Raw genomic sequence first — 56,710 nt, 5'->3', positions numbered from 1 at the left:
AAGCTACGACTTTGACATTACCTTTGTCGATACCGCTACGGCTGGCTTTCGCGCCATGACTGCTCACCACTTTCAGTTTGTCTGTGTCGCCATGTACCTGGCAGATCTAACCGGCATCGAGTTTTGCCAACAAGCTCGCACCGATGAGCAGGCCAAGCACCTGCCGATTTTTATCGTCACGTCCGAGTCAAATCCCGAGCTGTTGTCTTCGGCCCTGGCCGCCGGTGCTACAGATATCATCCGAAAAGACGACTTGCCACGACTGGAAGAGGCGTTGCATAGCCTGATCCCGCTTGGCCCATTTCGTTACAACATCAGTGGCAAAGCCCTGTATCTGGAAGACAGCCTGACCGTTGCCAAAGCCACCGATGCCAAGTTAAAGCGGCTGGGTCTGTCGATGGATCATGCCTTTTCGATTGCCCAGGCGCTGGAGCTGCTGCAGCACAACAAGTACGAGCTGATCATGACCGATATCGTGCTGCAAGATAATGAAACCGGCATCGACTTTATTCGGCAACTGCGCTCAGAAAGTCGCTTTCAACAAACTCCGATTCTGGCGGTAACCAGTCTGGAAAGCGTCAACCGCCGCATTCTGGCACTGCAATCCGGGGCCAATGACTACATTTCCAAACCGGTATTGGATGAAGAACTCTTTGCCCGCATCAACAACCTGGTGTCAGCCAACCGGTTGGTGGATCAATTGACCCGGGAGCGACAGCGGCTGCTCGAGCTTGCCACCAAAGATCACCTCACCGGCCTGTACAACCGCCACTTTATGGGCGAAGTGGCTAAGCGCCGCTTTGCCGAAGCCCGCAAACATCAGCTGCCGCTGTCCTTGCTGGTGATTGATATCGATCATTTTAAACAAGTGAACGATCAACACGGCCACCATATTGGCGACAAGGTGTTAAAGCGAATTGCCGAAGCATTGCGCCAACAGTTTGCCGAACACGACTGCATTGCCCGCTTTGGTGGCGAGGAGTTTGTGGTACTGCTGCATCAACAGGATCTCACCATGGCCACTGACAAAGCGCACCAGCTCTGCCAGCTGTTGGAGCAGTTGCAACCGGAAGGCATTGCGACCAGCGTCAGCATCGGTGTCACCAGCCTGAGCTCAGCCCGTGAAGAGTTTTTTGATGAAGTCTTTGCCAGAGCCGACAAAGCCTTGTACCAGGCCAAGCAAAGTGGTCGTAATCAGGTGGTCACCGCCAGCTGATTTCAGTCCCTGCTCGGTGCTGGTTGCGCTGGCCATAGCTGGTGTTGCTGCAAAAACCGTTTAGTGATGCTTAATCGCGCCTGGTTACCGATGGAGTTCGCAGCAAGCTGATTGTAGACATGGCTGGCAAAAGGAATTCGCACCAACTCCAATTCAACACCCGCAAGACGGGCATAATCCGCATACCGGTACACCGACCAGGGGGGAACCAGCGCATCTTTCTCTGGTGCCAGAATCAAGGTGGGTGCTGCCCTGGCTGTTAGAAAGCTGTATGAATTGATGGCTGCCACCCGCTCCGGGTAGTGATAAGGATTGCCCCCAAGATAACCACGAAGCAGCATTTTAGGCTCAAAACCTGGCACCGGATACCCATGCTCGTAAATGGCCAAAGGATCGACCGCCGGGTATTGCACTACGACAGCGGCAGCTTGAGGTGGCGTTCCTTCACATGCCGCCAGTTGCATGCCTTCAGCCCACTGATTCGTCAGGTTCAGTGCCAGATTGCCGCCAGCAGAATCCCCCATCACTACCAGTCTTGAGCTATCGCCACCAAAATCAGCCGCATGCTGCTGCAACCAGACCGCAGCACAGTGCACATCGATGGATGCCAGCTGCCAACTGGCTTGCTGTTCAGTCCAGAGCCGGTAATCCGGACTGATCACCAACCAGCCCTGATCAGCAAACCAACGCAAATCCCGGTCAGTTTCCGTACTGGTGCCGGTTTTGAAGCCGCCACCATGAATGTACAGCAATACCGGTGCATCCTTGTTGTCTTCTGGACGATAGATGGCCATGGCTGTTCGCTCGCCGTCGAAAGTGATGCGCTCAACCCAGTCATCCGGACCATCCCCCTGCATGGAGCGCAATGCAAGCCCAGTCCAGAAACTCACCTGACCGCCAGCCTGGTGCGCCGCCGATAGGATGCTGGTCGTAATGTAACCCGAGCCAGCAAGCGCCAATAAGGCCAGTGCCGAAACCAGTCGAGGCAACCAGCCAGTCAGCCGCCAGATGCCAAACACACCCAGTAGTAGACCCACTGTGGCCATTAGCACAAAATGCGGTCCAAACGTCGTCCAGATGGCAGAACTTACCATCGCATGAGCACTTTGAGCGGGATCGCGCATGGCACCGACTACCAGCAGGCTGATAGCGCACATCAGCAGCAAAACACCCCACTGCACTAAGCGCGATAACAGCAATTTAGTATGTTTCACAGCCATTGATGACTCTCCAAGGTTAGCAAGCCTCACCAAACGAGTATAGCAAGCCTACCCACCAGTTGGTAACTGAATGATTTTATTGATCTTCATCAAGAGTTTCATCAACAGCTTACCTAAGATAACAGCAATCACATCAGGAGATTGCCATGAAATCACCACTGTTCGCCCTACCTTGCCTCGCCCTGGTTCCCAGCCTGGCACTGGCCGCTGCTAATAGCAGCGCCAATACCCTGAGCGCTGCGCTGAATGAAAGCCAGCTCAAAGCCAACTTTCGTTACCGCATCGAGCATGTGGATCAGGACAATCCGTTAAAGGACGCCCTGGCATCGACCTTGCGCAGCCGTTTAACCCTGACCACCGGCAAGGCATATGGTTTTTCTGGTTTACTGGAAGTCGATAATGTCAGCGTACTGGGTGGACAAACCTACAACAGCACCGTCAATGGCAATGGCCACTACAGCGTGGTGGCCGATCCGAAAGGCACCGACATCAACCAGGCTGCCCTTAAGTACCAACTGAGTGAAGACACCAGTTTTACGATGGGACGCCAGCGTGTTAACCATCTGAATCAGCGATTTTTAGGCGGTGTCGGCTGGCGGCAGAACGAACAAACCTTTGATGGTTACCGGCTGCAGCATAGTTTTACCCCGGCCATCACACTGGACCTGGCGCTTTTGCACAACGTCAACCGGGTGTTTGGCCCCAAAGGCCCGGCCGCCAATCAGCGTGGTGAATTTTATACTGGTCTTTTAAGCTGGCAGCTCAACCCTAATCAGCAACTGGCAGCCTATGGCTATGATCTGGACTTTAACGACTGGGCCGTGCGCAGTAGCCTGACCTACGGTCTGGATTATCAGGGCAAGTGGGCCTTGGGCGAGCAACAAAGCCTAAGTCTGCAGCTGGCAGCAGCCAGACAGCAAGACCGCCATGATGCGCCGCTCAGTTACCAACACCATTACCACCGGGTACAACTGAGCTGGCAACAGCAAAAACTGCAATTGATAGCTGGCACCGAGCGGCTGGCCGGTGATGGCAGCAGTGCCTTTCAAACGCCGCTAGCAACTCTGCATGCCTTTCAGGGCTTTGCCGATTTATTCTTGGTGACACCGAATGACGGCTTAAGGGATTACTGGCTGGGGGTGCGTCATCCTGCCGGCCCGGTGCAGCTGGCACTGAACTACCACCGCTACCACAGCGACACCGATGGCCGGCGCTATGGCAGCGAGTGGAACCTGACGGCCAGTTACCGTTTCAGCAATCAGCTGCAGGGCATGCTAAAGCTGGCCGATTATCAGGCCAGCAGCTTTGCCGTCGATAGCCGGAAACTCTGGCTGATGCTGAGTTATTCGATTTAACACAAACAGGGATCTGTGCAAGGCTGCATCGACCGGGTAGCGCACTCAGACACGCCGTAAACCCATCCCTGGGGGCTCTGTTTTGCCATCCATGGCAAAAAAGGTCTGCTTAGCGTACCCGATCGCTACAGCCTCGAGTGTAGTTGTAAAGCAACACAAAGCATTTCTTACCAACTCCACAGCCAGTTTTCCTGGCTCCTCTGCACCGCCCCTGGTTTTCAGTGGGCGGTTTTTTTAACTTACCGCAGCACTATCCATGAAGGGGTAAAGGATCCAGCAAGCATGAGGCTCTGAGGGATTGCCAACCCTGGACAGCTGCGAAACCTTGATCCAGATCAAGCTTTGCATCCACAGATGCCCTACCCTAAAACACAAGATATAGACACAAAAACAATCATCAACACTATATATAGGTTTTTATGCTGCGTTTTAGTATCGAACAGGTAGTTTGGCAGGAGGTTCCAGGGGAGGTCTCGCTGGCCTACACCATCACCGGCTGCACACTTGGCTGCAAAGGCTGCCACAGCAGCGAGACCTGGGATGCCAACCGGGGCACCCTGCTGACCGATGAGTACTTTGAGCAACGTCTGAACCAGTACCGGGGCCTGATCAGCTGTCTGCTGTTTTTGGGCGGTGAATGGCAGAGCACGGAACTACAACGCAAGCTGAAGCTGGCGCGCCGGCAAGGCCTTCGCACCTGCCTCTACACCGGGCTGGATGATATCGAGCCAAAGCTAAAAGCTGAACTGACCTATTTAAAAACCGGCCGCTGGCTGCCTGAGCGCGGCGGCCTGGACAGCCCTACTACCAACCAACGACTGGTGGATTTACGCACAGGCCAGAGCCTGAACCACCGTTTTATCCGCTAAGCAAGGAGCTTGACTATGTTACGTTTACAACCAGACCAACTGCAGCAAAAACTGGATTTTATCGACCATTACTTAAGCGCCCAAAACGCCGCCGATGGCTCGAAAATGGATGCCAACGCCAATGTCACCCAAAAAAACATCGCCACCTTAGAAGCCGAAATGATGAAAGACATCTTTATTCAGGTCAATCGTGGCAAAGTCAGCCAGAAAATTGCTGAACTGTTTGGCCCTGAGCTGGCACAAGAGTACGGCCGCCAAATCGAGCAGCACGAGATCTATGTGCACGATGAAACCAGCTTAAAGCCTTATTGCGTCTCGGTCACCCTCTACCCCTTCCTGCGCGATGGCCTGACCAAGCTCGGCGGTGAGTCGAAAGCGCCCCAGCATCTGGAGTCGTTCTGCGGCTGCTTCGTCAATTTTGTCTTTGCCATCAGCAGCCAGTTTGCCGGCGCTGTGGCCACCGTCGAGTTCCTCACCTACTTCGACTACTTTGCCCGCAAAGACTACGGCGACAACTACCTGCAAACCCATCCGAAGCTGATTGCCAACCACCTTCAGCATGTGGTCTATGCGCTGAACCAGCCTGCCGCCGCCCGCGGTTATCAAAGCGTGTTCTGGAACATTTCGGTGTACGATCAGCACTACTTCGACAGCATGTTCGGCAACTTTGTCTTTCCGGATGACGACTTGACCAAACCCAACTGGTCCTCGGTGAATGCCCTGCAACACTTCTTTCTCGATTGGTTTAATGAAGAGCGAAAAAAAACCATCCTGACCTTCCCGGTGGTTACCGTTGCCATGCTGACCGAACAAGGTCAGTGCAAAGATCAGCACTTTGCTCAAAGCATGGCCAAACAGCTGGCCAACGACAGCTCCTTTTTTGTTTATCTGTCGGACAATGCCGATTCGCTGGCCTCGTGCTGCCGACTGCGCAGCGAAATCAGCGACAACACCTTTTCTTACTCACTGGGCGCAGGCGGCGTCGCCACCGGCTCCATCAATGTGATTACCATCAATATGAACCGGCTGGTGCAGGATGGCCGCGATCTGGCCACCGAAGTCGATAAGATCCACAAGTACCAGGTGGCCTACCGCAAGCTGATGGAAGAGTATCTGGCCGCAGGCCTGCTCACCGTGTACGACGCTGGCTTTATCACGCTGGATAAACAGTTTCTCACCATCGGCATCAATGGCATGGTCGAAGCAGCCGAATCGCAAGGCCTGGTGGCCAGCAACAACCCGGCGTACATCGCCTTTGTCCGTGAGCAGCTAAAAACCATTTATGATGCCAACAAAGCCGCCAAAGCCGAGTACGGTTATCTGTTTAACACCGAGTTTGTGCCGGCGGAAAACCTGGGGATTAAAAATGCCAAATGGGACAAAGAAGACGGCTACAAGGTACCGCGCGATTGCTACAACTCCTACTTCTATGTGGTGGAAGACGAGCAGACCAATGCGCTGGATAAGTTTCAGCTGCATGGCAAAGAGCTGTTGGATTACCTGGACGGTGGCTCGGCGCTGCACCTGAACCTGGATGAAAAACTGGATGAAGACGGCTACCTGGCGATGCTGAACATAGCCGCCCATACCGGCTGCAATTACTTCTGCGTCAATGTCAAAATCACCATCTGCAATCAGTGCGAAGCCATCGACAAGCGCACCCTGCACCACTGCAGCCATTGCGGCAGCCTGGATGTCGATCACGGCACCCGGGTGATTGGCTACTTAAAGCGGGTCTCGGCCTTTAGCAGCGGCCGGCGCAAAGAGCATGGGCTGCGGCACTACCACAGAACACCTCAGCCGCTGCCAGCTAAGACCACAAAACCTCAGACCGTTGCCGCAGAGGCTTAACCACCAAACGGCTACCCCATTCGAGGTAGCCACTGCCTCTTTTGCCTGATCGGCCAGCCGCGCTTTGGCTGCTACACTGCTCGACAGTAAGTTAACCGATATCAGGTGCCCTATGTTTTCAACCTATTGTCAATTTATCGAGATGGCCTGCCATCAGGCCGAGCCTCAGCGATTGTTGTTTGTGCTGGCAAAAGTCCAGTTGCCCAAAGACGCAACCCCGGAGCAAAAAGCACGCTTTGAACAAGGTGAAGGCGGTTACCTGGAGTCGGTACTTTGTGTCGATAAACTGCCGGAAGAGGTACGGGATTTTGCGGCTTTTGTTGAGGAGTCGAAAAAAACCGAGCTCGACTGGGATCTGGCCTTTATTTCCAGCATGGAAGGCCGCGCTGGCTTTGCGCCGAACTCCGACGAAGCGGTACAGCCTTTAAAGTTGATGGTGCAGCGGATTGAAGCCGGCCAGGTGGCGAACTTTCTGGCGGTAAATAGACAGGGCGAGCTGTTACAGTTTCAGTAAGCTTCAACCTTAGCTAAGAGCAGCCGTGCAGATACAATCATGAGCAAAAAACCGGATTTGGCAACCGCCATGCTGCAGCTGATCGATGAGGTCAAAAACCGCTTTCCGCTGTACGAGCCTGACACTTATGTCTGCAGTATTCGCAACACCGACTGTCAGGGGTGCCCGAAAAAGCTGCTGGAAATGGTGGATTCGGAGTTGTGTTTTTGGGAAAGCGCCATCCGGCAGGGCCGTACGCCAAAGTTTGATGAGTTACGACGCTTTGGCAAACTCTGCCAAAGCGTCGAGCGCAACTTAATTCGCAATCAGTTGATAGCGGATACCCGAAGCAACTAGTTTCCATCCTGAAACGGCATCCATGCCGTTTCGCAGAGTCGCCAGGAAAAAACGCGGTTTTTCCTGGCTCGCAAAATCAATGCCTTACGCCAATGATTTTGGCAGCACATCCCTGCGCTGCATTAGTGCCCGCCTTTCAGGACGCGCATTAACTAACCAAACAGCATCGGTTTGGCCTTGGCCAGGTGGAAAATCGCCGCCAGCAAGCCAAGCGCCAGTGCAGCAAAGGCAATACGCAGACCTCTGGGCTTGCTGGGTTTCAGCGCCACCAGGCCTGCACCAATGTAGCCGAAAAGCAGCACAATTTTCAGTCCCAGCCAACCGTGCGTCATCAACTGCCAGGGGCCGAGCAGCCAAAGCGCCACTGCAAATGTCAGCAACAAAGTATCGTTGATGTGTGGAATAAAGCGCAGCGGTGTCTGACGCCAGCCCGGCTTGCCCATCGCATCAAGCAGCAAGCGTAGGGTAAACAGCAGCGCTGTTAAATAGGCAAACAGCATATGCAAATGCTTTATCGGAACATAGTACTCCATGGGGATCCTTATGGATTTCAGCTAAGTATGGCTATGGTATACCAGAAAGAGTGCGACTAAAACCCGGCTTCGTTCAATAAAGCCGCCATCCGCTGCAATGCCTCAAGCCCCTGAATATCGGTGGCTTGCAACGGCAGTTGGTAACGCGGCAGCATGGCAAATTCGGTGTTGATCTGCGCCAGATGCTGTTGCTCGATTTGACGCCGCTGCGCCAGAAAATGGCCATCGGCGTCTTCAGGCAATACTCGGTTCACCACCAGGCCAGCCAGTGGCAGCTGTTCTTGCTGCAAGCTTGTCACCGCCCGCATGGTTTCTAAGATGGGCAGTTTTTCTGGTGTCAGCACAAACAACAGCGCCGTTTGCTGATGATTCAATAGGATCTCGCGGGTTCGCTGCAGCAAGCGCTGACGGGCCAGCAAAGTCTCGGCAATGGCTTTGTTGCGTTCATCCATCCCGGACGTGGCGTGCTGGTTGGGATCGCTTATGGGGTTATCCAGATCGCGGCCAGCTTTCGGGGTTAGGTGATCCAGCACATCGCTCAGCTTTTTTGAGTGTTGATTGGCCTGAAGCAAGCCCTGCGTCCAGGCGGCCATGGCTTCCGGTAGGCTGAGCAGTCGCAGCGTATGACCTGTGGGTGCAGTATCAAAAATCAGCAAGTCGTAGTCGCTCAATCCTAGCTCGATGGTGTTAGCAATCCGCTCCAGCATGGCCGCTTCCTGAGCCCCTGGCGATTGGCGGGTTAGGCGCATTTGCCGTTCAACTTCAGCGAACATCTCAGGGCGGGTAAAGCGCTTTAGCTGGGCGCTGACTTTGGCCAGATGCTGCTCGACTTCGCGATCCGGATCCAGCTCCAACCCATCCAGGTTGGGCGCCAGCCGGGTAATACTATCGCCTATCGGCGCCCGGCCAAAGGCATCGGCCAGGCTGTGCGCCGGATCGGTTGAAACCAGCAACACTTTCTGGCCACGTTGACTGGCCAGCACAGCCAGGGCCGAGGAGACGGTGGTTTTGCCCACTCCGCCTTTACCGCCAATCAGCAAAACGCGCTGGCCTGTTAACAGCATCGGAATTGATCCAGAGGCGAATGCTCCATGCCCATGCGCTGATGCCAGTCATGAAAGCGCTCCAGCAACAAGGGTTGCAGCTCAAGGGTGTAGTAACTGGCCGGATTCGGCACCCCCATCATCTCCGAGAACACCAGCAGCATAAAGAGATCGTCTTGCTCGCGCTTCGCCCGGGCAATGGCCGAGCGGTAGGGCGCGTTGTAGGCTTCTTCGGCGTAAAAGCTGGCCTGGCGAAACCAGGCTTTGATGGCATCCAGTTTCATGATTTGCTGACCACCGCTTTGTTGGCTTTGATTTGCCGAGTTAAGGTAGAACTGGCCTCCAAAATCACCAGAATAGCCGCCGCCAGGATGATGATATCCAGCGTAAACAGGAACCAGTCGCCTTGGTCGTAAAAGGCTTTCAGCTGGATCAACAGTCCCAGCGTGGTCATGCAGAGCAAAAACAACAGCGGCGCCAGCGTATACCACATAGGCCGCCCCAGTTTGACCAGCATCACGGTGATCACCAGCAAGGTTAAGCCTGCCAGCAATTGATTGGTGGTGCCGAATAACGGCCAAATCAGCATGCCACCGGCGCCATCGCCGCCGGCACCAAAGGCCAGCAACAGGCAACAACCGACCGCCAGCAAGGTCGCCGGCAGCGTTTTTTGCATCCATCCCAGTTGGTAAATACTGCCCCACTCCTGGAAAATGTAACGCTGCAAGCGCAGGCCGGTATCCATAGTGGTACCGGCAAACAGCACCACCATCACCGTCAGAAGCGTCTGTGCCATCACCGCATTCAGCCCTATGCCCTGCTCTAAAATGTTGGCACCGCCCTGAATAAAGGCGGTCACGCCCCCCTGACCAAAGCTGTGGTAGACCGCCTGCCAGTCGGCCAGGGTGGCAAAGCCGGCACTGACCGCAATGATGGCGGCAAGCGCCAGCGAGCCCTCGCCGATAGCACCGAAGTAACCAACAAAACGCACATCCGGCTCCTTGTCCAGTTGCTTCGAGGTGGTACCACTGGCGACCAGACCATGAAAGCCCGAAATCGCGCCGCAGGCGATGGTGACAAACAGCAGCGGGATCAGCGATGGCGTGCCTGCCGGCACTTCGGTATTAAAGGCCGGTGCCACCACCTCCGGGCTGGCCAGCAACACGGCGCCGTACAACAAGCCCAGGCCAATAAAAAGCTGTATGCCATTGATGTAATCCCGCGGCTGCAGCAGCATCCAAACTGGCAATAGCGAGGCAATGCCAGCGTAGACAAAAAGCAGCACAATCCAGCTTTGCCGATCGGACAAGCCAAACAGGGTTGCTTCAGGCAAGGAAAATGGCAGCATAGGCCCGACATAAATCATGCCGTACAGCGCCACGACCCCAATCACAGTGACCAGCAACAAGCCAATCACCCGGCGGTAAATCAGCTGGCCAATAATCAGCGCCACCACTATGGCGCCCCACACCGGCAAGGAGGCACTGGGGAAGTTGATCAACTGATTGGCAATGACCACCGCAAAAACGGCATTGACCATCAGCAGCACCAGGAAAATCACCACCATAAAAATGCTGCGGGCACGGTTGCCAACAATGTCGCCGGTTAAAGCACCAATGGAGCGGGCTTTGTTGCGGCTGCTGGCCCAGATGGCGCCGGCATCGTGCACGCCGGCAAAGAAAATGGTGCCGAACACCACCCAAAGAAAAGCCGGCACCCAGCCCCAGATCACCGCTATGGCCGGGCCCAGGATCGGCGCAGCGCCAGCCACCGAGGTAAAGTGATGGCCCCATAAAATGTATTTGTTGGTGGGCACATAATCGACCCCATCCTGCAGCTCGTGCGCCGGAGTGCGAAAGTTTGGGTCGACCTGAAAGATCTTTTCGCAGATAAACTTCGAGTAAATGAAATAGCCCAGCGCCATAGCGCCAAGCCCCATCAGCATTAAATAGACGGCATTCATGCCAGCACCTCTTCTATCGGGGCCTTAGATTCAAGCTAGCATGATACAGCAGCCAGCAGATGGCAAGTATTCGACCAAGAGCGAATTGTTCAGCTATTGCTGATGCAACTGCTCTGCCGAAATGCTTGAGCAGCACAGCTGATTTACCTACAATAACGCACTTTCAATTTGCAGCAGAGCCAAACCATGTCCGATACCCCAGCACGCCCGGAATTACCCGATTGCCTTTCCGTTAACCCACGCAGCCCGCATTATGTGAAAGCAATATTCGAGCACGACATTGGCATCCGCGTAAACGGCAAAGAGCGTTTTGATGTGGAAGAGTACTGCATCAGCGAAGGTTGGGTGAAAGTCGCTGCCGGCAAAGCCGTCGACCGCCGCGGTCAGCCGTTGCTGATGAAAATCAAAGGTACGGTGGAAGCGTTTTACCGGGATTGAGTTCATGTCCATGTCATCGAGCTAAACTCGGGTTCACCTGTAACAAAAACTGAACAACGCCAAGTGCCGATAATTCGGTCATCGCAGTGCTTGACAAAAGTAAACTTAGCAGACAAAGAACGGATACAAACTTGGCTGAGATCAAAGTATAGCCGGAGGAATGCTTTAAAGTGAATTAAACGTCCTTCACAGGCAAAATGATATGGCCCTATTATCAAGACCTGAGTTAAATGGCAGCCACGACTCATTATCGTCCCATCGAAAACAGCCACAGATTATTTGGCTGAAATTGGTCATGGCTCTTGGCCTCGCTTTAATTATCCTAGGACATTATTTATGGGTGGTGGTTAAGTTACCTCAAACCATGGGGGTGTCAGGCATAATCCTGGTGGCGGCCCTATCTGCGGTTGGCTTGATCATGTCTTTACCAACAAAAATCTACCTGACCTTGCTGCTGATGGAGCATGAGCGCAAGCTCAAAGAAATGCAGAAAGCGGCCTCCAGCACCCCGGATGAAAATTAGCCTGTTTTCTCTGCTAGCTGCCCCTCATCCATTAACGGCACCGCTTCAGCCAATTGCGTCAGTAAGCTAACCAGTGATTTGGGCAATCGCTCATTGAGCTCAATGGTATCAAGCAGGTTTTTCACCGCCAGGGCCAGCTCGGTATCGCCAAGCAAGGCCAGCTTACGGCGAAAAAACAGCGTATCTGGGTCAGCTTGCTGGGTGATCAACTGCAATAAATCCTGACTGTTGGCCCGAAACAGCACATCCTCAGCACCATCGGCCAGCACTGTTAGCCGGCCTTGTTGCAGCTGCAGGTAAAACCGATAATTTAAATCAGCCACGTCCACCTTCACGGTTTTGCCAGCAAGAAAATCCAGCTCACCGGCCGTTAGCTCCCGGCGAAAAAACCAATTCAGATGTTGGCTAAGCCCAAAGCTGCTGACCGGCTTTGGCAGCAACTGAAGCGCCCGCCCTACCCACAAAGGCCCACGCGCTACCACTTGTTGGATAACCCATTTTCTATTTAACATTCAATCACTTCCACGCAGTTATTCCGGTACACTGATGATACTAAAATCAAGCAGGCTTTGTTTAATCTGCATCAAAGTTTTGCGCCTTGCTTGCTGCCACACTGGGTTAGTTCCGGCAGCAAAACCGCAGGAGTTGTTATGGAGTTACTCTGCCCGGCTGGCAGCGTGCCAGCCTTAAAAGCCGCCATCGAGCATGGTGCCGATGCGGTTTATGTGGGTTTAAAAGACGAAACCAATGCCCGGCACTTTGCCGGCTTAAACCTCGATCAGCTGAAACTAAAAGAAGCTGCCGACTATGTGCACCGCCATGGCCGCAAATTGCATGTCGCTATTAATACCTTCGCCCACCCCAACAGCTGGCAGCGCTGGCAAGAAGCGGTAGACAGTGCGGTCAAAGCCGGTGCCGATGCGTTAATTCTGGCCGATATGGCGGTGCTGGGCTATGCCGCCGAGCGCTACCCCAAAGTTGAGCGCCATTTGTCGGTGCAGGCTTCGGCCACCAATGCCGCCGCCATTGAGTTTTACCGCCAGTACGGCGTATCGCGGGTGGTGCTGCCTCGGGTGCTGTCGCTGCAGCAGGTGCGGGCGCTGGCGCGCAGCTGCAGCATCGATCTGGAGGTCTTTGCCTTTGGTAGCCTGTGCATTATGGCGGAAGGCCGCTGCTATCTGAGCTCTTATTTCACCGGCGAGTCGCCCAATACCGCCGGTGCCTGCTCACCAGCCGCATTTGTGCGCTGGGATGAACACGACGGCCAGCTGGAATCACGTTTAAACGGCGTGCTGATTGATCGTTTTGCACCGGATGAAACCGCCGGCTACCCGACGCTGTGCAAAGGCCGCTTCGATGTGGCCGGCGAGCGTTACCATGTGCTGGAAGAGCCAACCAGCTTAAATACCCTGAGCCTGCTGCCCGAGCTGTACAAAGAGGGCATTGTCTCGCTGAAGATTGAAGGCCGTCAGCGCAGCCCGGCCTATGTTGCCCAGCTGACCAAAGTCTGGCGCCAGGCCATTGATAGCCTGCTGCAAGACCCGGCGCATTTTGAGGTCGCGGCCAACTGGCAACAGGTGCTGGCCGGTTTATCCGAAGGCAGTCAGACCACGCTTGGTGCTTATCACCGGGCCTGGAAATAAAAGCTTAGGAAATAAAAGCATTGGCAGTAATGACTCAGGAAATAAGGAGTCCTTTGATGAAGTTTTCCCTTGGCCCTATTCAGTATTTCTGGCCCAAAGCCCAGGTGCAGCAGTTTTACCGCCAGGCGGCGGATTCGGCTATCGATATTGTCTATCTGGGTGAAACCGTCTGCAGCAAACGCCGTGAGCTGAAACTGGATGATTACCTGCAACTGGCCCATATGCTGCGTGAAGCCGGCAAGCAGGTTTGTCTGTCGACCATGACGCTGCTGGAGGCCCCGTCGGAGCTGCGCGAACTTCGCCGTTACTGTGAAAACGGTGATTTTCTGGTGGAGGCCAACGATGTCGGCGCCATTCAGATGCTGCAGGAGCAAGGCATTACCTTTGTCTGTGGCCCGGCTATTTCCTGCTACAACCAGCACGCACTCCGCCGTTTGGTTGGCATGGGGTTGCAACGCTGGGTGCTGCCGGTGGAGTTATCCGGGCAATGGCTGCGCGATTTGCTCAGCCAAAGCTGCATTCAGGATATCCGTGATTGTTTTCAGACCGAGCTGCTGGCTTTTGGTCATTTGCCACTGGCCTGGTCGGGCCGCTGTTTTACCGCCCGCTCGGAAAATCGTAGCAAGGATCAGTGCGAGCTCTGCTGCATCAAGTACCCCGAGGGACGTACCGTCACCAGCCAGGATGGCAAGCAGGTGTTTGTCCTCAATGGCATTCAAACCCAGTCTGGTGAGCGTTACAACCTGATCAACCAGTTACCACAGATGCAGGGTCTGGTTGACATTGTGCGGTTAAGCCCACAGCATGAAGGCACTTTTGACTGGCTGGCTAAATTTAAAGCCAATTTGCATGGTGAGGCGCCGCAGCCGTTGCCTGGTGGTGATTGCAATGGTTATTGGTTGCAGCTGGCTGGGATGGCGGTGGGGTGAGTGTTGAGTGTTGAGTGTTGAGTGTTGAGTGTTGAATGTTGAATGTTGAATGTTGAATGATTAGCTCGGAGATTTGATGGGACAGCAAGCAAAGATTGGCATAGTTACTGTGAGCGACCGAGCCAGTGCCGGGGTTTATGAAGATATGTCCGGCCAGGCCATTCGTGCCACCTTAAGCGATTATCTGGTCAGCGACTGGCAGGCTGAATACCGGCTGATCCCAGATGAACAGCCGCAGATTGAACAAACTTTGAAAGATCTGGCGAGCGAAGGCTGCTGTTTGATTGTCACCACCGGCGGCACCGGCCCGGCCAAACGGGATGTGACGCCAGAGGCCACCGAAGCGGTGTGCGATCGGATGATGCCCGGTTTTGGCGAACTGATGCGCCAGGAATCGTTAAAGTACGTACCCACCGCCATTTTATCGCGCCAGACCGCCGGCCTGCGCGGCAGTTGCCTCATTATCAACCTGCCCGGCAAACCCAAAGCCATTCGTCAGTGCCTGGATGCGGTCTTTCCGGCCGTGCCCTACTGCATTGATTTGATGGAAGGGCCCTATTTGGAGTGCAACGAAGATGTGATCAAGCCGTTTCGGCCAAAAAGCTAGCGGTGCAACTCCAGCACCCGGCGTTGCTCCAGCGCCAGAGCCTTTAGCCTATCGCCATAAAATTGCTCAAACAGTTGCTGAAAACGGCCGCTTTGCTGCAAGTGGCGCAAGCCGGTTTCCAGCTGTTTGGCCAGCTCGGTATCGGCTTTGTGGGTGTAAAAATAAAACTCATTCGGATAGCGCAGCACCAGGCTTTGCTCAATCACCACATGCTCTGCCGCATGCCGGCGGTGCTCTGCCACTATGGTCATCGCAGAGCGTGGAAAATAATCGGCCAGCCCCTCGTCCAAGGCCTTGTACATGGCCGGGTAACTAAGCTCTCCTTCCACCGTTAAACCATTGTTGACCATCATTTCATAATCGGACCAGCTGTGGTGTTGCAAGCCAACAAAGTTGGCCAGCTGCTCCAAAGAGGTGATCTGGCTAAATTCGTCTTGGCGCTGCTGCTGGATCAGCAAAATACGATGGCCATGCACATTGTTGTACAAGGCGATGGGAATGGCGATAAGGTTCGGATCCTGCTGATGGCGTGCGCCCAGCCAGGCCAGGTTGATGTGCTGGCCGCTTTGCAACGACTGGCGAATCCGCGCGCTGTTCATTTCCTGCTGGCTGTAACCAATCTCTACTGTCAGCCCCTGGCTGGCAAAGGACTCACGCAGCAGACTTTCAATGTACTGATTTTGCACCGAACCCGCATGACTGGAAGACGGCAAGGTCAACTGCACCGACTGCGTGGCAGCGGCGCTGCCAGCGATTAGAAAACACCAGAGAGTAAAATAAAAACGCAGCATAGAGAAAGCCGGCCGGCTAAAAACCTAAGTATAACAAGTGCCCGGGGAAAATTCTGTTAATGGGTAGATTTAGCGCTGCAATAAAAACAACCAAATCACCAGCAGCAAGGTAATAAACCAAAAACCCGACAGCAGCTGCCAGAACAGCAGGCTGCTGGTGCGGGTGTTGCGTTTGACTTCCTCGCGCAGAAAGTCCGGGTTGGGCTGTTTTAAATCACGCAGCAGGCTTTGCAAGGTGGTGTAACGCTGCTGCAGGTCAAAGGCCACGCCTTTTTCCAGCGCTCGGTCGAACCACAGCGGAATGCGCGGGTTGTGCTCGCGGGCCGGGATGTAGCGCAGGCGATCAAAATCGCTGGCGGTGCGGCAATCTTCGATTTTACTGCCATAAGGCAACTGGCCGGTAAACAGCTCGTAGCAGATGGTGGCCAGCGAATAGACATCGCCCTGAATGCCGGAGTTGTGGCCTTGCAGGTACAAGGGATCGGAATAACTGGCGGTGCCAAGCGCCGCTTCGTGCTCCAGCGGCACAAAAATTTCGGCCACCCCGGCAACAAAGACCGAGCCAAAATCAACGATTTTGACCTGATCATCGGCGGTGACCAGGATATTGCCCGGTTTCAGATCCTGATGAATGGCCTCACAGTCGTGGAAAGCCTGCAAGCCCTTGGCGATTTGCTCCACCAGCTTGATGGCCCGGCCGGGTTTAACCGACTGCTGCTGCGCCATCCACTGCTCCAGGCTCTGGCCTTGCACGTATTCCATCAGATAATACAAAAAACTGCGCGGCCGGCTTTGCCGGATCACTTTGACCACATAAGGGCTTTGAATACGGCTGCCAATCCACTCCTCGCGGATAAAGCGGTCGATGTAATTGGGATCGTCGCTGTAATTGACCGACGGGCATTTTAAAATCAGGCTCTTTTCCGTGTCGGTATCGGTCACCAGATACAAATGGCTGCGCTCACTGGCATAGAGCTCGCGCTCGATGCGGTAGCCATCCACTTTCATCCCTGGCGCCAGCACCGGCGGAAACGGCAGCCGGGTTAATCGCTCGTTGTAATCGTCGATGCTCTCGTCGGGCAGTGCGTCCACCCGGGCCAGCACAATGGAAATATTGTCATCCGAGCCCTGGCGAAGCGCCAGCTCAGTCAGGGCCTGCACTTTTTGTTCGGCGCTGCTGTCGCTAAGCAGTTGCTCCAGCAATTGCTGCTCAGTCACAAAGTCGTGCAGGCCATCGCTGCTCAGCACAAACCAATCCCCTGGCTGCAGCTGCTGGCGGCCAGCATCCAGTTGCAACTGGTTGCTCATGCCAAGCGCCCGCGCCAGAAACTGGCGTTTGTCCTGCAATACCGTGCTGTGATCGGTGCTAAGCTGGCTGAGCTGGCTGCCACGGCAATGCCAGATACGGCTATCGCCAATATGGAAAAAATAAGCGGTCTGCGATTTAAGCACCAAAGCGCTGAAAGTACACAAATGGCCTTTCAGCTCATTGGCAAAAGCATGGCTACGGCGGTACAGCCGCAAGTTGATGGTGGATAGCACCTGCTCGGCGCTTTGGCGCACCGACCAGGTATCGGGGGTATTGAGGTAATCCTGCACAAAAGACGTGACCGCCGCCTGGCTGGCCTCGCGGCCGGCTTCGGCACTGCTGACCCCATCGGCCAGTGCCAGCACCGCCCCTTTGTAGGTACGCAGGTAAGGATCGTCCGGCAGCTGCCAGCACACAGCATCCTCGTTGCCGGTTTTGCCGCCAGCCTCACAGCTGGCGGCGATGGTCAGTTGCAGCAGCGGTGCGCTCAATGCAATCCCCGTTATTTATGGCCAACGTCGATGGTGTGAACGGTACCATCCGGCAGCACTTCGGTGATATGGCCTTTCGGATTGTCCAGGAACAGAATCGCCACCAGCCCTACCAGCGCTGAAGCCGCAATCACAAAGAAGAAGGTACTGTAGCTAACAAAGCTGAGCACGGTCAAATAGACCACAGCCCCAACATTGCCGTAAGCGCCGGCCATACCGGCGATCTGGCCAGTCATGCTGCGTTTGATCAGCGGGATCATCGAGAACACAGCGCCCTCACCAGCCTGCACAAAGAACGAACAGGCCATGGTCACCAGCACCGCCAGCGGGATCCACCAGTAGCTGTCGATCAGCCCCATCAGGAAATACCCCACCGCCAGACCGGCAATCAACACCAGCATGCTGCGACGACGGCCGAATTTATCCGAGAACCAACCGCCCATCGGCCGCGATACCAGATTCATAAAGGCAAAGCCAGATGCCAATAAGCCCGCTGTGACCGGTGTTAAACCCTCAAAGGTTTGCAAGAAGAACAGCGGCAGCATCGACACCACCGCCAGTTCCGAGCCAAAGGTAGCAAAATAAGCCACATTCAAAATACCCACTTGCTTAAAGGAGTACTTCTGCATTTCCGGCACCCCCTCGCGCAAATGATCGGCATTGATGCGCCAGGTTTGCTGTGTCTGGAAGATAAAGAGCAGCACCAGAATGCCGAGGAAAATGTACATCCAGCTCTCATCAAACAGATTCACACCAGCCGGCGACAAGCGCCAAGCCAGGATCCCAAGTGCCAGGTACATCGGAATGTTCATCGCAATCAACAACCAGAGATCGCCCCAGCTGGTGACTTCCATCGCCCCGGTTTTCTTTGGCTTGAAGTAAATCGAGCCCTTGGGGGTATTGCGGGCGTACTTGTAAAACACCAGGCCGTACAGGCCACACACCACACCGACACTGGCAATGGCGTAGCGCCAGCCATCATCGCCACCATACATCAGCGCAATAGTGGGCAGCAGCATGGCCGCAGCGGCCGAGCCAAAGTTGCCCCAGCCTCCGTAAATGCCTTCTGCCGTGCCCACCTGATGGGCCGGAAACCATTCACTGACCAGGCGAATACCAATGACAAAACCAGCACCGACAAACCCCAGCAAGAAGCGGAAAATCGCCAGACTGGTGTAGCTGTTGGCAAAGGCAAAGCCAATACACAAAAAGGCCGAGATAATCAGCAAGCCGGAATAGATAATACGCGGGCCATATTTATCAACCAGCATCCCCACAACAATTCGCGCCGGTATGGTGATGGCCACGTTTAAAATCAACAGAGCGCGAATTTGCGCATCGGTCAGGCTTAAACTGGCCTGGATCGACGACAGCAAAGGCGCATGGGCAAACCAGACCGCAAAGGTTAAAAAGAACGCAAACCAGGTCAGGTGCAAAGTTTTAATTTTCGGGTCGCTGAATCGCAGCAGATTCAGACTGCCAGTGTCAGACATAACTCACCTCAGGTGTGAAAGGACAATTCCTGGCGCCAGTGTCTGCGCCTTTGCCAGAGCATAACTTGATCTGCATCAACAGGAAAAACCATTGAAATTACAAGGAAAAGCCGGATTACCCCCTTGGTGATAACGGCACGCAAGCGCCAGCACCACTCACCACTGAACCCCCTACCCCCAACGGAGTAGTCGCAGGAAGCAGCGCATCGATAAAAGCTTCTTCGGGGTATTCCCTGGGAGCCGGGCAAGCCGGATAAAAGCTGGGTATCATGACAAGGATCACCCAACGCGGGAACCACAGCCGGATGAGCCTTATGCTATGAATGCGACCTTGCCCCATGCCTGGCGCGCCCTGACCATGGCGACCCTGGCCTTTGCTGCCAATTTCTCGGTCTGGACCCTGTATGCGGTACTGGCCATCGATTTTCAGGACAAGCTGGACTTAACCGGGACCGAGCTGGGTATTTTGCTGTCGGCTCCCATCTTGTCCGGCGCTTTGTTGCGTTTTCCGCTGGGTATTCTGTCGGAGTACCAAAGCGCCCGCAGCCTGTGGCTGTGGCAAATGGCGCTGACGATACCGGCGCTGTTGCTGCTGCCGTTGATTGGCAGTTTTCAGGGCTTTTTCTGGCTTGGGCTCTGGATTGGCGTCAGTGGCGTGTCTTTTACCTTTGGCATTCGCTATGTCACCGACTGGTTTAGCCGCGAGCAGCAGGGCCTGGCGCTGGGCATTTTTGGTGCTGGCAATGCCGGTGCTGCTATTTCGCTGATTTTGCTGCCCTTGTTGGTGCAATGGCAGGGCTGGAGTTGGACCGGGCCGGCCTATGCCGCTGGCTTGCTGTTTATGCTATTGCTGTTTGCTGGCCTGGCGCCAAAACTGCCAGCTTATGTGCAAAGCTATCAGCCCCCCTGGCGTGAACAGCTCAAGCCGCTGCGTCACTCCCAGGTCTGGCGGTTTGGCCTCTATTATTATTTTGTGTTTGGCAGTTTTTTGGCGCTGATCCTCTGGCTACCGCAGTACTACATGCAGGCCTACCAGCTCGATCTGCAGCAGGCGATGGCTTTTACGCTGTTTTTTGTCACCACCTCCAGCATGGCCCGGGCACTGGGCGGCTGGTTTGCCGATCGCTACGGTGGCCGCGCCGTCAACTGGAGCGTGTTCTGGGTCTGCTTGGTCTGTCTGTTCTTCTTGAGCTACCCGCCCACCACCATGACCATTCATGGGCTGGAACGTGATGTCGAGCTGACCATTGAAATCAATCTCTGGCTTTTTACCGCGCTGATTTTTGTCATCGGCGTGGCCCAGGGCTTTGGCCGCGCCAGTGTGCTGAAAATTACCCACGACCATTACCCGCAGCAGATGGGCTCAGTTGGTGGCATCATCGCCACCATTGGCGCTTTGGGTGGCTGCACCCTGCCGATTGCCTTTGGTGCCGCTCAGGATGCGCTTGGCATTGCCAGTGCCAGCTTTATGGTGCTGTACGCCGTATTGGCACTGTGCATGACCATGATGTTTTTTGCCATTCGCAGCGAGCAAGTGCAAAAGCAACTGCAGGCGGCCCTGGCCAGTAACTTTTTTGAGGACAACGACGATGCAAATCACTGATGTACAACAGGAAGAAGCGTTAAAGCCCCTGCTGCGCCAGGCCTTTCGGCCACTGTTTTTATTCGGTGCCCTGTTCAGCTTGCTGGCCATGCTGCTGTGGGGGCTGGCGCTCAGCGGCCTGATTGCCCTGCAGCCTTATGGCGACTTGCTGTTCTGGCACCAGCACGAAATGCTGTTTGGTTTTGTCGCCGCTATTATTGTCGGCTTTTTGCTGACCGCGGTACAAAACTGGACCGGCCTGCGTGCTACCCATGGCGGTCCCCTGCTCTGGCTTACCCTGGTATGGCTGGCCGCCAGGGCCCTGATGCTGTTGGGTGGTTCACTGCCCGGCGTTGTGGTGGCGGCGGTTGATCTGGCTTTTTTACCTCTGGCGGCGCTGCTGTTTGGCCGCATCCTGCTGAAAGCCGGCCAAAGCCGTAATCTGTTTTTTGTGCCGGTACTGCTGCTACTGACCGCCTGCAATGCGCTGATGCACGCAGGGGTCATTTTGGAGCAGCCGCTGTACAGCCAACACGGCATGCTCAATACCATCTGGTTGATTACCCTGGTGATGGCCATCGTCTCTGGCCGGGTGCTGCCGATGTTTACCGCCAATGGCACCCAAACACCGCGCATCGAAGCCAAACCCTGGCTGGATAACGCCGCCCTTGGCGCACTCTGGCTGATATTTGCGCTGCACTTTGTGCTGCTGGTCAGCTGGCTACCGGCCAACCTGATGGCGCTGCTGTATGCAACGGCCTCTTTGCTCTGCTTGTGGCGACTGCTGCGGGTCAAAATCTGGCTGACCTTTCGGGTGCCCTTGCTCTGGTCGCTGCATATCGCCTGTTACTTTATTCCTGTTGGGCTGGCGCTGTTCGCTGCCAAAGCCGCTGGTCTGGCAGTCAGCCAAAGCACCGCCATTCATGCGCTGACCGCGGGTGCCATGGGGGTGATGATCCTGGCGATGATGGCGCGGGTCTCGCTGGGCCATACCGGCCGTATGCTGCAACCCAAGCCGGTGATGGCGGCGGCTTTTGTGCTGCTGATTGCTGCCGTTATGCTGCGGGTACTGACCCAGTGGCTGCCGGGTTTTGCGCTGTATTGGTACCAACTGGCCATTGGCGGCTGGGTGCTGGCGTTTGGCTGTTACTGCCTGGTGTACTGGCCAGTACTCACTACGCCAAGAGCCGATGGCCGGCCGGGGTAAGTACACCACGGAGCCCTTACCTCTGATGGGGTAAGGGCTTCGCATCTTTGATGCACATCAAACTGTTGCTGCTGTGGCTGCCTACACTGAAGTTTCCGACTAAAAAAATGGGAACACCACGCATGGCAACAACAGAACTCGACTTAACACAACAACCCCTGGTCTATGCCTGTTCCGGCTGCTCCAATGTCGCCCAGTTGGCCAATGATCTGGCCGTAGTGCTGGATCGCCAGGGGCTGGCCCAGATGTCCTGCATTGCCGGGGTGGGCGGCCATGTCAAACAGCTGTTGAAAGTAGCCCAATCCGGCCGGCCAATCCTGGCCATTGATGGCTGCCCGCTCAATTGTGTGCGTCAAACCCTGGCGCAGCACGACATAGTACCGACCTACCATCTGGAGCTAACAAGTCTCGGCTACAAAAAACAGGATCACCAGGATTGCAGCATCAGCGACGCCTACCGCTTGCTGCATCAGGTGCAAACCGAAGTGCTGCCACAGCTGGCTGTTCATCCTAAAGCCTGATCCGGGCCAGCAGCTTAGCCCTAACCGGCACCAGCCCCCTGGCCACAGACCGCGCAATGGGGATCCGCCGGTAGCTGAAACGACTGCCACTGCCCTTGCAGCGCATCAAACAAGTGCAAGCGGCCATAGCCAGGTTCGCCCACGCCAGCCACAATTTTAATGGCTTCCAGCGCCTGCATGCTGCCAATCACGCCCACCAAAGGCGATAACACGCCCGACTCCATGCAGCTGAGTTGCTGCTCGCCAAACAACTGGCTTAAGCACTGATAGCAGGCGTGCTTGCCATCCATCGGGAAACTGATCACCTGACCTTCCAGCCGGATGGCCGCACCGGATACCAGCGGCGTGCCCGTAGCAAAGCAGGCTGCATTGATGGCATTGCGGGTGGCCAGGTTGTCGCTGCAATCAAGCACCAAATCGTAATCGGCCAGCATCGTCTGCAGCTCCTGTTGCTCGAATCGCCGGGTCAGAGCACTCAGCTGAGTATCCGGGTTCATACCGCTGAGATGACGCAGCGCCACCTCGGCTTTAGACTGGCCCAAATCACTTTCACGAAATAGGATCTGCCGCTGCAGATTGCTGCTGTCAATCGTATCATCATCCACCAGCGTTAAAGCGCCGATGCCGCTGGCAACCAGATAAGGTGCGGCGGCGCAGCCAAGACCACCGACACCAATTTGCAAGACCCGTGAGGCCAGTAAGGCCTCCTGCCCGGCAAAATCCATCGCCGGCAGCATCAGGTGGCGGCTGTAGCGCAGGCTTTGTGCGGTGGTCAGTTCTTTAAGCGCTTCTCTACGTGCTTTGGTCATGAGGGTTCTCCATCGGATTGACCGATACCGGCTCTGGCCGCAGCCATAACCAGGTGGCTACAGCGGCTAAAAAGGGTGGCAGAATAATTTTTAACAGCACAGGGGCCGCCGAAAACCACATCAGCAGCACCGAGCCAGTCATCATCAGACTGGCCAGCCATTTGGCACGACGTGATACAGCGCCGTGCTGACGCCAGGCTAAAATAGGCGGGCCATAACGCGGGTGCTGCAGCAGCCACAGCTCAAGCGCCGGCCAGCCCTTGCCCGCAGCCCAGGCCGACAGCAATAAAAAAGGCACAGTCGGCAAGCCCGGCAATGGGATCCCAAGCAGCCCCAGCAGCAAGGCTTTAATAGCCAGCAAGCGCCAAAGCAATACCTTTAGCCAATGCCAAACTTTTAAGCTGTTCATGCTTGCCCCCGGCTCGCTTTCAGGCCCAGCTTTTGCGCCAGTTTGTGCAGGTTGCTGGCATCCACCCCTAAGCTGCGGGCCGCATCGGCCCAGCACTGTTGATGTTGCTGTAAAGCTTCCTGGATCAGCTGGCGCTGGGTGCATTGTATTGCCTGTTTTAGTGTCAAACCGTTCAAGACTGTTTGTTTTAGCGTTAAACCGTTCAAGTCGGCTGTAGCTGCCGTTTCTGTTAGCGCGGTGGCAGTTTGCTGAGCATCAGCCAGCCCCAGCCAGTCGGCCTGCAGCGTCACAATGTCTTGTCGGCTGGCGCCCTGACTAAGCGCCTGAATGGCTGCCCGGCTCAGTACATGCTCCAGCTCGCGCACATTGCCCGGCCAGTGGTACTGCAGCAGTAATTGCTCCGCCTCGGGCGCAAAACGCAGACTGCGAAACCCCAGCCGCACCCGGTTTTGCTCCAGAAAATGACCGGCCAACAGCAAAATATCCAGTTCACGCTCGCGCAGCGGCGGAATAGGCAATGGATAAACCGACAGCCGGTGGTACAAGTCGGCCCGAAACTCGCCCTGCTGCACCCGCTCGGCCAGTTGACGGTTGGTGGCAGCGACGATGCGTACATTGACCTGACAAGGCTTGTCGGTGCCAAGGCGCTGTACCTCGCCGTTTTGCAGCACCCGCAGCAGTTTGGCCTGAATGGATAGTGGCAACTCCCCCACTTCATCCAAAAACAAGGTGCCACCATCGGCGGCTTCAAAACGGCCGGCCCTATCCTGCCCGGCACCGGAAAACGCCCCTTTGACATGACCAAACAGCTCACTCTCGGCCAGGGTTTCCGGCAAGGCCGCGCAGTTGATGTACACCAGCGGCTTTTTGCTGCGGGGAGATAACTGGTGCAAACGTCTGGCAAAGAGCTCTTTGCCGGTACCGGTTTCGCCGAGCAGCAGTACCGGCAGCTCGGAGTCGGCCACCACATCGAGCTGTCGCAACACCTGCTGCAGGGCTTTGCTCTGGCCAATAATGCCGCTATCCGCCTGGCTGGCGACAAGTCGGGGCTCGCTGTCGCTGCGACTTTGCCGCAGCACCCGGTTGTCCCGCTCCAGCCGACAGACCCGGATAATGGCCTCGATTAAAAAGCTGTAGTGCTGCAAGCGCGCTTCACTGGCCGCATCAAAAGTGCCGGCTTGTAGCGCATCCAGGGTAATGGCGCCCCAGCATTCTCCTTCGAGGTACAGGCTCATGCCCATGCAATCATGCACCGCCAGCGGCTGCTCTGGCTTCGCATCCAGCAAGCCATCGTAGGGATCGGCCAAGCTGGAGTCCGGTGCAAACCGAACCGGTTGCCGGCTGGCCATGATGGTCGCTAGCCTTGGATGATGCGCCACCGCAAAGTGCCGGCCCAGCGCTTCGCGTGCCAGCCCTTGCATCGCCACCGGCTTTAAATAGTCCTGCTGCTTTTGGAGCAACACCACAGCCCCGCAGCCAAACTCAGCCATCAGATTGCTGACCAGCCGCTGCAGCCGGACCGGTGCCGGTAACTCGGTCACCAGATCGGCCAGTAAGATGGTTGGTAATACCGTCATTTTCACCATCCAGGGTAAATAAAACCATTATGAATTGGGTGAAATATACCATGCAGTCCGAAAAAGCTATAGGAATCAGAGGTGGTAGTTGCTGGCATGGCGCTTGCTCTTAGCAAGTAGCAAATAGCAAGCTGACAACCCAATCGATAGCAGGAGTACCCATGCAATTACTAACCCAACCCCTTGGCAAACTGGCCACCCAAATCAGTGGTGCCACCCGGGTGTTTCATCAGTACAAACTGGATTTTTGCTGCGGCGGACAGCTAAGCCTGGCCGAAGCCCTGCAAAAGCGGGGGCTGGAAACAGGCCCGGTGCTGGCAGCTTTGGAGGCGCTGCAGCAAAAGCCACTGGCAAAAGACTGGCGACAGGCCCCGGCCCATGAGTTGATTGACTACATTTTGCAGCGCTACCACGACAAACACCGCCAGCAGCTACCGGAGTTGATCCGGCTGGCGCGCCGGGTTGAACACGTACATAGCGACAGCCCGGACTGCCCGACCGGCCTGGCCGATCAGCTGGATGCGATGCTGCAGGAGCTGGAAAGCCATATGCAAAAAGAAGAGCAAATCCTGTTTCCGATGCTGCGCCAGGGCATCTACCCGGCAGGCCCCATCCATGTGATGCAACAAGAGCATTTGCAGCACGGCGATGAGCTGGAAAAACTGGATAGCCTTACCGATGGCATTCGCCTGCCGCTGGGTGCCTGCAACACCTGGACCGCCCTATACCTGGGGCTGCGCGAATTAAAAGAGGATCTGATGGAGCACATTTTGCTGGAGAACGAGATCTTATTTGTTCAGCCAGCCCATGGCGATGGTATCTGCTGCGGCAGCTGCCAATAATCAGCACTCAGGGAGCCTTCGGCTCCCTGAGCTCAGCTTAAGCGGCAAATAAGCTCTGATGCAATTGTTTGACCACTGGACTGGCGTCGGCATCCTGCACCAAAAAGCACAGGTTGTGCTTGGAGGCACCGTGGCAAATCATCCGCATGTTCACCCCTTCCAGCGCCTGGAACAGCTCACCGGTAATACCGCGGCTGCTGTGCAAATGATTGCCAATTACGGCCACCAGGCTCAAACCATGCTCCACTTGAACATCCCCCAATTGACGCAGCTCTTCAATGGCGGTTTCCGTTAAGCTGTCAAAGGCACTGCCGGGCGCTTCATCCAATGTCAGGGCGACACTGATTTCAGAAGTAGTGACCAAATCGACCGAAATATGATGACGGCTCAGCACATCAAACACCCGGGTTAAAAAACCAGCCGCATGCAACATGGCCGGGCTTTTCACTGTGATCAGAGTCTGCGATTTGCGCAGCGCAATGGCGCGGTAAGCCGGACGCTCAGTAACCTCACGGGCAATCCAGGTACCACCGGCTTGCGGTTCACGGCTGGAGCCGACAAAGACCCGGATGTTCTGCCGCACAGCGGGCAATAAAGTAGCCGGATGCAGCACCTTGGCACCAAAGGTGGCCATTTCTGCAGCTTCATCGAAGCTGATTTCCCGAATGCAGCGTGCCTGCTCGGTTAACCGGGGATCGGTGGTAAAGATCCCAACCACATCGGTCCAGATTTGCACCACAGTCGCATCCAGGGCTTCGCCCAGCAAAGCCGCGCTGTAATCGGAGCCGCCCCGTCCCAGCGTTGTGGTTTGCCCCTGAGCGTCGGCACCAATAAAACCCTGCATCACCAATCGCTCACTGGCAAGCAGCGGTTGCAGCTGCTGCTGGCACAAAGCACGGATGGCGTCGACCTGAGGCTCCGCCTTACCAAAGTGACTGTCGGTCCGCATCACCAGCCGGCTGTCGAAACAAGCCACAGCCGCATCGCGCTCGGCCAGTACCTGAGTGAAAAGTACCGAGCTTAACCGCTCGCCAAAGGACAACAATTCGTCTTTTTGCTGCACACTAAAGACCGGGCCGGCTTGTTCAATCAGCTGACGCAGCTCGGACAACAGCAATTCAATCTGCGCTGCCACCGCTTCCGGGTGCTGCAGCGCCTGCAACACCGCCATGGTAATACGCTCGATATCGGTGTAGGCCGTAAAACGGGCATGCAATTGGGTTTGTTGGGCAATGGCGACGAGTTGGTTGGTAACACCGGCACTGGCACTGACCACCACCACCCGAATACGGGGATCGGCCAGCACAATATCGGCACAACGAGACATAGCAGGGAAGTCGGCGACACTGGTGCCACCAAATTTAGCAACGATGAGTTCAGACATGGATCTCTCCTTATGCAGCAACAATAAGCAGAGCACGGCATTTGATAAAACCGGAAACAGACAGGCAAGAATGCAGGCATGCTGTTCAAGTACACAAAGGCCAGAAGCTCTCCACCAGGGTTCAGGTGACAGTCCCAGGGATTCAGCCCTGGCAACCGAAGCCATACGTTCTGTACCGTACGCTCCTCGGCGATGTTCCCCTCCCCTGTGCTGCGATGAACAGACATCTGACACAGGCTACCTGAACAACGCGCCTCTTCTGGTCTATCGAATTCGATGGACGGCGCTACTCTACCCAGATCACCTCTAAAAATCAATAGCTATCTGGCCGTCTAATGCCATTTACCCGGCACTGAATACAAAAAACCTCGAGGTTTATCGCTAAACCTCAAGGTTTTTTATATACCGCTCAGATTAATTGCGGCGACGGCTAAAGCGGATACCAACCAAGCCCAAAGCTAACAAAGCCAGACTAGCAGGAGCTGGCACTGGATTTGATGGCGGGATATCTACATTATCAATGCTGTCTCCCATGACATAGGCATAATCAAAGCTAATGGATTGGCCCTGCGTCATATCGCCCAACAAGAAAGCCATACCAATGACAAAGTCACCAGTGCCATCATCGTTGCCATTTAAATAAAAGTCCGGGTTTGTGGTCCAACCGGCAGAAACACCCGTGTTGTGCGTTACAGAAGAGTTGCTGTAAATTCCAAGGGCGAAGCCGGTATTAGCGCCTAAAGAGTGCACCCAGTCTTCCGGTGCCAAAGCACCATAACCGCGACCGTTGATAGTATCGTAAGTACCATGGGTATTCACATCCGGATCGGGATCAATGGCTCTTAAAAATTTCACATCCGCCAGAATATCCAGTGCGGTAATGGTGGTGGTGATGTTGACCCGCTCGTCACCATCATTGAAGTAATATTGGTGCTCAATCGACAACAGGCCGCTTAAGGCACTAGACCAACTGACATGATGGTCGTAGCTTGAGGTGCCACTTACATCATTTAGAGTGCCAAAACCAAAACTGCCACCACTCCAGGTATTATTGTTGTTATTGCCATAGGTAGTTCCAGCGACAGTGACACCAAACCACTCCCATGGATCGCCGGGCGTCAGGTAGTCATTGACGCCAAAGTTCCGATTACCCGTCGGGTCATGCAATAACCCGGGTGCAATAGTACCACCATAGCCCAAGGTACCATTTTCACTGATCGCTGTTTTAACAAAGTCACCTTCCATAATGATAGGTGCGGCTACTGATTGACTGGCAAAGAAAAGAGCCAGTGCAGCTCCTGATGCCGTTAATCCTGTTTTAAGTGCAGTTGAGAGTTCCATTTTATTTTCCTTATGGATTTATATGTTACACCAAGGTAATGCATAACTCATGCCAACAGAATTAATCATTTAAAAACATAATCTTAACTATAAAAGGAACATGATACTTGTAAAATTAACTGACAGCAGATGAAGCATCTTCGGGACAATGGTAAGATATGTCAGAGCTTTACCAAACAATGACTAGTTCGCTGTTTCAGCCAACATTCACTCTGATAAGTCATAATACGTACAACTTTGCCCCGGATACTTTAAATTTCATGAACAGGAAAACCAGGTTGTGATGCATTGGGCACGACAGATTGGCTTTATGATGGTGCTTTGGCTTTTAGTGCCCTCGCCTGTGACAGCCGAACAAACTCGTTTGCAAATTCAAGGCGTCTCGGGTGCAGCCAGAGACAATGTCGAGCTGTATCTGGCCAATTTCGCCAATGGCCATGTGTCCACTTCGTTGCGTTTTCAAGCCAGAATTGAGCTTGAGGCCAGAACCGCACTTCGTGCCCTGGGCTATTACCACCCTGAATTTCATTTTCAAATTGAGCGCTCGGCCCGTGGCTCTGTGCTTATCATGCAGATTGAGCCTGGAGCACAAACCCACTACCAGCAGGTTGATGTCCAAATTACCGGCGATGCCGCCACCGATCTGGACTTTTTGCGGCTCAAAGCAAGGCTGGCACCACAGCCCGGTGATCCGGTGCATCATGGCCGTTACGAGCAGCTTAAAAGCAGTCTTGATAACCTGGCGCTTCGCAAAGGGTATTTTCAGGCCGACTTCACTCAAAATAGGCTGGCGGTATCTGAGGCCCTCAAAGAAGCGCGTCTTACCCTGCATTTTGACAGTGGGCCTCGTTACCACTTTGGCGATGTGCGCTTTAGCGGCTCACAAATTCAGGAGCAGCGCCTCTACTCGCTGATCCCCTTTCAATCCGGCGAACCCTACCTGGCAAGCCTGCTGGGCGAATTCAATCAAGCCCTGGCCAACACCAACTGGTTCGGTTCGATTCTGATTGAGCCCGACAACGAATCGCTGGAAGACCGCTCACAGATGGTACCATTGCACGTGCAGTTGGAACCCAGAGCCCGCAACAGTGTTGAGCTGGGCGTTGGCTATACCGAAGTGCAGGGAGGACGTTTAAAAGTCAATTGGAACCGTCCCTGGCTCAACGACCGGGGGCACAGCCTGAACAACCGCCTAGCGCTGTCCAGTATCGAGCAAAGCCTGGAGTCTTCCTATCGGCTGCCACTGCGCAATGTGGCGCAGGATTTTTACCAGTTCCAGACTGGGGTCAAAAACTTTGAAAACCGGGATGGCAAAGGCCAGGACTATACGCTGGCGGCAGAGCGCCACTGGTTGCTGACCAATCAATGGTACCGCACTGCGTCGGTGCGCTGGCTGTACTCCGAATTTATTCAGGCCGAGAAGGAAGATCGCAGCAATCTGTGGATGCCAGGGATCAGCTTTACCCGAAGCCGCAGCCAGGGCGGCATGATGCCAAGCCGTGGCGATCGTTTGCTGTTCTCGGCTGAAGTCTCGGACCGGGCCTGGGGCTCGGACAACCGTTTTATCCGCCTGAGAAGCCGTGCCAACTACATCACCAGTTTTGGCAGCGATCACCGGGTTGTGACCCGGCTTGATGCCGGCGCCATCTTGTTGGAAGAAGCCACTGAGCTGCCGCCCAGCCTGCGCTTTTTTGCCGGTGGCGACAACAGCATTCGAGGCTATGGTTATGAGCGGGTCGCGCCTCGTGATGACGCCGGCTTGCTGCTGGGAGGACGCTACATGGTCACAGGCAGCGCCGAATACCAGTATCGTCTGACCGGCAACTGGTGGCTGGCCAGCTTTGTCGATTACGGCAGCTCCTGGAGCCGAGACCCGGACTGGAAGCGCGGCGTGGGCCTTGGCGTCCGCTGGGCATCGCCGATAGGCCCGGTTCGACTGGACTTTGCCTGGGGGCTGGATCACGATGAAGGCAAGCCAAGGCAGTTCCAACTGCATTTTTCATTGGGGCCTGAACTATGAAGTGGCTAATGACCATCAATAAAGGCTTTTGGTACAGTCTGCTGCTTTTTGTGCTGCTGACCGTGGTGCTGGCCTTTAGCCAGCCGGGGCTGCGTTTCAACCTCTGGGTCCTGGAACGCCTGGTACCGGAGCTCCAGGTAGCAAAAGCCGAGGGCAATTTGCTCAATGGCTTTCAGCTGCAGCAACTGCGCTATCAGCAAGAAGGGCTGTTGCTAAGCGTGGAACAGCTAAGCGTGAACAATCATCTGCCTTGTCTGTTTAGCCTGAGCTTGTGTTTGCGTGAGTTAAGATTGCAGGGTGTTCAGGTGCAACTGGACTCCGAGCCATCCACAGACAGTGCAGCGCCGCAGGAGCTGGCACTGCCTCAAGTATGGATCCCTTTTCCAATCAGCATCCGCCAATTTGAGCTCAGCGACATGACGCTGCAACTAAACGAACAGCAGATCCAACTGAGTCAGTTAAACAGCAGCCTGGAGCTCTGGGGCAACCGACTGGTGCTGCAGCCAACAAAAGCCACCAGACTGGCATTGTCCTTCCCAACCGAGCCTGCGGAAGAATCTACTAGCGCAACGGAGCCAACGGCGCTGCTTGATGCGCTGGCATGGCCAGGCTTGCAACTGCCCGATCTGCTGCTGCCACTGCAAATTGATCTGGTTGAATTTGACTTGCAGCAATTGTATCTGAATGAGGCGCGGCTACTTGATGCGTTAAAATTTGGTTTGCTGGTCGACCGTCGCAGCATTCAGCTGATCGATCTGAGTCTGCGCCAGCACCAACTTGAACTCAATGCCAACCTGAAACTGCAACCGCAACAACAGTACCCACTGGATGCCAGCTTCCGCTTGTTTCATCCGGACCTGCTGTCCGGTCCTTTGCAAGTCACAGCCGCCATCACCGGCGATTTAGCCGCTTTGCAAGCAGAGCTTTCCATCGATGGGGCTCTGGATGCCACCGCCGCTGCAGCCTTTGATTTAATCAGTCCGCAGTTGCCTTTTTCTGCGCAGCTTCAAAGTGCGCATTTGCAATGGCCATTGGAAACAGAGGCCCAGTACCAGCTTCGGCAAAGTCAGTTGCAGTTAGCAGGGACTCTGGAGCAGTGGACCGCCCAGCTTCGAACGGAGCTGCAAGGCGATGGGCTGCCCGATAGCAGTATCCAGTTGGAAGCCAGCATGGATACCAAACAACTGGCGCTGCACCAACTGAGGCTGGCAACGCTCGGCGGTCAAATTCAGGCACAGGGCGTTTTGCAGCTGCAGGATAGGCTCCAATGGCGCAGTCAATGGCAATTTGAACAACTGGACCCAGGTTTGCAATGGCCCGAGTATCCGGGCCTGGTATTTGGCAGCAGCCAGCTCGATGGTGAGCTGACCGCTGAAGGTGGCTGGGCGTTGGAGCTAGCCGGGCTACAACTCTCGGGCTGGCTGAGAGACATTCCACTTCGATTGGATGGCCAGGTGCGCCTTGAAGACCCAACAGGCTCCGGCGCCCTTGAGTTGACGGCAAAGCCAGTACGCCTGCATCACGGACAAAACCAGCTGGAGCTTGCCGGTACCCTGACCGATGCCTGGCAGATGTTGGCCAGGGTTCAAATTGCCGATTTGGCAGACTCCGTCCCCGATAGCCGCGGCCAATTGGAAGGCAGTATCGCACTCAGTGGTGCCAGAGAGACGCCCGAATTGCAGCTTGATATCGCCGCGCTTGAGCTGGGATGGCAACAGCTGTTCAGCCTGCAAAGCGCCCGGCTGCAAGGCTCGCTGAACACCGAGCAACCGATACAAACCGAGCTGGACATCACCCTCTCCGATCTACGCTTGCAACAACTGCGCTTTGATAGCCTGCAGCTGGCACTGCATGGGGATGAGCGGCAACATCATCTGCAGTTGGCTCTGGATGGTGAGCAACTGGGTGCCGAGCTACGCCTGGCTGGCCAGTATGATCGCCAGCAGCAACGCTGGCTCACCGAATGGCAAGAAGCCTGGTTTTCAACCGAGCTAGGTCGCTGGGAGCTGCGCTACCCGATGCAGCTGGCTGTGCATGCTGCTGAGCCGGAGCTGCACCTATCCGCCCATTGTTGGCAGCGCGAGCTCGCCAGCTTGTGTCTGCCGGAAGACAGCCGCTTTAGCATTAAGCAAGCGGCAGTCAAGTTGAGCCTGGAAAACTTCGAGCTGGCCTGGCTGAGCCCCTGGCTGCCACCTTTTTCCGAACTTTCGGGCCGGCTAAATGCACAAAGCGAGCTCAACTGGCAGCAGGACGCTCCGTTGCAAGCCAGGTTGCAGCTCCAGAGCCCTGAGGGCAGGTTGGGCTATCACTACGAACAAGAGCTGTTCATTCCCTGGCATCAGCTGGCGCTGCAGGCTGAGCTGATTGACCAGCAATTTGCTATGAACTGGCAGGCTGGCATCACCGAGCAAGGCAGCCTGCAGGGCCAGATACAACTTAGCGAATTGGACAGCGATCATCGCCAATTGGCCGCCGATATTGAGGTCGATCAGTTTAGTTTTGAGTTTTTACAGCCCTTGCTGGATGACTTCAGTCAGCTGAATGCGGTGTTAAACAGCCAGATCCGATTGGAGGGCCCATTGCAGCAACCGAGTGTGACCGGACACCTGCGAGTCCAGGATGTCTCGGTTCGCGGCCAGATGTCACCGGTCGATATTGAGCGAGGGGAGCTCTCCATCGACTTTAACAGCGATAGTGCTCAGCTGCAGGGCTTTGTGCAAACTCCGCAAGGTGAGGTGCAATTGCAAGGCGACAGCCAATGGGCCGATCTGGCTGCCTGGTCGGCACAGCTCGGGATCCGTGGAGATGCCCTTTCCGTTCAGATCCCGCTGGGTCGGTTGCAATTGCAACCGGATTTAACCCTGACCGCCAACCCTGAACGCGCGCTCCTTAGCGGCACTGTCGATATCCCCTGGGCGCGTCTGGTGGTTGACAGCCTGCCAGAAGCGGCCGTCAGCATTAGTCGTGATGAAGTCTTGGTGGATGCTGATTTTAACCCACTGCAAGAAACCACCGACAGCAGAACCTTGCCGTTTCACACCGATATCCGGGTTCGGTTGGGTGATCAGGTTCGCTTTGCCGCCTTTGGCCTGCGCAGCCATATCCGGGGCAGCCTGCAGGTCCGGCAAGACAGTGCTCAGCCCCGGCTTTATGGCGAGTTGAACCTGGTGGATGGTACTTTTCGATCTTATGGGCAGGATTTGTTGATCCGTCGCGGGCAAGTACTGTTCAGTGGACCGGCCGATCAGCCATTCCTGAACCTGGAAGCCATTCGCAACCCGGATAACATCGAAGACGATGTCATCGCCGGCATTCGCGTCAGTGGCCCTGCCGATGAGCCCAACATTCAAATTTTCTCCGAGCCCGCCATGGCGCAGGCCAATGCCACCTCTTACCTGCTGCTGGGGCGGAACCTGGACAGCGAGTCGGGCAGCGCCGCCAACCCGGTCACAACCAGCTTAATTGGCCTGGGGTTGGCGACCAGCTCCAGGCTGGTAGGCAGCCTTGGCGAAGCCTTTGGGGTGCAGGATCTGACGCTGGATACCGCCGGCACTGGCGATCAATCTCAGGTCACCGTCAGCGGCTACCTGACCCGCAACTTGCAAGTGAAGTACGGGGTCGGTATTTTTGAGCCTTTTGGCGAGTTCACCCTGCGTTACCGCTTGATGCGCAATCTTTATCTGGAGAGCGTCACAGGCCTTGAGCAGTCGGTCGACTTGCTGTATCGCTTTGAGTTTGACTAGTTAGTGCCCGTCCTGAAAGGCGGGCGCTAATGCAGCGCAAGGATGCGCTGCCAAAATCATTCGCGTAAGCCATTGATTTTGCGAGCCAGTAAAAACCGCGTTTTTTCTGGCGACTCCGCAAAACAGCAGGGATGCTGTTTCTGGTGGAAACTAGCACTGACGTTAGCTCCGCGGTGCTCTTACTACCAAATGGATGTATTTGCCCAAAGAAGCATAAGGCTCCTGCCGGTTGTATTGCAGCTCCAGCGCCAGCAGCTCAGCAAAATGACTTTGCTGCATCGACGGCTGGCGTAAATAATCGTGAAAGCAGCGCACGCCGGTTTTGCTAAGCAATTCAAAACCCGCACTTTCGCACCAGGCCAGGACCTCTGACGGACTTAGCGGATGCTGCGGGCTCAAGGGCACCGTTTTACGCTGTGCCAACCCGGCCGCCACATACTCGAAGTTGCCGTAAAGCAGATTGCCAAAACGCTTGGCATCCAGGTTGTAGAACATTAAGGACAAGATCCCACCAGGCTCGATCAGCTGCCGTAACTGACTGATGGCCTGCTCTGGCTCGGCCAGCCACTCCAGCATGGCATGGCACAGCACCACGGGAAAGCGCGGCTGCTGCTCACTCAGCTGCTGCAAACTGCTTTGCTGGCACTGGATCCGATCACCGAGCCCTGCTTGGCCGGCTTGTTCAGCGGCGATCTGCAGCATGCTGGCTGAAATATCCGTCAACAACAACTGGTGACCATGGCGGGCCAGCTCCAGCGCCATCTGGCCTTGCCCTGCCCCCACATCCAGAATGCGCTGCGGCTGCTGCAGCTCTGGCAATGCCAGCAAATCGCGCAGTAACACCTGCTGTCGCAACTGCCCTTTGGTGGTCTGATAGATATTGCGCTGAAATTTTTGCGCCATGCCATCAAAATTACGATCCTGTTTTTTCGTCATCATTGGCAGCCGCGAACTCAGGCTGGATTCGGAATATCGATAAACTCGACATCCAGGCCGGTTTCCGCCGCCAGCCACTGGCCCAGCGCTTCAATCCCATAACGCTCAGTGGCATGATGGCCGGCAGCAATAAAGTGGATCCCTTGCTCACGGGAGCTGTGAATGGTTTGCTCGGAGACCTCGCCGGTCAAAAACAAATCCAGCCCGGCTGCCGCCGCCGCATCGATATAGCCCTGACCACCGCCCGTGCACCAGGCCAGCTGCTGCACCAGACGCTCACCAGCCGCATGGGTGAGGATGGAGCGTCCCAACAGGGTTTCAACCCGGGCACTGAATTGGTCAATGGGCTCAGCCTGAGCCAGACGACCGGTCATCACCACCCCTTCCGGTGCCGGGCCTGGTAATGGCTGCACTTGCTGCAACCCGAGCAACTGCGCCAACCGGGCATTGTTGCCAAGCTCCGGATGCACATCCAGCGGCAGATGGTAGGCAAAAAGGCTGATGTCATGCTGCAACAATGCCTGCAACCGTTTCTTTTTCATACCCACAACCGCTGGTGCTTCGCCTTTCCAAAAGTAGCCATGATGCACCAGGATGGCATCTGCTTGAGCCGCAATGGCCGCATCAATCAACGCCTGGGAAGCGGTCACGCCGGTCACCACTTTGCAGATCTGGCTTTTCCCCTCCACTTGCAACCCATTGGGGCAATAATCCGGGATGGATGGTGCTGCTAATTTTGCATCCAGCAATGCCTGCAATGCGCGACGTTCAATGCTACCCATAACCTCTTTCCTGTTTGTTCACAGACTTTGACCGACAGTTTATCAGCCGATGCCAACGCAACAAAGGCTCAAATTTGTCAGCAGGCGGTGAATGTTGTATAACTAACCAGCACCCTATTGAGTAAACAACAGGAAGAATCCATGAGTAAACTGGACAAAGACCAAGTCATCGCTGAGTTCACTGCGGCTTACCAGGCTGCCTTTGGCAAAGAGCCACAACTTGAGCAAAAGCCGGGCTGGTTCAGTGTTGATGGTGGTAAAAACATTCGTTTGGCAGAATTGGCCGAGCTGGCAAAGAGTTATGCTGCTGCGCCCGCTCCGACGAAGGCCGCAAAAGCCAGCAACACCAAAGCTAAGCCTGCAGCTAAGAAAAAAGCAGCAGCGGCAACACCGGCCAAAGGGCGCCCTTTGGTACAACAGCCTGCTGCCAAGCTATGGGCAGAGAAAATTGGCATCGATCAGCGTATGCCGCGTGGTGCCCGTTAGGCCACGCCCTTAGCTTTCATCCATAAGAAAAGCTTGCCGGACAATCCGGCAAGCTTTTTTTTTCGTGCTTAATACTGGTAACTGAAAGTCACACCAGAGAAAGCAGTATATCCCCGGATCCCGACATGCCAGGTCCCGGCTTGTGGATTATTGAAGGTACAGACTTCCTCGTTGCCATTGCGGTATGGCCGACAATCCCACTGTTGCTCGGTAGGAGCAGCTCCGCGCCGAATGTACAAGTCCGCATCACCGGTTCCACCAGTAATACGGAAGGTCAACTGACTGACACCAGATGGAATATCGTAGCTACCACGTAACCATTGTCCGGCAGAGCCAGACAAGTTATGGAAGGTTTGACCGCCACCCGGGTTGCCGCCCCCATTGCCATCGCAACCATTGTTGGTGATCCAGTCGTGCGCGACTTTCGCCCTTACAATACCCCAACCATAGTTGTTGTTTCGACCTGATGTACCACGACGCTCTGCAGTCTGGTTCAGTACATTTCGGATTTGGGCATTGGTGCACTGCGGATGATTGCTCCACACCAAGGCGGCAACGCCGGCTACATGAGGAGATGCCATTGAGGTGCCACTGATGCTGCGATAGCCACCGTTGTTCCAGGTCGAAGCCACATTGACACCAGGACCAGAAATCTCGACCTGGGAGTTACGCTGTGAAAAGTTGGCGAGATTTTTGTTGGAATCGACCGCCGCTACTGAAACAACAGCATCGTAAGAAGCCGGGTAAGAAAAACTGGTGTTACCCGCGTTACCGGCCGCCGCTACCAACAACATGCCATTGTTGAAGAAGTTGGTCATCGCATTGCGCTCAGTGGTATTTGAGCTGCCCCCACCAAGACTCATATTCACCACTTTGGAGCCAGCGTTTTGACAGGACTGAATCGCCTGGATCAGATTGGAAGCATGCGTCCAATTACCTGAATCATTGAAAATTTTCACATTATGCAGCCCAACCAGACCGGATGGCAACACGCCGACAACACCAATGTTGTTGTTCAGAGCAACAATGGTTCCGGCAACATGGGTTCCATGGCCATTACCATCGGTCCACCAGCTGCCATGGCCGGAAAACGATGAGCCTGTCACTCCCGAGGTGGGCAGATCAGAGTGTCCATACTGATACCCAGTATCAATAACACAGACATTCATATTGGTGGCATTGGCATCACTGACCTGATTGGCTTGCACCATGGTAATGCCATAAGGAGTGGTCTGAGCCATTGGGCTGATCACATCCGAAATATAGCGCTTGTGATCCAGCTCAATGTATTCAACAGCCGGATGTTTTGCCAACTCACGCAACTGCTGTGGTTTCAGTTCAGCCACACTGGCTTGAACAAAATCCAAATGCATGATGGCATCCGCTTGATGCTGCGCCAGTACCGATTCGGCTGCTTGCACAGAAAAAGCTTCGGCTTCCGATAAACGCTCAAAGTCTGCCGCCATCGGCAACCCCGCATGCGCCATCAGCTCTGCAGCTTTGAACTTAATAATGTAACGCTGGGATTTGTTGGTATCTGGCCGCAAGGATGGCACACCATGACGCAGAGACACTTCTCTGTCCGAAGAAGCTAAGCCTTGAAAGCCATTAAGATCATTGGCGCAGGCTTGAGTAGAAAGCGCTGACAAGGTAAAAGTACTGGCAACGGCCAGTGCTAACTTGGTTGCTTTTATTGTTTTCATTGGTTTGTTCCGAGTTTGTTATTGTTGCACCTCCTTGTTTGATTTAAGTCCCTGAGCTACAAAGTAGCATCAAGCACTGTACAAAAACAAAGCACAGAACGCTACAAATTCATGATAAAAACATGACATTGTACCCAAAATAACATTTATTTGTTAACCATGACTAACTTCAGGGTGTAGCCGGAGCCGAAACCAGAAACATGCGCCTGTCGGCTGATTGTCTTTAAAACCAATCTCACCACCCAATGCTTCGATAATGCTCTTGCAAATCACCAAGCCCAAACCAGTCCCCTGCACTTTTTTACTGTTCGACGCATCTGCCTGCGAAAACTTTTCGAACAGCCTCGCTTTAAAGTGCTCCGGAATACCAGAGCCTAAATCCGTTACGCTGACTTGCAACCAGTTGCCTTCACTTTGCATGGATACTAGTACCTGACTGTCGGCCGGCGAAAACTTGATGGCATTGGACAGTAAGTTATCCAGTACCTGCCGCAAACGCAGAGCATCACCGAGCACTTTATCCTCGTGACCGACAGACTCAAAGTGAACCGAGACGGCAAAACGACGTCCATACTCGGCCATTCCCTGAATAGCTTCATGGATCAACGGCCGCATGGCGACAAGATCAGATTTCAGTTGCATCTTACCGGCCGCAAACTTTTGCACATCCAATAAGTCGTTAATAAGCTCGGATAAACGCTCACTGTTGTGCAGTGCTGTAGTGAGCAGCTCTTGGTAAGCTGGTTGCTCCGGTGTGATCACCTGATTTTTCACCAGCGATAAGGCACCCCGGATGGAGGTTAATGGTGTGCGTAGCTCATGACTGACCGTTGAAATAAAGTCATCTTTAATTTGATTCAACTGCTGCAAACGGCTATTGCTGCTCGAAAGCTGTACCAGACTTTTTTCCAGTTGACGGGTCCGCAAAGACAATGCTGCCGAGCTTTGCTCCAGCGCTTTAGTCCGCTCAGCCACTTTGGACTCCAGCAAAAGCTGAGCTTCATCTTTTTCCTGCACCGACTGTTGCAACAGCCGGTTGACCTGACGAATGTGCTTCAGTCGGTAATTGTGCGCCAACAAAATCAAGCCAGCCAGGGCAGCCAGCAGCAGCAATTGGTACATTCTCTGCTGCCACCATCGCGGCAATACTTCAAGCTGCAAGGCATTCACTGGCTCTGAAATAACGCCATGGTTGTTGGTCGCCATCAACTGAAAGGTATAGCGCCCTGGCGGCAGGTTGGCATAAAGCGCGCTGGCGCGATCGGCGCTGTAAAGCCAGTCTTGATCATAGCCCTCCAACCGAAAACGATACTGATTGCGACTGACATCATGGAAATCCATCGCCGAAAAGTGCAATTCTAAACTGCTTTGTGCTGGCGATAGTTGCAACAATGGCGTTGGCTGAGCGTCAAGCAACGGCTGCAATGGGCCATGATCAATGCGCACAGCCGTGACCACAGGCGTCGGCAAATGCTGATTCACCCACAGTTGCTTTGGCTCTACTTTGGTTAACCCTGACAAAGAACCAATGTAAAGGCTGCCATCCGGAGCCACTGAGATCGCCCCGGCATTGAGCTCGGTTGACGCCAACCCATCTTTGCGGGTAAAGGTGACCGGGTGGTCAAACTCATCACTGAGCAAACTCAAACCTTGTGCACTTAACATCCAGCTGCGATTGTCATGATGCAAGGCACCCAGCATGTGATCACTGGCCAGCCCATCGGAAGCGTACAGCACTTTGAAACTGTCATCAGCTGGCTGCCACAGCAAAGTGCCGCGATTGCTGCAAATAATCAAGCGCTGCTGCGCATCCTGTGCCAGGCATTGAATGGTATCCGATGGCAACCAGCGATTATTGCCGGTGTTCAGTTGCTGCACCACCCCCAGCTCGGCGTCAAGCAGATACAAGCCGCTGTAACGGGTTCCCACCCAGACCCTGCCATCGGGCAGTGCGAACATGGCCTGTACCACCTCGTTGGCGCGCTGCTGCTGAAAATCCTCACTAAAATGCCGGGACTGGCCAGTGTTGCTGTTGTAATACACCACGCCCTGCCCCCAGAGCCCAAACCACGCCTGGCCATCTGGCAGCAAAACCATTTCCCGGATAATGGGCGTGCTGCCCAGCATGGTAAAAGGGTTCCGATAATGCTCCAGTTTATCCTGCGCTGTGTTGTAGCGATACAGCCCAGCATCGGTGGCAAAAAAAGTCTGGCCAGAATCGGAGCTGGCAATGCGATTCACCCGGCCCGCCGTTTCATAACTGTGGATTTGCCCCGAGCCTTTGTCTTTACGATAAAGTCGCTCAGAGGTACCAAACCACAGAGTCCCAGGCTGACTGGCTTCCACGCTACTGACCGACAACTCGAACCAGCGCTGCCATTCGTGCAGTGAGCTCAAAGCGACCTCACTAAAAGCACTGCGGGAAAAACGGGTATAAAATAAACCACTGTCGCGAGTCCCGGCCCAAAACAAACCACTGCGATCGACTAAAATACTGCGTACATTCAGGCTTGGCAGCAAAGCACTTTGTTGACGAAACAATGAATAGTCTTGCGCACTGAAGTCGTAACGGAACACCCCTTCGTAGCTGCCAAGCAGCAGTTGCTCATTGGCTACAGGATACAGGCTATTGATAATTGGTGGAAAATCGCTGCTGCCCTCGCCCGGAACCGGGTGGTGTTGCCGCTGCCAACTGGCAGGATCAAACGACAACAAGCCCTGACGGGAGCCCACCCAAAGCCGCTGATGGCCATAATGCAAAGCGCGTGCTTCGTTTTGTCGACTCATGGTCGTGGTTGCATACAGTGATCGACCTGGCTGCAAGCCATCCTGCGGATGCCAAAGGTGGACTCCCTGGCTGGTACCTATCCAAAGGCTACCGGCCTCACCCTTGGCAAGGCTCCACACCCGCTGATGCAGCAGCGGCTGTGCACTGTCGTTGGCTCCTACCTGCAGTGGCTTATCATCGGCTCCGATGCGAAACAGCCCCCGGGTGGTCCCCACCCAGATGCTGCCATCATCCGCTTCGAGCAGTGCCTGGACCTGATAGCCCTGTTGCAAAAAACGAGTTAGACCCTCACCTGAAAAATCCAGCCGGCTCAACCCCTGCCCCCAGAGCCCTGCCCAGACACGTTGCTGACGGTCAATCAGCAAAACCCCCACATCGGTGAAAGGCTCGGTTTTGGCTTCCTCTTGGGTTAACACCGGCACCGGCATAAACCGGTAGCCATCAAAGCGCAATAAACCAGAATCAGTTGTTCCCAGCCAGATATAGCCCTGCTCATCCTGTGCAATCGAATAGATGGTCGCGTTGGGCAAACCATCATCAATGCCAATACGATAGACAGCAGGTGCAGCCAGCGCCGGTAACAAACTGCCGATGAGTAAAAGTAGCGCGATAAGCGGGTTCAATGAGGGCATCCTTTCAAACCTCGAATAGGTTCACTTTAATCGGATGCAGTAAGGTCGTCAAAAGAATCCTGCCTGAAACTGAATTGCTGCCCAAGTCTTTCGCTTAGGCTTGCCTTTCCGTAGAATCGATCCCATATCACAGAAAACATCAACCATGGAGTACTCTGATGTCAGAGATCAAACACAATCAACTGCTTATCCTCGGCTCCGGCCCTGCGGGCTATACCGCCGCCGTCTACGCCGCCCGTGCCAACCTGAAACCCGTGCTGATTACCGGCATGCAACAAGGTGGCCAGCTGACCACCACCACCGAAGTCGAAAACTGGCCTGGCGATCCACATGGACTGACCGGTCCTGCTCTGATGGAGCGAATGAAAGAGCACGCGGAAACCTTTGAAACAGAGATTGTTTTTGACCACATCCATACGGTTAATCTGAAGCAGCGCCCTTTTACCTTGCAAGGGGACAATGGAACATACAGCTGCGACGCTCTGATTATCTGCACTGGCGCCTCAGCCAAGTACCTGGGACTTGAATCCGAGCAAGCCTACAGTGGCCGCGGTGTTTCCGCTTGCGCCACCTGCGATGGTTTTTTCTACCGCAACCAAAAAGTGGTGGTGGTTGGTGGTGGCAACACTGCGGTGGAGGAAGCCTTGTATTTATCCAACATTGCGGCCGAAGTGCATCTGGTGCACCGCCGTGACAGCTTCCGCTCAGAAAAAATCCTGATCGACCGTTTGATGAAAAAAGTCGAAAGTGGCAACATTATTTTGCACTTGCACCGCGAACTGGACGAAGTGCTCGGCGATGAGATGGGCGTGACCGGTGTCCGTTTGAAATCCAGCAAAGGCGAAGCGCCAACCCAACTGGATGTGCAAGGTGTCTTTATTGCCATTGGTCACAAACCCAATACCGACATTTTTGCCGGGCAATTGGAGATGCACAATGGTTACTTGAAAGTCCAGTCCGGCACCGAGGGCAATGCCACTCAAACCAGCATTGAAGGCGTCTTTGCCGCAGGCGATGTGATGGATCATATTTATCGTCAAGCAATTACCTCTGCCGGCAGTGGCTGCATGGCTGCGCTGGATGCTGAGCGCTACCTGGATGCCCTGAATAACTGATAGCAGGTGCCAATCTATTTACCCGAGGTGGGTCCGGAGCTGACGTTCCCTTCCCCCAATCAGGCACTGCAGGAGCCCGATGGTCTCTTGGCCATGGGGGGCGATCTGGCACCGGCTCGTATTCTGGCTGCATATCAGCAAGGCATCTTCCCCTGGTTTGCACGGGGTGAGCCTATCTTGTGGTGGAGCCCTTCGATACGGGCACTGTTCCAGCCGGGACAACTGACGTTAAACCGGACCTTGCGCAAACAATGCCGGCGCCTGGGCTATCGCTTCAGTGTCAATCAAGCCTTTGCCGAGGTGATTGCCGGCTGCGCGGCCCCTAGGGTAAAACAGCAAGACACCTGGATCCTTCCGGCCATGCAACAGGCCTACCTGGAGCTGCATCGTCAGGGGCAGGCGCACAGCATAGAGGTCTGGCAGCAGGATGAACTGGTTGGTGGCTTGTATGGCCTGGCCATTGGCCAGCTTTTCTGTGGCGAGTCGATGTTCAATCGTCAACCCAATACCGCCAGACTGGCGCTGGTTGTGCTGCAACAGCAGCTGGAGCGTTATCAGGCAGGCTGGATCGATTGTCAGCTGCCCAACCCTTACCTTGAGCAGCTAGGTGTGATGCCAATGCCAAGATCCGACTACCTCCAGTTACTGCATCGATTGGCAGCAGAAAACATTCCTGCCGCCTGCTGGCAACCGCAATCTCTGGAGCTCAACGATGGAACTTAAGTTTGGCCTGACGGCACCAGCCAGTTGCAGCTACTTGCCGTCGCAACAAGAGCAGGTGGTTTTTTTGCTGCCCGAGTCGCCAGTCAATGCCAGCTTGTACCAGCAATTGCTGCAGCACAACTTTCGTCGCTCCGGCAACGATCTGTACCGGCCCCACTGTCCGGCTTGCCAGCAGTGTCAGTCGGTGCGACTGAATGCAGCCACCTTTCAACCGAACAAACAGCAGCGCCGCATTCTCAATAAAGCCAAAGCTGCCGGCCTCACTGCGCAGCTGGTGCAGCCTGACAGTGAGGCCTATTATCCACTCTACCAGCGTTATATTGACAGTCGCCACACCGATGGGGCTATGTATCCGGCTTGCCCCGAACAGTTAAGATCTTTGCTTCGCTGCGATTGGTTATCCGTCAGAGCACTGGATATCTACCATCAACAGCGCTTGATTGCCGTAGCAGTGGTCGACGAGCTGGACAATGCGTTCTCCGCCGTCTATACCTTCTATCACCCCGACTATCAGCGTTTCTCACCCGGCAAGCTGGCGATCCTCTGGTTAACGGAGTTAAGCCAACAAGCTGGCAAAGAGTTTCTCTACCTGGGGTACTACGTCGCAGATTGCCGAAAAATGGCCTACAAAGCCGATTTTTTGCCTCAGCAGCGCTTTTCTGCTGAAAAATGGCTGTCATTCGGCTAAAAAGGCCTGCCAAGCTTTACAAGGCTGGTTGTTTTCGGCACAATCTGCGCTGTTTTAATTTTCACACGATTAGAGGCGAGTACGCTGAATGGCGAAAGAAGATGTAATTGAAATGCAAGGCACCATTTTAGATACCTTGCCAAACACCATGTTTAAAGTGGAGCTGGAAAACGGCCACGTTGTGATTGCGCACATTTCTGGCAAAATGCGTAAGCATTACATCCGGATCCTGACTGGCGATAAAGTCACGGTTGAACTGACACCTTACGATCTGAGCAAAGGCCGTATCGTTTTCCGCCAACGCTGATCCCAGTTTGCAGGACTAGCACCAAAAAACCCGCAGCTGCGGGTTTTTTGGTTGGTTCAGCGGCTTTCCCTTAGGCGGGTTCAGGCTCTTCCTGAAAAACAAAGTCGAGTTTATCCCCGACCAGCTCAACACGGACATCGCCGCCTTGCAACAAGCGTCCAAACAGGATTTCATTGGCCAACGGCTTTTTCAATTGCTCCTGAATGACACGAGCCATAGGCCGTGCACCCATAGCCTTATCGTAACCTTGCTCAGCCAGCCACTTCCGTGCTTCGGATGACAACTCCAGTGACACCTGCTTTTTATCGAGTTGCGCTTGTAGCTCGCAGACAAATTTATCCACCACCTGCAGAATAATGCTGCTGTCCAAATGCTCGAACCAGATAATGCTGTCCAATCGGTTACGGAACTCCGGTGTAAAGGTCCGGTTGATTTCGGCCATTGCATCGTGGCTGTGATCTTGCTGCTGAAAACCAATCGACTTGCGAACGGTTTCCTGCACCCCGGCATTGGTGGTCATCACCAGCACCACATTTCTAAAGTCAATCTTACGGCCATTGTTGTCGGTCAGGGTGCCGTGATCCATCACCTGCAACAGAATGTTGTATATGTCGCTGTGTGCTTTTTCAATCTCATCCAACAGCACCACTGCGTAAGGATGCTTGGACACCGCATCGGTCAACAAACCACCTTGCTCAAAGCCAACGTAGCCTGGAGGCGCCCCTATCAAGCGACTGATGGCATGGCGCTCGACGTACTCCGACATGTCAAAGCGGAGCAACTCCACGCCCATCACCCGGGCCAGTTGCTTGGTGACTTCGGTTTTGCCCACGCCAGTCGGACCTGCAAACAAGAAACTGCCAATAGGCTTTTCTTCATTGCCAAGGCCAGAGCGGGACAGTCGAATCGCAGCCGTCAGGGCATCGATGGCCGAGTCCTGACCATAGACTACCAGCTTTAAATTGCGATCCAGATTGCTCAGCACGTCCCGATCAGAAGCCGACACCGATTTTTCCGGGATCCGCGCCATTTTGGCAATCACATGCTCGATATCCGGCACATTGATCACTTTCTTGCGCCGGGATTCCGGCAGCAAGCGCTGACTGGCCCCCGCTTCATCAATCACATCGATGGCTTTGTCCGGTAAGTGACGTTCATTGATGTATTTGGCCGACAACTCAGCGGCAGCACGCAGCGCTTTTTGGGTGTAGCGCACACTGTGGTGTTGCTCATAGCGCTCTTTCAACCCTTGCAGAATCCGTGTGGTATCTTCCACACTGGGCTCAGTGATGTCGATCTTCTGAAAACGTCGTACCAGGGCGGTATCTTTTTCAAAGATATTTTTAAACTCCTGATAGGTGGTCGAGCCAATGCAGCGCAAGCGCCCGCTCGACAACAAAGGTTTAATCAGGTTGGAAGCATCCATCACGCCACCAGATGCGGCCCCGGCGCCAATTACGGTGTGAATTTCGTCAATAAAGAGGATAGCGCCCTCTTCTTTTTCCAATTCCTTCAACAGCGATTTAAGACGCTTCTCAAAGTCACCGCGGTACTTGGTACCCGCCAGCAAAGAGCCCATATCCAGCGAGTAAATGGTGGCATTCTCAATCACGGTTGGCACTTGCTTTTTCACAATCCGAAATGCCAGCCCTTCGGCAATGGCGGTTTTGCCAACACCGGCTTCGCCCACCAGCAAAGGATTGTTCTTTTTGCGGCGGCACAACACCTGAATGGCCCGCTCCAGCTCTTCATCGCGGCCAATCAAAGGATCGATTTGGCCTTGTTTGGCCAAGCTATTCAGGTTGCTGGTAAAGTTATCCAGCGAGCGGGCTTCTTCGGCCGGTGCTTCAGCCAAATCGTCCTGGACCCGCTCATCATGCTGCTCCAACTTCTCGGTTTTAATCACACCGTGCGAGATGTAATTGACCACATCCAACCGACTGATATCGACTTTCTTCAGCAGGTACACCGCCTGAGACTCCTGCTCGCTAAAAATCGCCACCAGCACATTGGCACCGGTGACTTCGGTTTTACCCGAAGACTGCACATGAAAGACGGCACGCTGCAAAACACGCTGAAAACCCAGCGTGGGCTGAGTGTCGCGCTCGGCATCGTCATCTGGCAACAGCGGTGTGGTCGAATCAATAAAAGTGGCTAACTCCAGACGCAATTTTTCAATATTGGCGCCACAGGACTTCAGGGCCTCACCGGCCGCAGGGTTGTCCAGCAAAGCCAGCAGTAAATGCTCCACAGTCATGTACTCATGACGACGCTCTCTTGCAAATCGAAAGGCCAGATTCAGTGTCAATTCGAGATCTTTATTCAACATAGATGGACTCCTGACTGCATCTTAGTTTGCTGGTCGCGTGCTTACCTTAAGTTAAGCTCGTTCCATCGAACAAAGCAATGGATGTTCGTGGGATTTTGCATATTCGCTGACCTGTTGCACCTTGGTTTCGGCGATTTCCGCTGTAAAAATGCCGCAGGTGGCGCTGCCTTTGTGATGAACCTGCAACATCACCTCGCTGGCTTGTTCATACTGCATATTAAAAAATCGGATCAGCACATCAATGACAAAGTCCATTGGGGTGTAATCATCGTTGTGCAAAAGAACCCGGTACATCGAAGGGGGAACCACCTGCTGCCGGGTTAACTCTGCAGTATCTTCCTGCTGACTTGCAAACTCTTTCAACCAACTCATAGCTGTTATAGGCGCCTTACTTTGGATCAGACCAGACCAGTTTAATGATTCGTAAATATCCAGGGATTTATTTGCAAAAAACTTGACTGTCTGAGCAAATTATCTACATTAAGTACTAGGGTAACGCATTTACCCTGTTTTTATTATACCTGCACACAGAATTTAGCTCACTTAAAGAAGGATGTAAGTAGTATGGCTACCGGTAAAGTAAAATGGTTCAACAATGCCAAAGGCTTTGGATTTATCCGGGAAGATGGCAGAGATGAAGACATTTTTGCACACTACTCCACCATTGCTATGGATGGTTACCGTACCCTGAAAGCAGGGCAGGATGTTCAGTTCGATCTAGCGGAAGGCCCGAAAGGCTTGCACGCGGTCAATATCGTGCTGCCAGGAGAAGAAAAGTCAGACAGCTAACGACAAAGCTGCCCTGACCAAAAGCTAAAAACAAGCAGGCACTGCATGCAGTGCCTGAGCTTTTTTATTGCAGATTCAGCCATCATGATGCCACGATGGCTGTTTTGATGCCATTAGAGTGTGGCAAGCGCCTGATTCAGGGTAGCGCTTGGACGCATTACCTTGTCGGCAAGCTCTGCCACCGGCCGGTAATAACCGCCTAAATCGACCGCAACACCCTGCACCTCGTTCAGCTCACTGACAATGCGGGCTTCATTGCCGGACAACTGCTTGGCCAGCGCGGCAAAGCGTTGCTGCAACTCCGCATCCTGGCTTTGAGCGGCCAGCGCTTCAGCCCAGTACAGTGCCAGATAGAAATGACTGCCTCTGTTGTCCAGCTCTTTGACTTTGCGTGACGGAGACTTGTTGTTGTCCAGGAACTTGGCCGTGGCCTGATCCAGCGTATCGGCCAGCACCTGAGCGCGGGCATTGCCATTCACCTGGCTTAAATGCTCCAACGAGGCGGCCAGGGCCAGAAACTCGCCCAGCGAATCCCAGCGCAAATGGTTTTCAGCTTCCAGTTGCTGCACATGCTTGGGTGCGGAGCCACCGGCACCGGTTTCAAACAGACCGCCACCATTCATCAAAGGCACGATGGACAGCATCTTGGCACTGGTGCCAAGCTCCAGAATAGGGAACAAGTCGGTCAGGTAATCGCGCAGCACGTTGCCAGTAACAGAAATGGTGTCCTGCCCTGCTTTCACCCGTTGCAACGTAAAGCGGGTGGCATCGACCGGCGCCATGATGTGCAGTTCCAGACCATCGGTATCGTGCTCTTGCAGGTAGGTTTCGACTTTGGCAATCAACTCGCTGTCATGGGCGCGCTCACTGTCGAGCCAGAATACCGCTGGGGTATTGCTTAAACGGGCACGGTTTACGGCCAGCTTCACCCAATCGCGGATCGGCGCATCTTTCACCTGACACATCCGCCAGATATCGCCCTGCTCAACGCTGTGCTCAAACACCACCTCACCGGCTTGATTCAACACCTGAACCGTGCCATCAGCTGGAATTTCAAAGGTTTTGTCGTGCGAGCCGTACTCCTCGGCTTTTTGTGCCATCAGACCCACGTTCGGCACTGTGCCCATGGTGGCCGGATCAAAAGCACCGTGCTCTTTACAAAACGAAATGGTCTCCTGGTACACACCGGCATAGCACCGATCCGGGATCATCGCTTTGGCGTCTTTCAACTGGCCATCCGGTCCCCACATTTGACCAGACTCGCGGATCATCGCCGGCATGGAGGCATCGATGATGATGTCACTTGGCACATGCAAATTGGTAATGCCCTTGTCGGAGTTGACCATGGCCAGCGGCGGCTGTGCCTGGTAAACAGCCTGGATATCGGCTTCAATTTCAGCCCGCTTGGCATCATCCAGCTGGGCAATTTTAGCCACCACGTCGCCAAAACCATTGGACGGATCAACATCCAGCTGTTTGAAGGTGTCGGCATGCTTGGCAAACACTTCTTTAAAGTACACCCGAACCGCATGACCAAACATGATAGGGTCCGAGACCTTCATCATGGTGGCTTTTAAATGCAGCGACAACAGCACATCCTGCTGTTTGGCTGCAGCGGTTTCTTGCTCAAAAAAGGCGCACAAGGCTTTTTTGCTCATCACAGCCGCGTCCACCACTTCCCCGGCTTGCACCGGAACGCTGGCTTTCAGGACTTGTTGACCGGATTGGCTGTTCAGGACAATTTTCAGCTCGTCCGCTGCAGCAAAGGTGGTGGATTGCTCTGAGCTAAAAAAGTCACCATCTTGCATGTGGGCCACGTGCGACTTGGAGTCCTTGCTCCAGACACCCATTTTGTGCGGGTGCTTTTTGGCGTAGTTCTTTACCGAAGCCGGTGCACGGCGATCGGAGTTGCCTTCACGCAGCACCGGGTTGACGGCACTGCCTTTAATTTTGTCGTAGCGCGCCTTGATGTCTTTTTCCTGGTCATTCTTTGGCTCGGACGGGTAATCCGGCAACGCATAGCCTTTGGCTTGCAATTCTTTGATGGCCGCTTTCAACTGAGGAATGGAAGCACTGATGTTGGGCAGCTTGATAATGTTGGCCTCTGGCGTCTTGGCCAGTTCACCCAGCTCGGCCAGAGCGTCGGACTGACGCTGTTGTTCTTGCAAAAATTCTGGGAAGTTGGCAATGATGCGGCCTGACAAAGAAATATCCCGTGTTTCGACCGAAACGCCTGCCGCTTTGGTAAAGGCCTGGATAATTGGCAGCAGCGAATAGGTCGCCAGCGCAGGGGCTTCATCGGTTTCGGTGTAAATAATCTTAGCGTGATCAGTTGACATAATAATTCCTATTGAAATGGCTTCCCCAATGAAGGTGTGAGCAACTTGCCCCCCTTCAGGCCCACGGCTGTTTAAAACAACGGGCGCTTAAAACGAACAAAACGATGCAGCCGATCCGGCTGGTTCTGACGACAAAAGCCAGCGCATTGCTGGCAGCAACACCAGTCGGATAGGCAGAAAAACGGCGAGATTATAACAGCTCCACCCGGCCCCGCCTAGTCGATGACCAAAAAGCAGCAACCTGTTTCAAACCTGATTTTATGGTAAGCTATCGCACCAGCTGGCCAAACTGTACACAGAACCCTACAGTGAATCGAAAAAACCACAATCCGACCAAAGTCGAATCGAGTCGGCTGATTGCGTTTCACAAACCTTACCAGGTGCTGTGTCAATTCACCGACCAAAGCCCGCAGCAACGTCAGACCCTGGCCGACTTTATCCCAATCCCCGGGATCTACGCTGCCGGTCGGCTGGATTACGACAGCGAAGGCTTGCTGCTGCTCACCAACAATGGCCGCTGGCAGCAGCAAATTGCCAACCCCAGCAACAAACTAAGCAAAACCTATTGGGTGCAAGTCGAAGGCGCGATCACCGATGCCGCCCTGCATCAGCTGTCACGCGGCGTGCAACTTAAAGATGGCCTGACCCGGCCAGCTAAAACCCGACGGCTCGATGACCCCGATGTCGGACCACGGCAGCCGCCGATCCGCCAGCGCCAGCAGATCCCAACCAGCTGGCTCGAGCTGAGCATTACCGAAGGGCGAAACCGGCAGGTCCGGCGCATGACGGCTGCAGTTGGCTTCCCTACCCTGCGACTGATCCGCGTTGCCATTGGCCCCTGGCAACTGGCCCCCCTAGCTGCTGGCGAATACCAGCAGCTGACCGAGGCGGCTCATTTTTTTAACGGCTCCTCTGTTAAAGCAGGCGCCGGCCCTCGCCAAAGACAACGGTTTTCGGGTGTGAAGGCCAAAAAATAATGCTATAATCCTGCCCAATTTTTTCCACTGTACAAGGCCTCATGTCCGTCTCAGCCTCTCCATCAGCCCCTAAAAAAGTCATTGTCGGTATGTCCGGTGGTGTCGATTCGTCTGTTTCTGCCTATTTGCTGCTGCAACAGGGCTATCAGGTGGAAGGCCTCTTTATGAAAAACTGGGAAGAGGACGACAATGATGACTATTGCGCAGCGGCAGAAGATATGGCCGACGCCCAGCAGGTCTGCGATAGACTGGGCATTAAGCTGCACAAAGTCAACTTTGCCGCCGAGTACTGGGATCAGGTGTTCGAGTACTTTTTGGCCGAATACAAGGCTGGCCGTACCCCCAACCCGGATATCATGTGCAACAAGGAAATCAAGTTCAAAGCCTTTCTGGAGTTCGCAGCCGAAGCTCTGCAAGCCGACTACATCGCGACCGGCCATTACGTCCGCCGTCGTCAACAACAAGGCCAATGGCAGCTGTTACGGGGTTTGGACCAGAACAAAGACCAAAGCTATTTTCTCTACACTCTGGCCGAGCAGCATGTTGCCCAAACCCTGTTTCCTGTCGGTGAGCTTGAAAAGCATGAAGTTCGTGCCATCGCCGAACAACAAGGCTTTATCACCCACGACAAAAAAGACAGTACTGGCATTTGCTTTATTGGTGAGCGCAAGTTTAAAGACTTTTTGCAAAAGTACCTGCCTGCCCAGCCGGGTGATATCGTCACCCCGGATGGCACTGTGATTGGCCGACACGAAGGACTGATGTACCACACCCTTGGGCAACGCAAAGGCCTTGGGATTGGCGGTTTAAAAGACAGCGGTGAAGAGCCCTGGTACGTCGCTGGCAAGGATCTGAGCCACAACCGCTTGCTGGTGGTGCAAGGTGCCGATCATCCCAGCCTGTTTGCCAAAGGGTTGTTCGCCAGCCAATTGCACTGGGTGGACAGAGCCGGGCCAACCGAGCCACTGCGCTGCACGGTGAAAACCCGTTACCGCCAGCACGATATCCCCTGCATCCTGACTCCGCTGCCGGATGGCGCGCTCAGGGTGGATTTTGACAGCCCGCAAAAGGCCGTCACGCCCGGCCAGTCGGCTGTATTTTATCTGGACGACGTCTGCCTGGGTGGCGGCATTATCGATAAGGCACTGAACTAAACTATGCAAGCAGATGTTTCTACCCAAACCATGGCACTGGCAGCTTTGTGCCAGGCCCTGAGTCTGGTCAAAGCCGTGGCGAAAACCACCGATGTCGATGAAGCTGAGCTGGAGCGCATGCTAAGCAGCGTCGCCATGCTGGATGCTGAAAGCCCTCTGGCTATTTATGGTGGCTCTTACCAGCACCTGCGCTCTGGCTATCAGGTGCTGCTGCAGCAGTTGGGCGACAATCCGAACAAAGATGTTGAGATCACCCGCTACGTGGTGGCGGTGCTGGCACTGGAACGCCGACTGGCAAAAAGCCGCTCCAATATGAGCGCCCTTGGCAAGCGTTTGCAGGAACTGGCTCGTCAACTGGAACACTTTAGCATCACCGACGACACCTTGCTGGCGAACATGGCCGACATCTACATTGAGTGCATCAGTACCCTGGGCACCCGAATTCAGGTGGCAGGTCAACCCGAGCTGCTGAAACAAAGCCGGGTGCAACACAAAGTCCGTGCTTTATTGCTGGCCGCTGTCCGGGCCGCCGTACTCTGGCGTCAGGCAGGCGGTAGCCGCTGGCACCTGCTCTTTAAACGCAAGCAGCTGGTGCGTGAAGCGCGCCAGGCACTGCAGCATGACTAATTTTTGACTGTTTTAGAGGAAGCAACATGGAACTGAACGCACTGACAGCCTTATCGCCGGTCGACGGACGTTATGGCAGCAAAACCAGCGAACTGCGCGACTTGTTCAGCGAGTACGGTCTGATCAAATACCGGGTGACGGTAGAGGTGCGTTGGTTGCAGCAAATGGCTGCCATCGAGGGCATTGCTGAAGTCCCGGCATTAAGCTCTGAGGCCAACGCGCTGCTCGACAGCATTGTCGACAACTTTAGCCTGGCCGATGCCGAGCGGGTTAAAGAGATTGAACGCACCACCAACCACGATGTGAAAGCGGTGGAGTACCTGCTGAAAGAGAAAGTGGCGGCCAATGCCGAACTGAGTGCGGTCAGTGAGTTTATTCATTTTGCCTGCACCTCCGAGGACATCAACAATTTATCGCATGGTCTGATGCTGAAAGATGCCCGCGATCGGGTCATCTTGCCCTACTGCGATCAACTGCTCAGTGCCATACGCCAGTTGGCGGTCGAGTACAAAACGGTGCCCATGATGGCCCGCACCCATGGCCAACCGGCCTCCCCGACCACCATGGGCAAAGAAATGGCCAATGTCTACATGCGGCTGAAGCGTCAGCGCGATCAGATTGCTGCGGTCACCACACTAGGCAAATTCAACGGTGCCGTCGGCAACTACAATGCCCATTTATCGGCTTACCCTTCGTTGAACTGGCACCAAATCTCCGAGCAGTTTGTCAGCAGCCTGGGCCTGGAGTGGAACCCCTACACCACCCAAATTGAACCGCACGATTACATTGCCGAGCTGTTTGATGCCGTTGCCCGCTTCAATACCATCCTGATCGACTTTGATCGCGATGTCTGGGGCTATATTGCTTTGGGGCATTTCAAGCAAAAAACCGTCGCCGGTGAAATTGGCTCGTCCACCATGCCACACAAGGTGAACCCCATCGACTTTGAAAACTCCGAGGGGAATCTTGGCCTGGCCAACGCAATTTTTGATCACCTGGCAGCCAAGTTACCGGTCTCACGCTGGCAGCGCGATCTAACCGACTCGACCGTACTGCGCAACCTGGGTGTGGGTATCGGCTACAGCCTGATCGCCTACCAGGCAACGTTAAAAGGCATCAGCAAACTGGAAGTCAACGAAGCCAGCTTGCTGGCCGAGCTGGATGCCAACTGGGAGCTGCTGGCCGAGCCGGTGCAAACCGTTATGCGCAAATTTGGCATTGAAAAGCCCTACGAAAAGCTCAAAGAGTTGACCCGCGGCAAACGCATTAAAGCTGCCGACTTGCACGCCTTCATTGAGGCTTTGGATATGCCGGCCGAAGGCAAAGCCATGATGAAGCAATTTACCCCAGCCGGTTACATTGGCGATGCCATTGCACTGGTCGACCGTCTGCCTTGAGTCTGGAGCAACCGATGTATCAGCTGGATTTAGCAAACCTGAGCCTCGAGCAGTTCCTGGCCGAGTACTGGCAAAAAAAGCCGTTGCTGATCAAGGGCGGCTTTCAAAACTTCCAGGACCCGCTTTCGGCGGATGAGCTGGCCGGACTGGCGTTGGATGAGCAGGTCGATGCCCGTTTAATTCAGCGCAGCGAAGGAAGCTGGCAACTGGATGAAGGTCCTTTTGAGCACTTTGAAGGCTATGGTGAGCAAGACTGGACCTTGCTGGTGCAGGCAGTGGATCACTGGCATCCGGCTGCTGCTACCTTGCTGGAGCCTTTTCGCTTTATTCCTAACTGGCGTATCGACGATCTGATGGTCAGTTTTTCAGCACCAGGTGGTGGTGTCGGCCCGCATTTGGATCAGTACGATGTTTTTATCATTCAGGGCATGGGCAAACGGCGCTGGCGGGTCGGCATGCCCAATGCCAGCCTGGAGCAGTTCTGTCCCCACCCCAGGCTGCTGCAGGTCAGCGACTTTCAGGCTTGCATTGATGCCGTGATGGAACCCGGCGATATACTGTACATCCCACCGGGCTGCCCACACGATGGAATCGCCCTGGAGCCCAGCCTGAATTACTCCGTTGGCTTTCGGGCACCGGCACAAAAAGATCTTTTCGGTGGCCTGGCCGATTACCTGCTGGACTTTCAAATCGATGGAGAACGCTTCAGCGATCCGGGTCGTTTGGCCAGCGAGTCACCCGGCGCCATTCAGGGACGCGATCTGGCGGAAATCCGTCAATTGATGCAGGCAATGCTGAGCGATGATGACTTAATCAGTCACTGGTTTGGCAGCTACATCAGTCAGGCCAAGCGCGAACTGGACTTGCAGGAGCCCGAACCGCATTATCAGGCAGAGGAAATTGCCGAATATCTGGAAGAAGGCTCGGTGTTGGGCCGTCTGGGAGGGCTTCGTTGCTGTTATCAGCAGTTGGATGCAAACGCGGATGTGCAGCTTTTTATCAATGGCGATCGCTTTCCGTTGCCAGCGACTGAACTTGCCACGGCGCGACTGTTAACCGACCAGCCTCAACTGGATGAAGCGGCCTGCCGACACCTGGTGCAAACTCCTGAGCGTCTGGGGTTTATCACCCAGCTCATCAACCAGGGGTACTGGTACTTTATCGAATAAGCCGATACAACAAAGCCGCCTATTGGCGGCTTTGTATTATTCGCTGTACAATCAGGATGACTGAGAGCTCTGCCACATCGCTTCATTGTTAAAAAGCTCGTACAGGCTTTGCGCTCGGCCTATCAGCAGGTTAGCAAAATCAAGCTGAGTTTTATCACCTTGCTGAGTATCTAAAATTTGCTGTGCTTTCAGCTGCCAGTGCAATGAAAAGGCTCGAATGGCTTCTTTAGGGCTAGTTGCTGCAGAAAACGGCATATGGTCACTGGGCAAATCCCCGGTTAACACCCAATACTCTTTACGATCCTGACTTTTTATCCGCCAAATCGCAACCAGTGGCACCAGATAACGGGACTCTTTCACCAATACCTGATCAGGCAGTATGCCTTTAGAACCCAAATATTCATTGGCTTTTTGAAACTGGGTACGCACCCACTCGCTTTGCTGTTGCTCGGTCAGTTGTTCACTCATTACTGCATATATGTCTGATTAAACCAGCCTCTACTCTATGCCAGGCCGAGGTGACAATCAAGCATGCTGTACAGTCATAAGCATATTGCCAGCCATCTGGTCAGACCAAAGGAAAAATTTAGCCTGCACTGGCGTAACCTAGTCTGAAATGATACATTGCGCAGCGCAAAAATCGGTCTGTTGCATGGCATAACCATGCAAAGAACCATCCTATTTATGCCAGCGGAGAGTCAAAGTGGCCGTATTCAATCACCCAGAGTTTGATCAACATGAACAAGTCGTCTTTTGCAGTGATGAGGCAACCGGCTTAAAAGCCATTATTGCTGTACACAGCACTGCCTTGGGGCCCGCTGTGGGCGGCTGTCGTTTATGGAACTATGCCAACGACGAAGAAGCCATTCGCGATGTGCTGCGTTTGTCCAAAGGCATGACCTACAAAAATGCCATGGCAGGCCTGCCAATTGGTGGTGGCAAGTCGGTTATTATTGGTGATGCAAAAACCATCAAATCAGAAGCGCTGTTCCGGGCTTTTGGTCGCCACTTGCACCGCTTAGGTGGCAGCTATTACAGCGCCGAAGACGTCAATATTACCACCGGCGATATTATGCAGGTCAATCAGGAGACCCCCTTTGTCGCAGGCTTGGAAGGCAAAAGTGGCAACCCTGGTCCATTTACTGCCCTTGGCACCTATCAAGGGATCCGAGCCGCCGCCAAACACCGCTTTGGTGTCGATTCATTGCGG

At 54.5% G+C, this 56,710-nt stretch carries 51 protein-coding genes and 1 riboswitch (2 of these 52 cut by a window edge); of the genes, 29 read left to right on the top strand and 22 right to left on the bottom strand.

The window, feature by feature from the left end; genetic code table 11:
- A protein-coding gene (locus Q3O59_RS05300) for a diguanylate cyclase (protein ID WP_305944585.1) crosses the window boundary here: on the top strand, positions 1 to 1,216 show its 3' portion. The gene continues 62 nt to the left of window position 1, outside the view; the window shows 1,216 of its 1,278 coding nt (coding positions 63-1,278); its start codon lies off the left edge, out of view; its stop codon occupies positions 1,214 to 1,216.
- Between the two features lie 2 nt (positions 1,217 to 1,218).
- Here Q3O59_RS05300 and Q3O59_RS05295 read toward each other — a convergent pair whose 3' ends face one another.
- Positions 1,219 to 2,436, bottom strand: coding sequence for an alpha/beta hydrolase (locus Q3O59_RS05295; protein ID WP_305944584.1), 1,218 nt, complete (start codon positions 2,434 to 2,436; stop codon positions 1,219 to 1,221).
- Between the two features lie 146 nt (positions 2,437 to 2,582).
- Here Q3O59_RS05295 and Q3O59_RS05290 point away from each other — a divergent pair, with 146 nt between their 5' ends.
- From Q3O59_RS05290 to Q3O59_RS05270, 5 genes are all read left to right on the top strand, one after another.
- Complete coding sequence (locus Q3O59_RS05290; RefSeq protein WP_305944583.1) at positions 2,583 to 3,791, top strand: alginate export family protein; 1,209 nt, start codon at positions 2,583 to 2,585, stop codon at positions 3,789 to 3,791.
- Between the two features lie 419 nt (positions 3,792 to 4,210).
- The gene (gene nrdG / locus Q3O59_RS05285) at positions 4,211 to 4,660 is read left to right on the top strand and encodes an anaerobic ribonucleoside-triphosphate reductase activating protein (protein ID WP_305944582.1); all 450 of its coding nucleotides are present in this window, start codon (positions 4,211 to 4,213) and stop codon (positions 4,658 to 4,660) included.
- A 15-nt stretch (positions 4,661 to 4,675) separates the two neighbouring features.
- On the top strand, positions 4,676 to 6,511 hold the full coding sequence (gene nrdD, locus Q3O59_RS05280) for an anaerobic ribonucleoside-triphosphate reductase (RefSeq protein WP_305944581.1): 1,836 nt from the start codon (positions 4,676 to 4,678) through the stop codon (positions 6,509 to 6,511).
- Between the two features lie 112 nt (positions 6,512 to 6,623).
- On the top strand, positions 6,624 to 7,025 hold the full coding sequence (locus Q3O59_RS05275) for a ribonucleotide reductase subunit alpha (protein WP_305944580.1): 402 nt from the start codon (positions 6,624 to 6,626) through the stop codon (positions 7,023 to 7,025).
- Positions 7,026 to 7,064: 39 nt separating this feature from the next.
- Complete coding sequence (locus Q3O59_RS05270) at positions 7,065 to 7,361, top strand: hypothetical protein (RefSeq protein WP_305944579.1); 297 nt, start codon at positions 7,065 to 7,067, stop codon at positions 7,359 to 7,361.
- Positions 7,362 to 7,513: 152 nt separating this feature from the next.
- Here the strand turns inward: Q3O59_RS05270 and Q3O59_RS05265 are convergent, their stop codons facing one another.
- The 4 genes from Q3O59_RS05265 to Q3O59_RS05250 are packed head-to-tail and all read right to left on the bottom strand — an operon-like array spanning position 7,514 to position 10,900.
- Positions 7,514 to 7,894 carry a SirB2 family protein gene (locus tag Q3O59_RS05265; RefSeq protein ID WP_305944578.1) on the bottom strand — a complete coding sequence of 127 codons (381 nt, stop codon included), beginning with the start codon at positions 7,892 to 7,894 and terminating at the stop codon, positions 7,514 to 7,516.
- Between the two features lie 56 nt (positions 7,895 to 7,950).
- The gene (locus Q3O59_RS05260) at positions 7,951 to 8,958 is read right to left on the bottom strand and encodes an ArsA family ATPase (protein WP_305944577.1); all 1,008 of its coding nucleotides are present in this window, start codon (positions 8,956 to 8,958) and stop codon (positions 7,951 to 7,953) included.
- Positions 8,949 to 9,221, bottom strand: coding sequence for a cory-CC-star protein (locus Q3O59_RS05255; protein ID WP_305944576.1), 273 nt, complete (start codon positions 9,219 to 9,221; stop codon positions 8,949 to 8,951). Before Q3O59_RS05255 ends, Q3O59_RS05260 begins: the two co-directional genes overlap by 10 nt.
- Positions 9,218 to 10,900, bottom strand: a complete 1,683-nt coding sequence (locus Q3O59_RS05250; RefSeq protein ID WP_305944575.1) for a carbon starvation CstA family protein — start codon at positions 10,898 to 10,900, stop codon at positions 9,218 to 9,220. The genes Q3O59_RS05255 and Q3O59_RS05250 overlap by 4 nt, the downstream gene beginning before the upstream one ends.
- A 186-nt stretch (positions 10,901 to 11,086) precedes the next feature.
- Here Q3O59_RS05250 and Q3O59_RS05245 point away from each other — a divergent pair, with 186 nt between their 5' ends.
- Together Q3O59_RS05245 and Q3O59_RS05240 are read left to right on the top strand one after the other, a co-directional pair.
- Positions 11,087 to 11,338, top strand: coding sequence for a DUF3297 family protein (locus Q3O59_RS05245; protein ID WP_305944574.1), 252 nt, complete (start codon positions 11,087 to 11,089; stop codon positions 11,336 to 11,338).
- Between the two features lie 202 nt (positions 11,339 to 11,540).
- A complete protein-coding gene (locus Q3O59_RS05240; RefSeq protein ID WP_305944573.1) occupies positions 11,541 to 11,861 on the top strand; it encodes a hypothetical protein in 321 nt (106 codons plus the stop codon).
- Here Q3O59_RS05240 and ubiT read toward each other — a convergent pair.
- On the bottom strand, positions 11,858 to 12,373 hold the full coding sequence (gene ubiT / locus Q3O59_RS05235; protein WP_305944572.1) for a ubiquinone anaerobic biosynthesis accessory factor UbiT: 516 nt from the start codon (positions 12,371 to 12,373) through the stop codon (positions 11,858 to 11,860). The two genes, Q3O59_RS05240 and ubiT, sit on opposite strands and share 4 nt — an antisense overlap.
- 138 nt (positions 12,374 to 12,511) lie before the next feature.
- Between ubiT and ubiU the strand changes: the two genes are divergently transcribed.
- From ubiU to mog, 3 genes are all read left to right on the top strand, one after another.
- Complete coding sequence (ubiU, locus tag Q3O59_RS05230) at positions 12,512 to 13,504, top strand: ubiquinone anaerobic biosynthesis protein UbiU (protein ID WP_305944571.1); 993 nt, start codon at positions 12,512 to 12,514, stop codon at positions 13,502 to 13,504.
- 56 nt (positions 13,505 to 13,560) lie between these two features.
- Positions 13,561 to 14,433 carry a U32 family peptidase gene (locus tag Q3O59_RS05225; protein ID WP_305944570.1) on the top strand — a complete coding sequence of 291 codons (873 nt, stop codon included), beginning with the start codon at positions 13,561 to 13,563 and terminating at the stop codon, positions 14,431 to 14,433.
- Positions 14,434 to 14,509: 76 nt separating this feature from the next.
- Entirely contained in the window at positions 14,510 to 15,040 is a 531-nt protein-coding gene (gene mog, locus Q3O59_RS05220; RefSeq protein WP_305944569.1) for a molybdopterin adenylyltransferase, read from the top strand.
- Here mog and Q3O59_RS05215 read toward each other — a convergent pair.
- The 3 genes from Q3O59_RS05215 to Q3O59_RS05205 form a co-directional block, all read right to left on the bottom strand.
- Positions 15,037 to 15,831 carry a transporter substrate-binding domain-containing protein gene (locus Q3O59_RS05215; protein WP_305944568.1) on the bottom strand — a complete coding sequence of 265 codons (795 nt, stop codon included), beginning with the start codon at positions 15,829 to 15,831 and terminating at the stop codon, positions 15,037 to 15,039. The two genes, mog and Q3O59_RS05215, sit on opposite strands and share 4 nt — an antisense overlap.
- A 69-nt stretch (positions 15,832 to 15,900) precedes the next feature.
- Entirely contained in the window at positions 15,901 to 17,631 is a 1,731-nt protein-coding gene (locus Q3O59_RS05210; protein WP_305944567.1) for a bifunctional protein-serine/threonine kinase/phosphatase, read from the bottom strand.
- An 11-nt stretch (positions 17,632 to 17,642) separates the two neighbouring features.
- The gene (locus tag Q3O59_RS05205; protein WP_305944566.1) at positions 17,643 to 19,124 is read right to left on the bottom strand and encodes a NarK family nitrate/nitrite MFS transporter; all 1,482 of its coding nucleotides are present in this window, start codon (positions 19,122 to 19,124) and stop codon (positions 17,643 to 17,645) included.
- Positions 19,125 to 19,443: 319 nt separating this feature from the next.
- Between Q3O59_RS05205 and Q3O59_RS05200 the strand changes: the two genes are divergently transcribed.
- The 3 genes from Q3O59_RS05200 (at position 19,444) to Q3O59_RS05190 (ending at position 22,434) form a co-directional block, all read left to right on the top strand.
- Positions 19,444 to 20,727 carry an MFS transporter gene (locus Q3O59_RS05200; protein ID WP_305944565.1) on the top strand — a complete coding sequence of 428 codons (1,284 nt, stop codon included), beginning with the start codon at positions 19,444 to 19,446 and terminating at the stop codon, positions 20,725 to 20,727.
- Positions 20,714 to 21,913, top strand: a complete 1,200-nt coding sequence (locus tag Q3O59_RS05195) for an NnrS family protein (protein ID WP_305944564.1) — start codon at positions 20,714 to 20,716, stop codon at positions 21,911 to 21,913. The genes Q3O59_RS05200 and Q3O59_RS05195 overlap by 14 nt, the downstream gene beginning before the upstream one ends.
- Before the next feature lie 122 nt (positions 21,914 to 22,035).
- Positions 22,036 to 22,434 carry a putative zinc-binding protein gene (locus Q3O59_RS05190; protein WP_305944563.1) on the top strand — a complete coding sequence of 133 codons (399 nt, stop codon included), beginning with the start codon at positions 22,036 to 22,038 and terminating at the stop codon, positions 22,432 to 22,434.
- 20 nt (positions 22,435 to 22,454) lie between these two features.
- On the opposite strand, the gene Q3O59_RS05185 is transcribed toward Q3O59_RS05190, so the two are convergent.
- The 3 genes from Q3O59_RS05185 to norR are packed head-to-tail and all read right to left on the bottom strand — an operon-like array spanning position 22,455 to position 25,229.
- Positions 22,455 to 23,243, bottom strand: coding sequence for a HesA/MoeB/ThiF family protein (locus Q3O59_RS05185; RefSeq protein ID WP_305944562.1), 789 nt, complete (start codon positions 23,241 to 23,243; stop codon positions 22,455 to 22,457).
- A complete protein-coding gene (locus Q3O59_RS05180; RefSeq protein WP_305944561.1) occupies positions 23,227 to 23,652 on the bottom strand; it encodes a YbaN family protein in 426 nt (141 codons plus the stop codon). The genes Q3O59_RS05185 and Q3O59_RS05180 overlap by 17 nt, the downstream gene beginning before the upstream one ends.
- Positions 23,649 to 25,229: a nitric oxide reductase transcriptional regulator NorR gene (gene norR / locus Q3O59_RS05175; RefSeq protein ID WP_305944560.1), complete on the bottom strand. Its 1,581-nt coding sequence runs from the start codon at positions 25,227 to 25,229 to the stop codon at positions 23,649 to 23,651. The genes Q3O59_RS05180 and norR overlap by 4 nt, the downstream gene beginning before the upstream one ends.
- Before the next feature lie 161 nt (positions 25,230 to 25,390).
- Here norR and ytfE point away from each other — a divergent pair, with 161 nt between their 5' ends.
- The gene (gene ytfE / locus Q3O59_RS05170; RefSeq protein WP_305944559.1) at positions 25,391 to 26,071 is read left to right on the top strand and encodes an iron-sulfur cluster repair protein YtfE; all 681 of its coding nucleotides are present in this window, start codon (positions 25,391 to 25,393) and stop codon (positions 26,069 to 26,071) included.
- 37 nt (positions 26,072 to 26,108) lie between these two features.
- On the opposite strand, the gene lysC is transcribed toward ytfE, so the two are convergent.
- Positions 26,109 to 27,455, bottom strand: coding sequence for a lysine-sensitive aspartokinase 3 (gene lysC, locus Q3O59_RS05165; RefSeq protein WP_305944558.1), 1,347 nt, complete (start codon positions 27,453 to 27,455; stop codon positions 26,109 to 26,111).
- Positions 27,456 to 27,551: 96 nt separating this feature from the next.
- Positions 27,552 to 27,722: riboswitch (Lysine riboswitch) on the bottom strand.
- A 147-nt stretch (positions 27,723 to 27,869) separates the two neighbouring features.
- Positions 27,870 to 28,796: a PEP-CTERM sorting domain-containing protein gene (locus Q3O59_RS05160; RefSeq protein ID WP_305944557.1), complete on the bottom strand. Its 927-nt coding sequence runs from the start codon at positions 28,794 to 28,796 to the stop codon at positions 27,870 to 27,872.
- A gap of 283 nt (positions 28,797 to 29,079) precedes the next feature.
- On the opposite strand from Q3O59_RS05160, the gene tamA reads away from it, so the two are divergent.
- Positions 29,080 to 30,816 (top strand): autotransporter assembly complex protein TamA, encoded by a 1,737-nt coding sequence (gene tamA / locus Q3O59_RS05155; protein WP_305945108.1) that lies wholly within the window; start codon positions 29,080 to 29,082, stop codon positions 30,814 to 30,816.
- A gap of 8 nt (positions 30,817 to 30,824) precedes the next feature.
- Positions 30,825 to 34,559 carry an autotransporter assembly complex protein TamB gene (gene tamB / locus Q3O59_RS05150; RefSeq protein ID WP_305944556.1) on the top strand — a complete coding sequence of 1,245 codons (3,735 nt, stop codon included), beginning with the start codon at positions 30,825 to 30,827 and terminating at the stop codon, positions 34,557 to 34,559.
- Between the two features lie 162 nt (positions 34,560 to 34,721).
- Here the strand turns inward: tamB and Q3O59_RS05145 are convergent, their stop codons facing one another.
- Both Q3O59_RS05145 and Q3O59_RS05140 read right to left on the bottom strand, forming a co-directional pair.
- On the bottom strand, positions 34,722 to 35,495 hold the full coding sequence (locus Q3O59_RS05145; RefSeq protein WP_305945107.1) for a methyltransferase domain-containing protein: 774 nt from the start codon (positions 35,493 to 35,495) through the stop codon (positions 34,722 to 34,724).
- Positions 35,496 to 35,512: 17 nt separating this feature from the next.
- Positions 35,513 to 36,277, bottom strand: a complete 765-nt coding sequence (locus Q3O59_RS05140) for a Nif3-like dinuclear metal center hexameric protein (protein WP_305944555.1) — start codon at positions 36,275 to 36,277, stop codon at positions 35,513 to 35,515.
- Positions 36,278 to 36,418: 141 nt separating this feature from the next.
- On the opposite strand from Q3O59_RS05140, the gene Q3O59_RS05135 reads away from it, so the two are divergent.
- A complete protein-coding gene (locus tag Q3O59_RS05135; protein ID WP_305944554.1) occupies positions 36,419 to 36,763 on the top strand; it encodes a hypothetical protein in 345 nt (114 codons plus the stop codon).
- A gap of 68 nt (positions 36,764 to 36,831) precedes the next feature.
- On the opposite strand, the gene Q3O59_RS05130 is transcribed toward Q3O59_RS05135, so the two are convergent.
- A complete protein-coding gene (locus Q3O59_RS05130; RefSeq protein WP_305944553.1) occupies positions 36,832 to 38,466 on the bottom strand; it encodes a S8 family serine peptidase in 1,635 nt (544 codons plus the stop codon).
- 153 nt (positions 38,467 to 38,619) lie between these two features.
- On the bottom strand, positions 38,620 to 41,877 hold the full coding sequence (locus Q3O59_RS05125) for a sensor histidine kinase (RefSeq protein ID WP_305944552.1): 3,258 nt from the start codon (positions 41,875 to 41,877) through the stop codon (positions 38,620 to 38,622).
- 167 nt (positions 41,878 to 42,044) lie between these two features.
- On the opposite strand from Q3O59_RS05125, the gene trxB reads away from it, so the two are divergent.
- The 4 genes from trxB to infA all read left to right on the top strand — a co-directional run bounded on the left by trxB (position 42,045) and on the right by infA (position 44,719).
- Positions 42,045 to 43,001, top strand: coding sequence for a thioredoxin-disulfide reductase (trxB, locus tag Q3O59_RS05120; protein WP_305944551.1), 957 nt, complete (start codon positions 42,045 to 42,047; stop codon positions 42,999 to 43,001).
- 6 nt (positions 43,002 to 43,007) lie between these two features.
- Positions 43,008 to 43,724 carry a leucyl/phenylalanyl-tRNA--protein transferase gene (gene aat, locus Q3O59_RS05115; RefSeq protein WP_305944550.1) on the top strand — a complete coding sequence of 239 codons (717 nt, stop codon included), beginning with the start codon at positions 43,008 to 43,010 and terminating at the stop codon, positions 43,722 to 43,724.
- Complete coding sequence (locus tag Q3O59_RS05110) at positions 43,714 to 44,412, top strand: arginyltransferase (protein WP_305944549.1); 699 nt, start codon at positions 43,714 to 43,716, stop codon at positions 44,410 to 44,412. Before aat ends, Q3O59_RS05110 begins: the two co-directional genes overlap by 11 nt.
- Positions 44,413 to 44,500: 88 nt before the next feature.
- Entirely contained in the window at positions 44,501 to 44,719 is a 219-nt protein-coding gene (gene infA, locus Q3O59_RS05105) for a translation initiation factor IF-1 (protein WP_091341339.1), read from the top strand.
- Positions 44,720 to 44,789: 70 nt separating this feature from the next.
- On the opposite strand, the gene clpA is transcribed toward infA, so the two are convergent.
- Both clpA and clpS read right to left on the bottom strand, forming a co-directional pair.
- A complete protein-coding gene (gene clpA / locus Q3O59_RS05100) occupies positions 44,790 to 47,048 on the bottom strand; it encodes an ATP-dependent Clp protease ATP-binding subunit ClpA (protein ID WP_305944548.1) in 2,259 nt (752 codons plus the stop codon).
- A gap of 51 nt (positions 47,049 to 47,099) precedes the next feature.
- Entirely contained in the window at positions 47,100 to 47,420 is a 321-nt protein-coding gene (gene clpS, locus Q3O59_RS05095) for an ATP-dependent Clp protease adapter ClpS (protein ID WP_305944547.1), read from the bottom strand.
- Between the two features lie 192 nt (positions 47,421 to 47,612).
- Here clpS and cspD point away from each other — a divergent pair, with 192 nt between their 5' ends.
- Entirely contained in the window at positions 47,613 to 47,837 is a 225-nt protein-coding gene (gene cspD / locus Q3O59_RS05090; RefSeq protein WP_228589251.1) for a cold shock domain-containing protein CspD, read from the top strand.
- A 113-nt stretch (positions 47,838 to 47,950) separates the two neighbouring features.
- On the opposite strand, the gene Q3O59_RS05085 is transcribed toward cspD, so the two are convergent.
- Positions 47,951 to 50,176, bottom strand: coding sequence for an NADP-dependent isocitrate dehydrogenase (locus tag Q3O59_RS05085; protein WP_305944546.1), 2,226 nt, complete (start codon positions 50,174 to 50,176; stop codon positions 47,951 to 47,953).
- Between the two features lie 308 nt (positions 50,177 to 50,484).
- Here Q3O59_RS05085 and Q3O59_RS05080 point away from each other — a divergent pair, with 308 nt between their 5' ends.
- From Q3O59_RS05080 to Q3O59_RS05060, 5 genes are read left to right on the top strand one after another with little or no spacing between them, the layout of a single operon-like run.
- Positions 50,485 to 51,153, top strand: coding sequence for a pseudouridine synthase (locus Q3O59_RS05080; RefSeq protein ID WP_305944545.1), 669 nt, complete (start codon positions 50,485 to 50,487; stop codon positions 51,151 to 51,153).
- Between the two features lie 41 nt (positions 51,154 to 51,194).
- On the top strand, positions 51,195 to 52,307 hold the full coding sequence (gene mnmA, locus Q3O59_RS05075) for a tRNA 2-thiouridine(34) synthase MnmA (protein ID WP_305944544.1): 1,113 nt from the start codon (positions 51,195 to 51,197) through the stop codon (positions 52,305 to 52,307).
- 3 nt (positions 52,308 to 52,310) lie between these two features.
- On the top strand, positions 52,311 to 52,934 hold the full coding sequence (hflD, locus tag Q3O59_RS05070) for a high frequency lysogenization protein HflD (protein WP_305944543.1): 624 nt from the start codon (positions 52,311 to 52,313) through the stop codon (positions 52,932 to 52,934).
- Positions 52,935 to 52,960: 26 nt separating this feature from the next.
- Positions 52,961 to 54,331, top strand: coding sequence for an adenylosuccinate lyase (purB, locus tag Q3O59_RS05065; protein ID WP_305944542.1), 1,371 nt, complete (start codon positions 52,961 to 52,963; stop codon positions 54,329 to 54,331).
- Positions 54,332 to 54,345: 14 nt separating this feature from the next.
- On the top strand, positions 54,346 to 55,500 hold the full coding sequence (locus Q3O59_RS05060; protein ID WP_305944541.1) for a ribosomal protein uL16 3-hydroxylase: 1,155 nt from the start codon (positions 54,346 to 54,348) through the stop codon (positions 55,498 to 55,500).
- Positions 55,501 to 55,551: 51 nt separating this feature from the next.
- On the opposite strand, the gene Q3O59_RS05055 is transcribed toward Q3O59_RS05060, so the two are convergent.
- Positions 55,552 to 55,968 (bottom strand): DUF4826 family protein, encoded by a 417-nt coding sequence (locus Q3O59_RS05055; RefSeq protein WP_305944540.1) that lies wholly within the window; start codon positions 55,966 to 55,968, stop codon positions 55,552 to 55,554.
- A gap of 235 nt (positions 55,969 to 56,203) precedes the next feature.
- On the opposite strand from Q3O59_RS05055, the gene Q3O59_RS05050 reads away from it, so the two are divergent.
- Positions 56,204 to 56,710, top strand: partial view of a Leu/Phe/Val dehydrogenase gene (locus tag Q3O59_RS05050; RefSeq protein ID WP_305944539.1) — the start only. The gene runs 534 nt beyond the window's last position; the window shows 507 of its 1,041 coding nt (coding positions 1-507); its start codon is at positions 56,204 to 56,206; the stop codon falls past the right edge of the window.

The organism is Alkalimonas delamerensis, assembly GCF_030717955.1.
In the GTDB taxonomy this organism is placed as follows: domain Bacteria; phylum Pseudomonadota; class Gammaproteobacteria; order Enterobacterales; family Alteromonadaceae; genus Alkalimonas; species Alkalimonas delamerensis.
Note: the sequence above shows the minus strand (reverse complement) of the source record. Positions and strands in the feature narration are given on the sequence as shown.

What these genes read in the sequence shown, in the direction of transcription:
- Q3O59_RS05295 (WP_305944584.1), bottom strand. Translation starts at nt 2,436, where the DNA reads ATGGCTGTGAAACATACTAAATTGCTGTTATCGCGCTTAGTGCAGTGG.
- Q3O59_RS05290 (WP_305944583.1), top strand. Translation starts at nt 2,583, where the DNA reads ATGAAATCACCACTGTTCGCCCTACCTTGCCTCGCCCTGGTTCCCAGC.
- nrdG (WP_305944582.1), top strand. Translation starts at nt 4,211, where the DNA reads ATGCTGCGTTTTAGTATCGAACAGGTAGTTTGGCAGGAGGTTCCAGGG.
- nrdD (WP_305944581.1), top strand. Translation starts at nt 4,676, where the DNA reads ATGTTACGTTTACAACCAGACCAACTGCAGCAAAAACTGGATTTTATC.
- Q3O59_RS05275 (WP_305944580.1), top strand. Translation starts at nt 6,624, where the DNA reads ATGTTTTCAACCTATTGTCAATTTATCGAGATGGCCTGCCATCAGGCC.
- Q3O59_RS05270 (WP_305944579.1), top strand. Translation starts at nt 7,065, where the DNA reads ATGAGCAAAAAACCGGATTTGGCAACCGCCATGCTGCAGCTGATCGAT.
- Q3O59_RS05265 (WP_305944578.1), bottom strand. Translation starts at nt 7,894, where the DNA reads ATGGAGTACTATGTTCCGATAAAGCATTTGCATATGCTGTTTGCCTAT.
- Q3O59_RS05260 (WP_305944577.1), bottom strand. Translation starts at nt 8,958, where the DNA reads ATGCTGTTAACAGGCCAGCGCGTTTTGCTGATTGGCGGTAAAGGCGGA.
- Q3O59_RS05255 (WP_305944576.1), bottom strand. Translation starts at nt 9,221, where the DNA reads ATGAAACTGGATGCCATCAAAGCCTGGTTTCGCCAGGCCAGCTTTTAC.
- Q3O59_RS05250 (WP_305944575.1), bottom strand. Translation starts at nt 10,900, where the DNA reads ATGAATGCCGTCTATTTAATGCTGATGGGGCTTGGCGCTATGGCGCTG.
- Q3O59_RS05245 (WP_305944574.1), top strand. Translation starts at nt 11,087, where the DNA reads ATGTCCGATACCCCAGCACGCCCGGAATTACCCGATTGCCTTTCCGTT.
- Q3O59_RS05240 (WP_305944573.1), top strand. Translation starts at nt 11,541, where the DNA reads ATGGCCCTATTATCAAGACCTGAGTTAAATGGCAGCCACGACTCATTA.
- ubiT (WP_305944572.1), bottom strand. Translation starts at nt 12,373, where the DNA reads ATGTTAAATAGAAAATGGGTTATCCAACAAGTGGTAGCGCGTGGGCCT.
- ubiU (WP_305944571.1), top strand. Translation starts at nt 12,512, where the DNA reads ATGGAGTTACTCTGCCCGGCTGGCAGCGTGCCAGCCTTAAAAGCCGCC.
- Q3O59_RS05225 (WP_305944570.1), top strand. Translation starts at nt 13,561, where the DNA reads ATGAAGTTTTCCCTTGGCCCTATTCAGTATTTCTGGCCCAAAGCCCAG.
- mog (WP_305944569.1), top strand. Translation starts at nt 14,510, where the DNA reads ATGGGACAGCAAGCAAAGATTGGCATAGTTACTGTGAGCGACCGAGCC.
- Q3O59_RS05215 (WP_305944568.1), bottom strand. Translation starts at nt 15,831, where the DNA reads ATGCTGCGTTTTTATTTTACTCTCTGGTGTTTTCTAATCGCTGGCAGC.
- Q3O59_RS05205 (WP_305944566.1), bottom strand. Translation starts at nt 19,124, where the DNA reads ATGTCTGACACTGGCAGTCTGAATCTGCTGCGATTCAGCGACCCGAAA.
- Q3O59_RS05200 (WP_305944565.1), top strand. Translation starts at nt 19,444, where the DNA reads ATGAATGCGACCTTGCCCCATGCCTGGCGCGCCCTGACCATGGCGACC.
- Q3O59_RS05195 (WP_305944564.1), top strand. Translation starts at nt 20,714, where the DNA reads ATGCAAATCACTGATGTACAACAGGAAGAAGCGTTAAAGCCCCTGCTG.
- Q3O59_RS05190 (WP_305944563.1), top strand. Translation starts at nt 22,036, where the DNA reads ATGGCAACAACAGAACTCGACTTAACACAACAACCCCTGGTCTATGCC.
- Q3O59_RS05185 (WP_305944562.1), bottom strand. Translation starts at nt 23,243, where the DNA reads ATGACCAAAGCACGTAGAGAAGCGCTTAAAGAACTGACCACCGCACAA.
- Q3O59_RS05180 (WP_305944561.1), bottom strand. Translation starts at nt 23,652, where the DNA reads ATGAACAGCTTAAAAGTTTGGCATTGGCTAAAGGTATTGCTTTGGCGC.
- norR (WP_305944560.1), bottom strand. Translation starts at nt 25,229, where the DNA reads ATGACGGTATTACCAACCATCTTACTGGCCGATCTGGTGACCGAGTTA.
- ytfE (WP_305944559.1), top strand. Translation starts at nt 25,391, where the DNA reads ATGCAATTACTAACCCAACCCCTTGGCAAACTGGCCACCCAAATCAGT.
- lysC (WP_305944558.1), bottom strand. Translation starts at nt 27,455, where the DNA reads ATGTCTGAACTCATCGTTGCTAAATTTGGTGGCACCAGTGTCGCCGAC.
- Q3O59_RS05160 (WP_305944557.1), bottom strand. Translation starts at nt 28,796, where the DNA reads ATGGAACTCTCAACTGCACTTAAAACAGGATTAACGGCATCAGGAGCT.
- tamA (WP_305945108.1), top strand. Translation starts at nt 29,080, where the DNA reads ATGCATTGGGCACGACAGATTGGCTTTATGATGGTGCTTTGGCTTTTA.
- tamB (WP_305944556.1), top strand. Translation starts at nt 30,825, where the DNA reads ATGACCATCAATAAAGGCTTTTGGTACAGTCTGCTGCTTTTTGTGCTG.
- Q3O59_RS05145 (WP_305945107.1), bottom strand. Translation starts at nt 35,495, where the DNA reads ATGACGAAAAAACAGGATCGTAATTTTGATGGCATGGCGCAAAAATTT.
- Q3O59_RS05140 (WP_305944555.1), bottom strand. Translation starts at nt 36,277, where the DNA reads ATGGGTAGCATTGAACGTCGCGCATTGCAGGCATTGCTGGATGCAAAA.
- Q3O59_RS05135 (WP_305944554.1), top strand. Translation starts at nt 36,419, where the DNA reads ATGAGTAAACTGGACAAAGACCAAGTCATCGCTGAGTTCACTGCGGCT.
- Q3O59_RS05130 (WP_305944553.1), bottom strand. Translation starts at nt 38,466, where the DNA reads ATGAAAACAATAAAAGCAACCAAGTTAGCACTGGCCGTTGCCAGTACT.
- trxB (WP_305944551.1), top strand. Translation starts at nt 42,045, where the DNA reads ATGTCAGAGATCAAACACAATCAACTGCTTATCCTCGGCTCCGGCCCT.
- Q3O59_RS05110 (WP_305944549.1), top strand. Translation starts at nt 43,714, where the DNA reads ATGGAACTTAAGTTTGGCCTGACGGCACCAGCCAGTTGCAGCTACTTG.
- infA (WP_091341339.1), top strand. Translation starts at nt 44,501, where the DNA reads ATGGCGAAAGAAGATGTAATTGAAATGCAAGGCACCATTTTAGATACC.
- clpA (WP_305944548.1), bottom strand. Translation starts at nt 47,048, where the DNA reads ATGTTGAATAAAGATCTCGAATTGACACTGAATCTGGCCTTTCGATTT.
- clpS (WP_305944547.1), bottom strand. Translation starts at nt 47,420, where the DNA reads ATGAGTTGGTTGAAAGAGTTTGCAAGTCAGCAGGAAGATACTGCAGAG.
- cspD (WP_228589251.1), top strand. Translation starts at nt 47,613, where the DNA reads ATGGCTACCGGTAAAGTAAAATGGTTCAACAATGCCAAAGGCTTTGGA.
- Q3O59_RS05085 (WP_305944546.1), bottom strand. Translation starts at nt 50,176, where the DNA reads ATGTCAACTGATCACGCTAAGATTATTTACACCGAAACCGATGAAGCC.
- mnmA (WP_305944544.1), top strand. Translation starts at nt 51,195, where the DNA reads ATGTCCGTCTCAGCCTCTCCATCAGCCCCTAAAAAAGTCATTGTCGGT.
- hflD (WP_305944543.1), top strand. Translation starts at nt 52,311, where the DNA reads ATGCAAGCAGATGTTTCTACCCAAACCATGGCACTGGCAGCTTTGTGC.
- purB (WP_305944542.1), top strand. Translation starts at nt 52,961, where the DNA reads ATGGAACTGAACGCACTGACAGCCTTATCGCCGGTCGACGGACGTTAT.
- Q3O59_RS05060 (WP_305944541.1), top strand. Translation starts at nt 54,346, where the DNA reads ATGTATCAGCTGGATTTAGCAAACCTGAGCCTCGAGCAGTTCCTGGCC.
- Q3O59_RS05055 (WP_305944540.1), bottom strand. Translation starts at nt 55,968, where the DNA reads ATGAGTGAACAACTGACCGAGCAACAGCAAAGCGAGTGGGTGCGTACC.